Annotated in this window: 52 protein-coding genes and 1 tRNA gene (1 of these 53 only partly in view); 24 read left to right on the top strand and 29 right to left on the bottom strand. The window is 72.3% G+C overall.

Annotated elements, in window-relative coordinates:
• Positions 1–162, top strand: partial view of a Uma2 family endonuclease gene (locus tag OO52_RS10205; RefSeq protein ID WP_030650498.1) — the 3' end only. 432 nt of this gene lie to the left of the window's left edge; only the last 162 of its 594 coding nucleotides appear in the window; its start codon lies beyond the left edge, outside the window; its stop codon occupies positions 160–162.
• 2 nt (positions 163–164) lie between these two features.
• Here OO52_RS10205 and OO52_RS10200 read toward each other — a convergent pair whose 3' ends face one another.
• From OO52_RS10200 to rsmI, 6 genes are all read right to left on the bottom strand, one after another.
• Positions 165–1058 carry a 4-(cytidine 5'-diphospho)-2-C-methyl-D-erythritol kinase gene (locus OO52_RS10200; RefSeq protein ID WP_030650495.1) on the bottom strand — a complete coding sequence of 298 codons (894 nt, stop codon included), beginning with the start codon at positions 1056–1058 and terminating at the stop codon, positions 165–167.
• Positions 1055–1960, bottom strand: coding sequence for a 16S rRNA (adenine(1518)-N(6)/adenine(1519)-N(6))-dimethyltransferase RsmA (gene rsmA / locus OO52_RS10195; RefSeq protein ID WP_048910288.1), 906 nt, complete (start codon positions 1958–1960; stop codon positions 1055–1057). The genes OO52_RS10200 and rsmA overlap by 4 nt, the downstream gene beginning before the upstream one ends.
• 165 nt (positions 1961–2125) lie before the next feature.
• Positions 2126–3502, bottom strand: a complete 1377-nt coding sequence (locus OO52_RS10190) for a resuscitation-promoting factor (protein WP_030650487.1) — start codon at positions 3500–3502, stop codon at positions 2126–2128.
• Positions 3503–3635: 133 nt separating this feature from the next.
• Positions 3636–4535, bottom strand: coding sequence for a TatD family hydrolase (locus OO52_RS10185; RefSeq protein WP_030650484.1), 900 nt, complete (start codon positions 4533–4535; stop codon positions 3636–3638).
• A 47-nt stretch (positions 4536–4582) separates the two neighbouring features.
• Complete coding sequence (locus tag OO52_RS10180; protein WP_030650481.1) at positions 4583–5005, bottom strand: hypothetical protein; 423 nt, start codon at positions 5003–5005, stop codon at positions 4583–4585.
• A gap of 237 nt (positions 5006–5242) precedes the next feature.
• Complete coding sequence (gene rsmI, locus OO52_RS10175) at positions 5243–6091, bottom strand: 16S rRNA (cytidine(1402)-2'-O)-methyltransferase (protein ID WP_030650478.1); 849 nt, start codon at positions 6089–6091, stop codon at positions 5243–5245.
• 149 nt (positions 6092–6240) lie between these two features.
• Between rsmI and OO52_RS10170 the strand changes: the two genes are divergently transcribed.
• From OO52_RS10170 to OO52_RS10160, 3 genes are all read left to right on the top strand, one after another.
• Positions 6241–7998, top strand: coding sequence for a dolichyl-phosphate-mannose--protein mannosyltransferase (locus OO52_RS10170; protein WP_030650475.1), 1758 nt, complete (start codon positions 6241–6243; stop codon positions 7996–7998).
• 107 nt (positions 7999–8105) lie between these two features.
• Positions 8106–9740 carry a penicillin-binding transpeptidase domain-containing protein gene (locus OO52_RS10165; RefSeq protein ID WP_030650472.1) on the top strand — a complete coding sequence of 545 codons (1635 nt, stop codon included), beginning with the start codon at positions 8106–8108 and terminating at the stop codon, positions 9738–9740.
• Positions 9741–9836: 96 nt separating this feature from the next.
• On the top strand, positions 9837–11498 hold the full coding sequence (locus OO52_RS10160; protein WP_030650468.1) for a penicillin-binding transpeptidase domain-containing protein: 1662 nt from the start codon (positions 9837–9839) through the stop codon (positions 11496–11498).
• Positions 11499–11528: 30 nt separating this feature from the next.
• Here the strand turns inward: OO52_RS10160 and OO52_RS10155 are convergent, their stop codons facing one another.
• Positions 11529–11867 (bottom strand): SsgA family sporulation/cell division regulator, encoded by a 339-nt coding sequence (locus OO52_RS10155; RefSeq protein WP_030650466.1) that lies wholly within the window; start codon positions 11865–11867, stop codon positions 11529–11531.
• A 148-nt stretch (positions 11868–12015) separates the two neighbouring features.
• Here OO52_RS10155 and OO52_RS10150 point away from each other — a divergent pair, with 148 nt between their 5' ends.
• The 4 genes from OO52_RS10150 to OO52_RS10135 all read left to right on the top strand — a co-directional run bounded on the left by OO52_RS10150 (position 12016) and on the right by OO52_RS10135 (position 15882).
• A complete protein-coding gene (locus OO52_RS10150) occupies positions 12016–13059 on the top strand; it encodes an energy-coupling factor ABC transporter permease (protein WP_030650463.1) in 1044 nt (347 codons plus the stop codon).
• Position 13060: 1 nt separating this feature from the next.
• Positions 13061–13858: a cobalt ECF transporter T component CbiQ gene (gene cbiQ / locus OO52_RS10145; RefSeq protein ID WP_199819906.1), complete on the top strand. Its 798-nt coding sequence runs from the start codon at positions 13061–13063 to the stop codon at positions 13856–13858.
• Positions 13858–14616, top strand: coding sequence for an energy-coupling factor ABC transporter ATP-binding protein (locus OO52_RS10140; RefSeq protein ID WP_037629975.1), 759 nt, complete (start codon positions 13858–13860; stop codon positions 14614–14616). The genes cbiQ and OO52_RS10140 overlap by 1 nt, the downstream gene beginning before the upstream one ends.
• Positions 14617–14721: 105 nt before the next feature.
• Positions 14722–15882, top strand: a complete 1161-nt coding sequence (locus OO52_RS10135; protein ID WP_030650453.1) for a serine hydrolase domain-containing protein — start codon at positions 14722–14724, stop codon at positions 15880–15882.
• A gap of 34 nt (positions 15883–15916) precedes the next feature.
• Here the strand turns inward: OO52_RS10135 and OO52_RS10130 are convergent, their stop codons facing one another.
• The 5 genes from OO52_RS10130 to OO52_RS10110 form a co-directional block, all read right to left on the bottom strand.
• Positions 15917–16192, bottom strand: coding sequence for a DUF1876 domain-containing protein (locus OO52_RS10130; protein WP_014673231.1), 276 nt, complete (start codon positions 16190–16192; stop codon positions 15917–15919).
• A 78-nt stretch (positions 16193–16270) separates the two neighbouring features.
• Positions 16271–17116 (bottom strand): EamA family transporter, encoded by an 846-nt coding sequence (locus OO52_RS10125; RefSeq protein ID WP_030650450.1) that lies wholly within the window; start codon positions 17114–17116, stop codon positions 16271–16273.
• Positions 17113–17601 carry a YbaK/EbsC family protein gene (locus OO52_RS10120; protein ID WP_030650447.1) on the bottom strand — a complete coding sequence of 163 codons (489 nt, stop codon included), beginning with the start codon at positions 17599–17601 and terminating at the stop codon, positions 17113–17115. The genes OO52_RS10125 and OO52_RS10120 overlap by 4 nt, the downstream gene beginning before the upstream one ends.
• Positions 17602–17751: 150 nt before the next feature.
• On the bottom strand, positions 17752–19956 hold the full coding sequence (locus OO52_RS10115) for an MMPL family transporter (RefSeq protein WP_030650444.1): 2205 nt from the start codon (positions 19954–19956) through the stop codon (positions 17752–17754).
• 104 nt (positions 19957–20060) lie between these two features.
• Positions 20061–20663: a TetR/AcrR family transcriptional regulator gene (locus OO52_RS10110; RefSeq protein ID WP_030650441.1), complete on the bottom strand. Its 603-nt coding sequence runs from the start codon at positions 20661–20663 to the stop codon at positions 20061–20063.
• Between the two features lie 181 nt (positions 20664–20844).
• Here OO52_RS10110 and OO52_RS10105 point away from each other — a divergent pair, with 181 nt between their 5' ends.
• A complete protein-coding gene (locus OO52_RS10105; protein WP_030650438.1) occupies positions 20845–24150 on the top strand; it encodes a S41 family peptidase in 3306 nt (1101 codons plus the stop codon).
• Between the two features lie 78 nt (positions 24151–24228).
• On the opposite strand, the gene OO52_RS10100 is transcribed toward OO52_RS10105, so the two are convergent.
• The 4 genes from OO52_RS10100 to OO52_RS10085 all read right to left on the bottom strand — a co-directional run bounded on the left by OO52_RS10100 (position 24229) and on the right by OO52_RS10085 (position 27902).
• Complete coding sequence (locus OO52_RS10100) at positions 24229–24453, bottom strand: hypothetical protein (protein WP_030650435.1); 225 nt, start codon at positions 24451–24453, stop codon at positions 24229–24231.
• A gap of 88 nt (positions 24454–24541) precedes the next feature.
• Positions 24542–25426 (bottom strand): SDR family oxidoreductase, encoded by an 885-nt coding sequence (locus OO52_RS10095; protein WP_030650431.1) that lies wholly within the window; start codon positions 25424–25426, stop codon positions 24542–24544.
• Entirely contained in the window at positions 25423–26376 is a 954-nt protein-coding gene (locus OO52_RS10090; protein WP_030650428.1) for an alpha/beta fold hydrolase, read from the bottom strand. The genes OO52_RS10095 and OO52_RS10090 overlap by 4 nt, the downstream gene beginning before the upstream one ends.
• Entirely contained in the window at positions 26373–27902 is a 1530-nt protein-coding gene (locus OO52_RS10085; RefSeq protein WP_030650425.1) for a flavin-containing monooxygenase, read from the bottom strand. The genes OO52_RS10090 and OO52_RS10085 overlap by 4 nt, the downstream gene beginning before the upstream one ends.
• Before the next feature lie 178 nt (positions 27903–28080).
• Here OO52_RS10085 and OO52_RS10080 point away from each other — a divergent pair, with 178 nt between their 5' ends.
• Positions 28081–28698 carry a MerR family transcriptional regulator gene (locus tag OO52_RS10080; protein WP_030650422.1) on the top strand — a complete coding sequence of 206 codons (618 nt, stop codon included), beginning with the start codon at positions 28081–28083 and terminating at the stop codon, positions 28696–28698.
• Between the two features lie 143 nt (positions 28699–28841).
• Entirely contained in the window at positions 28842–30182 is a 1341-nt protein-coding gene (locus OO52_RS10075) for a recombinase family protein (RefSeq protein ID WP_030650419.1), read from the top strand.
• A 60-nt stretch (positions 30183–30242) separates the two neighbouring features.
• Here the strand turns inward: OO52_RS10075 and OO52_RS10070 are convergent, their stop codons facing one another.
• A complete protein-coding gene (locus OO52_RS10070) occupies positions 30243–31037 on the bottom strand; it encodes an exodeoxyribonuclease III (protein WP_037629972.1) in 795 nt (264 codons plus the stop codon).
• Positions 31038–31127: 90 nt separating this feature from the next.
• Between OO52_RS10070 and OO52_RS10065 the strand changes: the two genes are divergently transcribed.
• On the top strand, positions 31128–31604 hold the full coding sequence (locus tag OO52_RS10065) for a GNAT family N-acetyltransferase (RefSeq protein WP_030650413.1): 477 nt from the start codon (positions 31128–31130) through the stop codon (positions 31602–31604).
• 167 nt (positions 31605–31771) lie between these two features.
• Positions 31772–32752, top strand: a complete 981-nt coding sequence (locus tag OO52_RS10060) for a DMT family transporter (RefSeq protein WP_234339429.1) — start codon at positions 31772–31774, stop codon at positions 32750–32752.
• Positions 32753–32765: 13 nt separating this feature from the next.
• Here the strand turns inward: OO52_RS10060 and OO52_RS10055 are convergent, their stop codons facing one another.
• From OO52_RS10055 to galU, 8 genes are all read right to left on the bottom strand, one after another.
• Entirely contained in the window at positions 32766–33671 is a 906-nt protein-coding gene (locus OO52_RS10055; protein ID WP_030650405.1) for a LysR family transcriptional regulator, read from the bottom strand.
• A gap of 118 nt (positions 33672–33789) precedes the next feature.
• A tRNA-Ala gene (locus tag OO52_RS10050) sits at positions 33790–33863 on the bottom strand.
• A 90-nt stretch (positions 33864–33953) separates the two neighbouring features.
• A complete protein-coding gene (gene sepX, locus OO52_RS10045; protein WP_030650402.1) occupies positions 33954–35183 on the bottom strand; it encodes a divisome protein SepX/GlpR in 1230 nt (409 codons plus the stop codon).
• A 176-nt stretch (positions 35184–35359) separates the two neighbouring features.
• Positions 35360–35998: a GNAT family N-acetyltransferase gene (locus tag OO52_RS10040; protein WP_078629640.1), complete on the bottom strand. Its 639-nt coding sequence runs from the start codon at positions 35996–35998 to the stop codon at positions 35360–35362.
• The gene (locus OO52_RS10035) at positions 35995–36534 is read right to left on the bottom strand and encodes a MogA/MoaB family molybdenum cofactor biosynthesis protein (protein WP_048910289.1); all 540 of its coding nucleotides are present in this window, start codon (positions 36532–36534) and stop codon (positions 35995–35997) included. Before OO52_RS10035 ends, OO52_RS10040 begins: the two co-directional genes overlap by 4 nt.
• The gene (gene moaC, locus OO52_RS10030) at positions 36531–37043 is read right to left on the bottom strand and encodes a cyclic pyranopterin monophosphate synthase MoaC (RefSeq protein WP_030650393.1); all 513 of its coding nucleotides are present in this window, start codon (positions 37041–37043) and stop codon (positions 36531–36533) included. Before moaC ends, OO52_RS10035 begins: the two co-directional genes overlap by 4 nt.
• Positions 37044–37127: 84 nt before the next feature.
• Entirely contained in the window at positions 37128–38450 is a 1323-nt protein-coding gene (gene glp, locus OO52_RS10025) for a molybdotransferase-like divisome protein Glp (protein WP_030650391.1), read from the bottom strand.
• Positions 38447–39358 carry a UTP--glucose-1-phosphate uridylyltransferase GalU gene (gene galU, locus OO52_RS10020; protein ID WP_030650388.1) on the bottom strand — a complete coding sequence of 304 codons (912 nt, stop codon included), beginning with the start codon at positions 39356–39358 and terminating at the stop codon, positions 38447–38449. The genes glp and galU overlap by 4 nt, the downstream gene beginning before the upstream one ends.
• Positions 39359–39455: 97 nt before the next feature.
• Here galU and OO52_RS10015 point away from each other — a divergent pair, with 97 nt between their 5' ends.
• Positions 39456–40076 carry a 5-formyltetrahydrofolate cyclo-ligase gene (locus OO52_RS10015; protein WP_078876746.1) on the top strand — a complete coding sequence of 207 codons (621 nt, stop codon included), beginning with the start codon at positions 39456–39458 and terminating at the stop codon, positions 40074–40076.
• A 67-nt stretch (positions 40077–40143) separates the two neighbouring features.
• Here OO52_RS10015 and OO52_RS10010 read toward each other — a convergent pair whose 3' ends face one another.
• On the bottom strand, positions 40144–43029 hold the full coding sequence (locus OO52_RS10010) for a penicillin acylase family protein (RefSeq protein WP_030650382.1): 2886 nt from the start codon (positions 43027–43029) through the stop codon (positions 40144–40146).
• A gap of 196 nt (positions 43030–43225) precedes the next feature.
• Here OO52_RS10010 and OO52_RS10005 point away from each other — a divergent pair, with 196 nt between their 5' ends.
• The 6 genes from OO52_RS10005 to mscL all read left to right on the top strand — a co-directional run bounded on the left by OO52_RS10005 (position 43226) and on the right by mscL (position 49070).
• Complete coding sequence (locus OO52_RS10005) at positions 43226–44755, top strand: potassium/proton antiporter (RefSeq protein WP_030650379.1); 1530 nt, start codon at positions 43226–43228, stop codon at positions 44753–44755.
• Between the two features lie 244 nt (positions 44756–44999).
• Positions 45000–46295: an MFS transporter gene (locus tag OO52_RS10000; RefSeq protein ID WP_030650376.1), complete on the top strand. Its 1296-nt coding sequence runs from the start codon at positions 45000–45002 to the stop codon at positions 46293–46295.
• Between the two features lie 67 nt (positions 46296–46362).
• Positions 46363–46659: an FmdB family zinc ribbon protein gene (locus OO52_RS09995; RefSeq protein WP_030650373.1), complete on the top strand. Its 297-nt coding sequence runs from the start codon at positions 46363–46365 to the stop codon at positions 46657–46659.
• Between the two features lie 99 nt (positions 46660–46758).
• Positions 46759–47592 (top strand): S-methyl-5'-thioadenosine phosphorylase, encoded by an 834-nt coding sequence (locus tag OO52_RS09990; protein WP_030650370.1) that lies wholly within the window; start codon positions 46759–46761, stop codon positions 47590–47592.
• Between the two features lie 176 nt (positions 47593–47768).
• Positions 47769–48446 (top strand): hypothetical protein, encoded by a 678-nt coding sequence (locus tag OO52_RS09985; protein WP_234337769.1) that lies wholly within the window; start codon positions 47769–47771, stop codon positions 48444–48446.
• Between the two features lie 147 nt (positions 48447–48593).
• Complete coding sequence (mscL, locus tag OO52_RS09980) at positions 48594–49070, top strand: large conductance mechanosensitive channel protein MscL (protein WP_030650365.1); 477 nt, start codon at positions 48594–48596, stop codon at positions 49068–49070.
• Positions 49071–49129: 59 nt separating this feature from the next.
• On the opposite strand, the gene OO52_RS49535 is transcribed toward mscL, so the two are convergent.
• A complete protein-coding gene (locus tag OO52_RS49535; RefSeq protein WP_014673258.1) occupies positions 49130–49306 on the bottom strand; it encodes a hypothetical protein in 177 nt (58 codons plus the stop codon).
• 123 nt (positions 49307–49429) lie between these two features.
• On the opposite strand from OO52_RS49535, the gene OO52_RS09975 reads away from it, so the two are divergent.
• From OO52_RS09975 to OO52_RS09960, 4 genes are all read left to right on the top strand, one after another.
• Positions 49430–50665, top strand: coding sequence for a low temperature requirement protein A (locus OO52_RS09975; RefSeq protein WP_030650362.1), 1236 nt, complete (start codon positions 49430–49432; stop codon positions 50663–50665).
• Positions 50666–50705: 40 nt separating this feature from the next.
• A complete protein-coding gene (locus OO52_RS09970; protein ID WP_030650361.1) occupies positions 50706–51731 on the top strand; it encodes a P1 family peptidase in 1026 nt (341 codons plus the stop codon).
• A gap of 203 nt (positions 51732–51934) precedes the next feature.
• Entirely contained in the window at positions 51935–53098 is a 1164-nt protein-coding gene (locus OO52_RS09965; RefSeq protein ID WP_030650357.1) for a L,D-transpeptidase, read from the top strand.
• Between the two features lie 157 nt (positions 53099–53255).
• On the top strand, positions 53256–54002 hold the full coding sequence (locus OO52_RS09960; protein ID WP_030650354.1) for a DUF6227 family protein: 747 nt from the start codon (positions 53256–53258) through the stop codon (positions 54000–54002).
• Between the two features lie 3 nt (positions 54003–54005).
• Here the strand turns inward: OO52_RS09960 and OO52_RS09955 are convergent, their stop codons facing one another.
• On the bottom strand, positions 54006–54257 hold the full coding sequence (locus OO52_RS09955; protein ID WP_030650352.1) for a hypothetical protein: 252 nt from the start codon (positions 54255–54257) through the stop codon (positions 54006–54008).
• Between the two features lie 143 nt (positions 54258–54400).
• The gene (locus tag OO52_RS09950; protein WP_030650351.1) at positions 54401–56590 is read right to left on the bottom strand and encodes a fructose-specific PTS transporter subunit EIIC; all 2190 of its coding nucleotides are present in this window, start codon (positions 56588–56590) and stop codon (positions 54401–54403) included.
• Between the last annotated feature and the right edge of the window lie 56 nt (positions 56591–56646).

Below are 56646 nucleotides of genomic sequence, written 5' to 3'. Positions count from 1 at the left end.
CTGGTCGACATGGCGGGCCAGGACGACCACCCTGTCGTCCAGGTGTACGAACGCGGCGAGGCCACCGGCACCTACGCGTTGACAGGCATCTACCACGACCACGTCAAGGTGAGCGTCCCCTACGACATCCTCATCGACCTGACCACCTTCAACCAGTACTGAACTCAGAGCACCGTCGCCCCCGCCACCGGCCCCGCCGCCACCCGTACCGCCCCGCACGTCCCCGACGCCCGCAGGGCCACGGCCACCTTCTCCGCCGACTCGGCGTCCCCCGTGAGGAAGGCCGTCGTCGGACCGGAACCGGAGACCAGCGCGGCGAGCGCACCCGCCCCGCGCCCCGCCTCCAGCGTGTCGGCCAGCTCCGGGAACAGGGACAGCGCCGCGGGCTGAAGGTCATTGGAGACGGCCGCCGCCAGCCCTTCCACGTCCCCCTTCGCCAGCGCCTCCAGCAGCTCCGCCGAGGCCACCGGCTCCGGGATCTCGCGTCCCTCCGCCAGCCGGTCGAACTCCCGGAAGACGGCAGGCGTCGACAGCCCCCGCCCGGCCATCGCGAACACCCAGTGGAAGGTGCCACCGACCTCCAGGGCCGTCAGCCGCTCGCCGCGCCCCACCCCGAGCGCCGCCCCGCCGACCAGGCTGAACGGCACGTCGCTGCCCAGCTCGGCGCAGATGGCGAGGAGTTCCGCCCGCGACGCACCCGTACCCCACAGCCGGTCGCAGGCGAGCAGCGCGCCCGCGCCGTCCGCGCTGCCGCCCGCCATGCCGCCGGCGACCGGGATGTCCTTGGCGATGTGGAGGTGGACGTTCGGTTCGATGCCCCGGCGCCCGGCGAGGGCGATGGCGGCCCGCGCGGCGAGGTTGGTGTCGTCGAGGGGCACCTGCCCGGCGTCCGGGCCCTCGCAGGTGATCCGGAGTTCGTCGGCGGGGGTCACCGTCACCTCGTCGTACAGGCCGACCGCGAGGAAGACGTTGGCCAGGTCGTGGAACCCGTCGGGGCGGGCGGCGCCCACCGCGAGCTGGACGTTGACCTTGGCGGGGACCCGGACCGTGACGCTCACTCGCCGCTCTCCTCGTTCGGGGGTGCGGGGGTCGCCCTCCGCGATGACGCGGCCTCCGCGATCCGCGCGAACTCCTCCACGGTCAGCGACTCGCCGCGCGCCTGCGGCGAGACCCCGGCCGCGACCAGGGCCGCCTCGGCCGCCGCCGCGGACCCGGCCCAGCCGGCGAGCGCGGCCCGCAGGGTCTTGCGGCGCTGGGCGAAGGCCGCGTCGATCACCGCGAAGACCTCGCCCTTCGTGGCGGTGGTCTTGACCGGCTCGGTCCGGCGGACGAGCGAGACGAGGCCGCTGTCGACGTTCGGCGCGGGCCAGAAGACGTTGCGTCCGATGGCCCCGGCCCGCTTCACGTCGGCGTACCAGTTGGCCTTCACGGACGGCACGCCGTACACCTTGTTGCCGGGCGCGGCGGCGAGCCGGTCGGCGACCTCGGACTGCACCATCACCAGCGTCCGCTCGATGCTCGGGAAGGTGTCGAGCATGTGCAGCAGCACGGGGACGGCGACGTTGTACGGCAGGTTCGCCACCAGGGCCGTCGGCGCGGGTCCGGGCAGCTCGGTGACGTGCATGGCGTCGGAGTGGACCAGCGCGAAGCGGTCGGCACGGTCCGGCATGCGCGCGGCGACGGTGGCGGGGAGGGCGCCGGCGAGTACGTCGTCGATCTCCACGGCGGTGACGCGGTCGGCGACCTCCAGCAGCGCGAGGGTGAGCGAGCCGAGCCCCGGGCCGACCTCGACGACCACGTCGTCGGGGCGGACCTCGGCGGTACGGACGATACGGCGGACCGTGTTGGCGTCGATCACGAAGTTCTGGCCGCGCTGCTTCGTGGGGCGGACACCGAGCGCCGCCGCGAGCTCGCGGATGTCGGCGGGGCCGAGGAGGGAGTCGGGGGTGGGGCTGCTCACGGGACAAGGGTACGGGGCCGTACCGGCCCGGGTTGCCAGGTGCCCCGCGCCGCGGCCGGCCGGGCGGGGTTCCCGCCGGCGCCCCCCAGGGCGCCGGGAGCCGCGCGATCAGCCACGACGGCCGCGCAGCCGAGGACTCGGCCCCGCTGCCCGCACCCCCACCGCCTACCCCCGCAACCTCGTCCCGCAGTGCGGCCAAGGGCTCGCCCCCCGCCGTACGTACAGCTTCTTCGCCCGGTATGTCTGTTCTTCCGCCGAGGCGTCCTGGGGGCGGCCCTTGCCGCCGAGGCTCTGCCAGGTGCGGGCGTCGAACTGGTACAGCCCGCCGTACGTCCCGGAGGGGTCGACCGCGTTCGGCCGGCCGCCGGACTCGCAGGCGGCGAGCGCCCCCCAGTTCAGGTGGTCGGCCTCCCGCACGGATGGCGGCCGCGGCTTGGTGCCCACCTTGATCACCTGTGCGCGCGGCCGACGCACGACCTCCGACCGCTCGGGGCGCGGTTTCTGCCGTACCCCGTTGACGGTGCGCACGTAGTAGGTGGTCCGGCGCAGTCCTGGCTGTCCGGGCAGGGCGATGACCTCGGTGCCCTGGAAGAGCGTGGGGTCCGCGGTCCGCTCGACCGCGAACGGGATCTGCTCCTCGTGGATCTCCCGGGTGCTGCTCACCCGCAGCACGGTCACCGTCTGCCCGTCGCGCGGGAAGCTGTCCGGCGGGACGGAGGTGGTGTCCTGGCCGCGCAGCGTGATCCCGGCCTCCTCGACCGCTTCCCGGACGGTGGCCGCGTTGGTGCGGACGGTGCGGGTGCGGCCGTCCGCCAGGACCGTGACCGCGCGTTCGGTGCGCACGTCGAGCGCGAGCCCGGCGCGTCCGATGCGCTGGGAGCGCGAGGTCGACAGATACGCGCCCTCCGCGCGCACCCCCAGTTCGTCCAGCGCGCCCTCCACCGTGTGCGCCGTCGTCCACACCTCGCGCCGCCGGCCGTCCAGGGTGAGCCGGACCGGGCGCCCGTACCGCACCGCGACCGCGTCGCCGCTGGCGAGCGCCGTGCCGGGGGCCGGCGCGATCATGTCGTGCGTCCCCACGCGTACGCCCTCCTCGGCGAGCAGCTCGCTCACGTCGTCGGCGAACGTGTGCAGGCTGCGCTGCCTGCCGTCGACGCTCAGCTCGACCGCCTTGTCGTTGGCGACGAAGGCGGTGGTGCCGCCGGCCAGGAAGGCCACGACCAGGGCCTGCGGCAGCAGGCGGCGCACGGTGGAGTCCGGGTGTCCGCCGTAGCGCGTCCTGCGCCGGCGCGTGGTCCGCCCGTCGGCCTCCTCGGGCACCTCGGCCCCGGACGCCGGCGTCGCGGGCGCCTCCGTCCCGGGAGCGGGCGCGCTCGTCGTCTGCCGGGGCAGCGGCGGCGCCGGCTCGGTGACGAAGTACGCCTCGGCCTCGTAGGCGGGCCGGTAGGTGTCCTCACGGATGCCGTACGGCAGCGTCTCCGCGGTGTGGACGGAGGCGTCACGGCCGTAGGGGTCGTACGTCTCGTACTGCGACGTGCTCACGCCGACACGCTCCAGGGGCCAGAGGGGTCCGGATCGGGCCCCCGCAACCTAGCGGAGCGTCGGTCACTCTCCAAAGCGACTCGACTACGCAGCGTCGCGTCTCGAGCGGGTGGTCAGTACCTCGGACGGGCGGTCAGTAACCGAAGGCACGGGCCGTGTTGGCGGCGAGAGCCGTTGCCAGCGCGTCCTCGTCGGTCCCGCGCACGGCGGCCATCGCGCGGACCGTGACCGGAATGAGATACGGGGCGTTGGGCCGTCCGCGGTACGGCGCCGGGGTGAGGAAGGGCGCGTCGGTCTCCACGAGGACCAGCTCCAGCGGGGCGACGGCGAGGGCGTCCCGCAGGTTCTGGGCGTTCTTGAAGGTGACGTTGCCGGCGAAGGACATGAAGTAGCCCTCGCGGGCGCAGATCCGGGCCATCTCGGCGTCACCGGAGTAGCAGTGGAAGACGGTGCGCTCGGGGGCGCCCTCCTCCTGAAGGATCCTCAGGACGTCGGCGTGGGCGTCGCGGTCGTGGATGACGAGCGCCTTGCCGTGCCGCTTGGCGATCTCGATGTGGGCGCGGAAGGACCGCTCCTGGGCGGCCTTGCCCTCGGGGCCGGTGCGGAAGTGGTCCAGGCCCGTCTCGCCGACGCCCCTCACCTGCGGCAGCCCGGCCAGCCGGTCGATCTCGGCGAGGGCCTCGTCCAGCGCGGCGTCGCCGCCGGGCTCCCGGGCGCCCTGCCTCGACCACCCGTCCGGGTCGCCGTGGACGATGCGCGGGGCCTCGTTGGGGTGGAGGGCGACGGTGGCGTGGACGTTCTCGTACGCCGCCGCGGTCTCGGCGGCCCACTGCGAGCCCTTCAGGTCGCAGCCGACCTGGACGACCGTCGTGACGCCCACCGAGGCGGCCTTCGCCAGGCCCTCCTCGACCGTGCCGGACTGCATGTCGAGGTGGGTGTGGGAGTCGGCGACGGGCACCGCCAACGGCTGGGGCAGCGGCGGTGCCGCGTTCTTGTCGGCGTCCTTGCTGCTCTGACCGGCGTTCGAAGGCATGCTCCGATCCTACGGAAGGCGCATGCCTCCGACGGCCGGTGGTCCGCTCAGCTCGCCTTGCGCTGGAACGGGTGCAGGAGGTCGGACAGGTGCCAGTGGTGCGGCGCCCTGGCCGGCACGGCCTGGGCGACCTGCGCGGGCACCTGCGGCGTCTCGACCGGGCCCGCCGGCGGCACGCGGTGGTGCTGCCGCTCGGCCGTGCCGCGCACCGCGGAGACCTGGCCCGCGCGCATGATCCGCACGACCTGGCCGTCGCAGTTGTGGCAGGACGGCCGGCTCAGCGGCGACGGCACGACCTGGCCGTCGGCCACGTACAGCACGAACTCCTCCCCCTGCGCGTTCGTGTGGTGCTCTATCTCGTACGACTGCTCCCAGCCGTGCCCGCAGCGCATGCAGGCGAACGAGTACGACTCGTGAACGATGGCTGTGGCTGTGGCACGGAGGCCGGTCCGCCCTGCTATGTCACTCATGCCAGCTCCCTGTCGGACGGGTGCGTCCCTCTGGACGGGTGCGTCCCTTCGACCAGTGGACGCCTCCACCGGCGCGAACGCAGCAGGCCTGTCGAGTGTTGGAGGCGATTTGGACATCGCTTGCCAAACGGTCGCGAATGAGACGGCTGTGCTTTGCCATCGACGCCAGCCTTTTGCACCCTCATGGGGCGCGCGGAGGCGCCCCGAGGGCGCGCGGGACCTACGCGACGACCCGCCTCACCCGGCGGAGCGCTTGGCCGCCACCACCGCGTCGAACACGACCCGCTTCGGCAGTCCCGCCTCCGCCGCCACCGCCGCGATGGCCTCCTTGCGGCGCTCGCCGGCCTCCTCCCGGACCCGCACCCGGCGCACCAGCTCCTCGGCGTCGAGTTCCTCGGGCCCGGTCTCGGGCGCGCCCTCGACCACCACGGTGATCTCGCCGCGCACGCCCTCCGCGGCCCACCGCGCCAGCTCGGCCAGCGGACCGCGCCGCACCTCCTCGTACGTCTTGGTCAGTTCCCGGCAGACGGCGGCCCGCCGGTCGGCGCCGAAGACCTCGGCCATGGCGGCGAGGGTGTCGTCGAGCCGGTGCGGCGCCTCGAAGTAGACGAGGGTCCGCCGCTCGCCGGCGACCTCGCGCAGCCGGGACAGCCGTTCACCGGCCTTGCGGGGCAGGAAGCCCTCGAAGCAGAAGCGGTCGACGGGCAGCCCGGACAGGGCGAGCGCGGTGAGCACGGCGGACGGTCCCGGCACGGCGGTGACCCGGACGTCCTGCTCCACGGCGGCGGCGACCAGTCGGTAGCCGGGGTCGGAGACGGAGGGCATGCCGGCGTCGGTCACCAGCAGCACGCGGGCGCCGCCGAGCAGCTCCTGGACCAGTTCCGGGGTCCGGGCGGACTCGTTGCCCTCGAAGTACGACACCACGCGGCCCTTGGGCGTGACGCCCAGCGCCTGGGTGAGCCGGCGCAGCCGCCGGGTGTCCTCGGCGGCGACCACGTCGGCGCCGGCCAGCTCCTCGGCGAGCCGGGGCGGCGCGTCCGCGATGTCGCCGATGGGGGTACCTGCCAGGACAAGGGTTCCAGTCACCCCCCCATCCTCCCAGGAGATCCGGGGGTGCCTCCCCGGGATCCGGCGCCGGTTCCGGGCAAAGCCGCGGGCGGGGCGAACCCGACCGTGTCCTGACCGGTACCGCACATGCGCGGGACTCGCACAGGACGTTTCCCTACGATGGCGCGGTGACCAGTACCGCGTCCTCCATGGACCTCCGGCAGGACCAGGCACCGCACGACCGCCGGCCGTCGTGGCAGCGCCGGCTGCGCCGATTCGGGTACGCGCCGGCCACGGACGCGCCCTCGGGCGACGTGCGCGACCGGCTGGTGCCGCCGTACGCCGAGCCCAGCCCCCGGCTGTGGCGGGGGCTCGGCGTGCCGCCGCTGCTCGCCGAGCGGCTCACGCGCTGGTCGGGCTGGGGCGGGCCGCTGCTGGTGACGCTGATGGCGGGCGTCATGCGGTTCTGGAACCTGGGCAGCCCGCGCGCGGTGATATTCGACGAGACGTACTACGCGAAGGACGCGTGGGCGCTCGTCCACCGCGGCTTCGAGGTGAGCTGGGACCGGTACGGCAAGACCGCCAACGACATGGTCCTCCAGCAGAACGGGCATCTGGCGATCCCGACGGACCCGGCGTACGTGGTGCACCCGCCGGTCGGCAAGTACGTCATCGGCCTGGGCGAACTGGTCTTCGGGTTCGACCCGTTCGGCTGGCGGTTCATGACGGCGCTGCTCGGCACGCTCTCCGTCCTGCTGCTGTGCCGGATCGGCCGCCGGATGTTCCGCTCGACCTTCCTGGGCTGTCTGGCGGGCGCGCTGATGGCCGTGGACGGCCTGCACTTCGTGATGAGCCGGACCTCGCTGCTCGACGGCGTGCTCATGTTCTTCGTGGTGGCCGCGTTCGGCTGCCTGGTCGTCGACCGGGACCGGGCCAGGGAGAGACTGGCCGCCGCCCTGCCGGCCGGACCGGACGGACGGGTACGGCCCGACGCGCGGGTCGCCGACGCCTTCCGCTTCGGGTGGCGCCCGTGGCGCTGGACGGCCGGGGTGATGCTGGGCCTGGCCGTGGGCACGAAGTGGAACGGCCTGTACGTCCTGGCCGCCTTCTGCGTGATGACGGTGCTGTGGGACGTCGGCACCCGCAAGGTGGCGGGCGCGCGTCACCCGTACCTCGCCGTCCTCAAGTACGACACCGGTGCCGCCTTCGTGGCGACGATCCCGGTGGCGCTGGTGGTCTACCTGGCCTCCTGGACCGGCTGGATCCTCTCCCCGGCCGACGGCACGGGCGGCTACTACCGCAACTGGGCGGCCACCGACGGCAAGGGCGGCACCTGGTCGTTCCTGCCGGACTGGCTGCGCAGCCTGTGGCACTACGAGCACGAGGTGTACAACTTCCACGTCCACCTGGACCAGCCGCACACCTACCAGTCCAACCCGTGGAGCTGGATCGTGCTGGGCCGCCCGGTGTCGTACTTCTACGAGTCCCCCTCCCCCGGCTCCGACGGCTGCCCGGTGGACGCGGGCCAGAAGTGCGCCCGGGAGGTGCTGGCGATCGGCACGCCGCTGCTGTGGTGGGCGGCCTGCTTCGCGATCCTCTACGTGCTGTGGCGGTGGGCGTTCCGCCGCGACTGGCGGGCCGGGGCCATCGCCTGCGGCATCGCGGCCGGGTACCTGCCGTGGTTCCACTACCAGGAGCGGACGATCTTCCTCTTCTACGCGGTCGTCTTCCTGCCGTTCCTGTGTCTGGCGGTGGCGATGATGATCGGCGCGATCGTCGGCCCACGGGGCTCCACCGACACCCGCCGCGTGATCGGCGCCTCGGCGGCGGGCGTCCTGGTCCTCCTGATCGCCTGGAACTTCATCTACTTCTGGCCCCTCTACACGGGCCAGGCCATCCCGATCGACTCGTGGCGGTCGCGGATGTGGCTGGACACCTGGGTCTGAGTCACGGTTTCGACAACTGCTGTCGCAGGGGCGGCGCAACCGCTTACAGTGCCCCCACGACCTGTTTTGAACATGTTCAACAGGCTGAACGGGAAGGGATGCGCGCCATGCGCAACGGGGTCAAGGCGGCCGTCGTCGGCTGCGTGTGCGTCACGCTGCTCGGCGGTGCCGGGTACGGGCTCTACAACGTCGCGTCCGCGCTGAACGGCGACGGCGGCCCAGGGGGCTCGGCGGCCGTGCGGACCGGTCCGCCCAGCGACTCCGAGGTGAAGGAGACGACCGGCGCGTTCTTCACCGCCTGGGAGAAGGGCGACGCGGCGGCTGCGGCGTCGTACACGAACTTCCCGGAGGCGGCCCAGGAGCTGCTGTCGGCCTACGGCGGCACCGCGCACATCGGCAAGACGCGGATCACGCCCGGCCGGGCCACCGGCGACACGGTGCCGTTCACGGTGAAGGCGACGGTGTCGTACGCAGGCGTCTCCCGGCCGCTCTCCTACCGCAGCGAGCTGACCGTCGTACGCGGCGAGACCTCGCACCGCGCGCTGGTCGACTGGCAGCCCTCGGTCGTTCACCCGCGCCTGCGCAAGGGGGACACGCTCACCACCGGCGACTCGGCCGCCCCGGAGATCGAGGCCGTGGACCGCGACGGCAAGGTGCTCACCCGGGTGACGTACCCGTCCCTCGGCCCGATCCTGGACGAGCTGCGCCGACGGTACGGCGACAAGACCGGCGGCCGGCCCGGGGTGGAACTCGTGATCCGCCACCAGGCGGGGGCGGACGGCAGCCAGCCCGCGGACACCCCGCTGCTCACCCTCGCCAAGGGCAAGCCCGGCAGGCTACCCACGACGCTCAGCGCGAGCGCCCAGGCGGCGGCCGAGAAGGCCGTGCTGAAGTACCCCGACTCCTCCGTCGTGGCCGTCAAGCCGAGCACCGGCGAGATACTCGCGGTCGCCAACAACCGCGACGACGGCTTCGACGCGGCCCTCCTCGGCGAACGCGCCCCCGGCTCCACCATGAAGGTCATCAGCGCGGCCGCCCTCATCGACAACGGCCTCACCACGGCGAACGGACCGGCACCCTGTCCGCCGTCGGCCGTCTGGCAGAGCCAGACCTTCCAGAACCTCGAGGGCCTGGTGCCGGACGAGCACGCCACCCTCGCCGACAGCTTCGCCCGCTCCTGCAACACGGCGTTCGTGAAGTACGCGGACGAGGTGAAGGTCGACTCCCTCACCCGGGAGGCCGAGGAGCGGTTCGGGCTCGGGCGGAACAACTGGCAGGTCGGCGTGCCCACGTTCGACGGCCGGGTGCCCGCCTCCGGCGGCCCGGACACCGCGGCCAACCTGATCGGCCAAGGCCAGGTCCAGATGAGCCCGCTGAACATGGCGTCCGTGACGGCCACCGCGAAGACCGGCACCTTCCGCCAGCCCCTGATCGTGCCGCTGAAGCTGGACGACCGCGAACCGGCACGCGCGCGCGGGCTGTCGTCGGCCACGTCCCAGCAACTGCGCGCCATGATGAACCGCACCGCGCGCAGCGGCACCGCGGCCGGCGTGATGGCCCGGATGAGCGGGGACATCGGCGCGAAGACCGGCTCCGCGGAGGTCGACGGGGAGGCCAGGTCGGACAGCTGGTTCACCGGCTACCGCGACGACGTCGCCGCGGCGGCCATGGTCCAGGACGGCGGGCACGGCATCGACGCCGCCGGACCGATTGTCGCAAGCGTGCTACGGAACGCGGGCTGACGTCACCCGGTGGGGCGGGGACTTTAAGGTGTTTGCCGTCGTTGGGGAATGTGAGGGCTGCGGGGACCCTGGGAAAGGTGCGGAGGAACTGAGGCTGTGGGCAAGAGAAGGCGCGTCGCCGAGCGACGCAAGACCCGACCCGCCGTGCTCGGCGGGATGATCGCCGTGGTGGTCGGCGGTGCCGGGTTCGGCGTCTACGCGCTGTACGGCGGGGCCGCAGCCGACGAGCGGTCCGCCACCGCCGGCCACAGGACCGTCAAGACGGGCCCGCTCACCGCGACCGAGATCCGCACGGCCTCCACCCGTTTCCTGACCGCCTGGCAGCAGGGCAGGAACGACCGGGCGGCGGACGCCACCGACGACCCCGCCGCCGCCGGGAAGGTCCTCACCGGTTACACCAAGGACGCCCACCTGAAGGACGTCACGCTCACGCCGGGGACGGCGAAGGGCGCCGAGGTGCCGTTCTCCGTGAAGGCCACGGTGGCCTACCGGGGCCTCAGCAAGCCGCTGGCGTACAGCAGTTCGCTCACCGTGGTACGCCGGGCGAGTGACGGCAAGCCGCTGGTCGACTGGCACTCCGCCGTGGTCCACCCGGAGCTGCGGGACGGCGACACGCTCGTGACCGGCGAGTCCGGTACGCCGCCGGTCAAGGCGCTGGACCGCGACGGCGGCGAGATCACGACCGCCGAGTACCCCTCCCTGGGCACGGTGCTGGACGGGCTGCGGGAGAAGTACGGCAAGAAGGCGGGCGGCACGGCGGGCGTCGAGCTGCGCGTGGTGCGCGGCAAGGCGGCCAAGGAGGCCAAGCTCTCCGACAAGACGCTGGTCGAGCTGAGCAAGGGCACTCCGGGCACCGTGCGGACGACGCTCAGCCCCACCCTCCAGGCCGCCGCCGAGCAGCAGGTCGAGGGGCGCGAGCGTGCCTCGGTGGTCGCGCTGCGGCCCTCGACGGGTGAGATCCTCGCGGTCGCCAACAGCGGCCACGGTTTCAACACCGCCTTCCAGGGCTCCCTGGCACCCGGCTCCACGATGAAGGTCATCACCTCGTCGCTGCTGCTCGACAAGGGCCTGGCGTCGGTGGACAAGCCGCACCCCTGCCCCAAGACGTTCACCTACGGCGGCTGGAAGTTCCACAACGACGACGACTTCGAGATCAAGGGCGGCACCTTCAAGGCGAGCTTCGCCCGGTCCTGCAACACCGCCTTCATCAGCCAGGCGAAGAAGCTGAAGAACGACGACCTGACCAAGCAGGCCCAGCAGGTCTTCGGGCTGTCCATGAACAACTGGGCGATCGGCGTGCCCACCTTCGACGGCTCCGTGCCGGTGCAGTCGGCGGCGCAGATGGCGGCCTCGCTGATCGGACAGGGCGGGGTGCGCATGAACCCGCTGAACATGGCCTCCGTGGCGGCGACCGTGAAGTCGGGCACCTTCCACCAGCCGTACCTGGTCTCGCCGTCCGTGGACCACCGCACGCTGGCCACCGCCTCCCGCACCCTGTCGGCGAAGACGCTGTCCCAGCTCCGGGAGCTGATGCGGTACACGGCCGCGTACGGCACCGCCGCCGAGGCGATGTCGGGGCTCGGCCCGGACTACGGCGCGAAGACCGGCTCCGCGGAGGTCGACGGGCAGAAGAAGCCGAACGGCTGGTTCACCGCGTACCGGGGCGACCTCGCCGCGGCCGGCGTGGTCCAGGCGGGCGGGCACGGCGGAGACACGGCCGGCCCGATCGTGGCGAAGCTGCTGAAGCTCGGGAGCTGACCGGCCCCGCGGGGCCCGGCGTCGTACGGCTCAGCCGCGTACGGGCTCGACGGTGTAGGTGCGGCGCAGGAACCGCACCAGCGTCTTCGACTCGAACTGCACCACTTCGACCCCGTCGTCGGTGTGGAACTCGACCACCGCCTGGACGCGCCCGCAGGGCCAGACCCGGACGTCGCCGCTCTCGGCGGGCGCCCGCAGTCCGCGTTCGAGGAGGGCGCGGGAGAAGGTCCACTCGTGCGGTCCGGGAAGGCCGACCCGGACCGAGCGTGGATCGGCCTCGGGGTCGTACCGCAACACGACGGGTACGGCCCCGGGGTCTTCCTCGTCCGTGACGATATGAGCGCGCGCGTACTGTTCGACTACAGACATCGGACCGCCCTCTCACGCACCGTGACCTATCCGAAAGCTCTGCATCCGCTTTCCCTCAAGAGTCGCATATTTTCCGGTTCGCGCCTCGTGAGAGACGAGACTCGGTCTCTCTTGCAAAGGGTTCGCAACAAGGGCCTAAAATCGTACGGTGCATGTACCTGACGGATTCATCGACGCCCCGACCTCCGCGGTCACCGGAGTGGTCGCCGCCGGCGCCCTCGCGGTGAGCCTGCGCGGCGCCCGCCGCGAACTCGACGAGCGGACGGCCCCGCTGGCCGGCCTGGTGGCGGCGTTCATCTTCGCCGTGCAGATGCTCAACTTCCCGGTCGCCGCCGGGACCAGCGGTCACCTCCTGGGCGGAGCCCTGGCCGCGATACTCGTCGGCCCGTACACAGCCGTCCTGTGCGTATCGGTCGTGCTGCTCATGCAGGGCGTGCTGTTCGCCGACGGCGGGCTGACCGCGCTCGGCGTGAACATCACCGACATGGCGATCGTCACGACGGTCGTCTCCTACGCCGTCTTCCGCGGCCTGCTCGCCGTGCTGCCCCGCAAGCGGCGCTCGGTGACCGTGGCCTCCTTCGTCGCCGCGCTGGTGTCCGTGCCGGCCGCCGCGGTCGCCTTCACCCTGCTCTACGCGATCGGCGGCACCACCGATGTCTCCATCGGCAAGGTCGCCACCGCCATGATCGGTGTCCATGTGCTGATCGGCGTCGGCGAGGCGTTCATCACCGCGCTGACGGTCGGCGCGGTCGTCGCCGTACGCCCGGACCTGGTGTACGGCGCGCGCGGCCTGCGGCAGCGGCTCCAGTTGCGCGTGAACGGCGCGCTGGTGGACGCGCCCGCTCCCACGGCGCCCGTGGCGGCGCGCACCTCGCGCCGCACGCTGTGGGTGACCGGCCTCGTCACCTCCCTCGTCCTCGCCGGCTTCGTCAGCTTCTACGCCTCCGCGAACCCCGACGGCCTGGAGAAGGTCGCGCACGACCAGGGGATCGACAAGAAGACCAAGGAGCACGCCACGTCCGACTCGCCGCTCGCCGACTACGGCGTCAAGGACGTCTCCGACGCCCGGCTGTCCGGCGGCCTCGCGGGCGTGATCGGCGTCGGCGTCACGGTCGTCGCGGGCAGCGCGGTGTTCTGGGCGCTGCGCAGGCGACGCGCGGACGACGTCTCTCCCGTGAACACCGGCGTCTGACGTGGGGGCGGATGGGGGTACCTCCCGCGCGAGCGCAGCCGAGCGTGGGGGAGCGCACCGGCTGTACCGGCACGGGCACTCGCCCGTGCACGGACTGCCGCCGCACACCAAGCTGGCCGCCGCTTTCCTGTTCGTGGTGGTCGTCGTGTCCACCCCGCGCGAGGCGATGTGGGCGTTCGCGGTGTACGCCGTGCTGCTCGCGGTCGTCGCGTACCAGGCGCGCGTGCCCGCACGGTTCCTGCTCGGGCGGTTGCTGATCGAGGTGCCGTTCGTCGCGTTCGCCGTGCTCATGCCGTTCGTGGCGGAGGGCGAGCGGGTGCACGTGCTGGGGCTCTCGCTGAGCGTGAACGGGCTGTGGGGCGCCTGGAACGTGCTCGCCAAGGGCACCCTGGGCGTCGCCGCCTCCGTGCTGCTGGCCGCCACCACCGAGCTGCGCGAACTCCTGCTGGGGCTGCAACGGCTGAAGCTGCCGCCGCTGCTCGTGCAGATCGCCTCCTTCATGATCCGCTACGGCGACGTCATCACCGACGAGATGCGCCGGATGCGGATCGCCCGTGAGTCGCGCGGCTTCGAGGCGAAGGGCGTGCGGCACTGGGGTGTGCTCGCCAAGTCCGCCGGCGCGCTGTTCATCCGTTCCTACGAGCGCGGCGAGCGCGTGCACCTCGCCATGGTGAGCCGGGGGTACGCCGGTTCCATGCCGGTCATCGACGAGGTGACCGCCTCCGGCGCGCAATGGCGGCACGCGCTCAGCCTGCCCTGCGCCGCCCTCGTCGTCTGCCTGCTGGGATGGATGCTGTGATGATTCCTGTGACTGCTTCTCTGGAGGTCTCCGGCCTCGCCTTCGCCTACCCGGACGGGCACCAGGCCCTGTTCGGCGTGGACTTCTCCCTCGCGCGCGGCGAGCGGGTCGCCCTCCTCGGCCCGAACGGCGCCGGCAAGACGACCCTGGTGCTGCACCTCAACGGCATCCTGAGCGGCGGCACCGGAACGGTGACCGTGGCCGGGCTTCCGGTGTCCCGGCAGCACATGGCCGCGATCCGGCAGAAGGTCGGCATCGTCTTCCAGGACCCGGACGACCAGCTCTTCATGCCGACCGTGCGCGAGGACGTGGCGTTCGGGCCGGCCGCCGCCGGGATCAAGGGGGCCGCTCTGGAGGAGCGGGTGCACACCGCGCTGGAGCGGGTCGGGATGCGGGAGTTCGCCGACCGGCCGCCGCACCACCTCTCCTTCGGGCAGCGCCGCCGGGTCGCGGTGGCCACCGTGCTCGCCATGGAGCCGGAGATCCTGGTCCTGGACGAGCCGTCCTCCAACCTGGACCCGGCCTCGCGCCGCGAACTCGCCGACATCCTGCGCTCCCTGGACGTCACGGTCCTCATGGTCACGCACGACCTGCCGTACGCCCTGGAGCTGTGCCCGCGCTCCCTCGTCCTCAGCGACGGCGTGATCGTGGCGGACGGCCCGACCGGCGCGCTGCTCTCCGACGAGGAACTGATGCGGGCGCACCGGCTGGAGCTGCCGTTCGGCTTCGACCCGAAGTCCGTGACCATGGGCGCGTGACGATGTAACGATTCCGTCGGGCTGGTCCCGCCGAGGAATCGCAGGCGTCCACGCCGTGTTGCACCCACTGTCGCAGGAGACTGAAGAGCGGAAGGGGCGGCGGGCGTGGACGTGAACGGCACTGTGGCCGAGGGCTTCGAGCCGGTCAGGGAGGCGTTCGCCGCGAACTTCGCGCTGCTCGGCGAGCGCGGAGCGGCCGTCGCCGTCTACCGGGACGGACACCGGGTCGTGGACCTGTGGGCCGGCACCCAGGACGTGGACGGAACGGCTCCCTGGCAGCCCGGGACCGCGCAGATCGTGCGCTCCGCCACCAAGGGCGTCGCCGCCGCCGCGCTGCTGCTCCTGCACCAGCGCGGCGAACTGGACCTGGACGCCCCGGTCGGCACGTACTGGCCGGAGTACAAGGCGGCCGGCAAGGAGCACACGCGCGTGCGGGACCTGCTCGCGCACCGCGCGGGCGTGCCCGTGCTGGACCGCCCGCTGACACCGGCCGAGGCCGCCGACCCCGACCTGGGCGCCGCCGCCGTCGCCGCGCAGGCGCCCGTGTGGGAGCCCGGCACGGACCACGGCTACCACGCCCAGACCTACAGCTGGCTCACCGGCGAACTGCTCCGCCGGATCACCGGCCGCCCGGTCGGCGACTGGATCGCGGACGAGATCGCCCGGCCGGTCGGCGCGGACCTGTGGCTCGGCCTGCCGGAGTCGGAGCACGCGCGCGTGGGCCGCGTCGGCCCGGTGGACGCGCCCGAGACCGCGGGCGGCCTGAAGACCCGCCCCAAGCGGGCGGTGGCCGAGGCCTACGCCGACCCGGACTCGCTGACCCGCCGCGCGTTCGCCGCGATCACCCCGCTCCCCGACGAGAACGACCCCGGCTACCGCGCGGCCGCCCTGCCCGCCTCCAACGGCATCGCCACGGCCGACGGACTGGCCCGCTTCTACGCCTCGCTCATCGGCGAGGTGGACGGAGGGGTCCGGCTGTTCACCCCGGAGACCACGGAACTGGCCCGCACGGAGGAGTCCGCCGGACCGGACCGGGTCCTGGTGGTGGGCACCCGCTTCGGCCTCGGCCACATGCTGCACGGCGCCGCGTCCCCGCTGCTCTCCCCCGGCTCCTTCGGCCACCCCGGACGCGGCGGGGCCCTGGGCTTCGCCGACCCGGACACCGGCGTCGCCTTCGGCTATGTCACCAACGGCTTCCGGCAGAGCGTGACGGCGGACCCGAGGGCGCAGGCGCTGGTGCGAGCGGTCCGCACGGCGCTCGCCTGAGCCGCGCGCGCCCTCGGCACGCGCCGAGCGCGTGTCACACGTGGATCGGGTGCGAGGTCCGCCCGGACGCCTGGTCGATCTCCTCGTGGGCCTTGGTCAGCAGCTGCATGGCCAGTTCGTTGAGGGCGCGGGCACCGGCGATCTCCTCGCCGACCCGGGGCTGGTTCGCGTCGACGTTGTGCCGGCTGGCACGGCCGTGGGCCCGCACCTCGGAACCGTCGGGCAAGCGCACCAGGGCCGCCGCCCGCGTGTGCTGATCGTCCTCCATGAACTCCATCTCGATGTGCCATCCCACAGCGGTGTGCATCATGACGACCACCTCCGAAAACCGCTGCTTCCAGGGTGCGCCACGGCACCCCGGCCCGTCATGTCGGCGCCGCGCCCCGCGCTAGCCGGCCCGCAGCATCAGCCCGATCCCCACGACCACAAGGCCCGCCGCCGCGATCCTGGGCGCCCCGAAGCGCTCCTTGAAGAACACCGCGCCGATGGCCGCGCCGACGATGATGGACGACTCGCGCAGGGCGGCGACGGGGGCGAGCGCGGCCCGGGTCTGGGCCCACAGCACCAGGGCGTAGGCGGCGACGGACAGGGCGGCGCCGAGGAGGCCGAGGGCGGCGTACGGCCGGAGCAGCCGGACCGTGTCGGCCCGCGCGCGTGCGTACAGGAACGCGGGCAGCACCGCCCCCTGGGCGGCCATGAGCCAGGCGATGTACCCGAGGGACGTCCCCGAGGCCCGTACGCCCATGCCGTCGATCACGGTGTACACGGCGATCGTCAGACCGGTCGCGAGGGCCGCGCCGATCGCGGCCCACTCGGGCCGCTTCCCGCGCAGCCCCCACAGCCCGACCCCGCTCAGCCCCAGGCAGGACACGGCGATGCCGGCGCTCGCCCAGGCGCCGGGCACCTCGTGCGCGAAGACGGCGGCGAGCACAGTGACCACGAGCGGGGCGCTGCCACGCGCGATGGGGTACGCCTGCCCGAAGTCGCCCAGCCGGAACGAGGTCATCAGCAGCGCGTAGTAGGCGATGTGCACGGCCGCCGAGGCGAACAGGTACGGCCAGGCGGGCCCGGCCGGGAACGCCGTGAACGGTGCCGCCGCGAGCCCGATCAGCAGCCCGCCGCCGGAGATCAGGGCGAAGCCGACGAGCTTGTCGGTGATGCGGTGCGCGATGGCGTTCCAGCCGGCGTGGGTGACGGCGGCGACCAGCACGGCCGTGGCGACCAGCGGTGTCACGCGCGCTGCTCGCGTACGTCCACCAGTGTCGCGCCCGCGTGGGCGACGAGTTCCTTCGGCTCGATCGGGAAGACGGTGTACGGCGTACCGGCCGCCGCCCAGACCACGTCGTGCGCGAGCAGCGAACGGTCGGCGAGGACGCGCGTGCGTGTGCGGTGCCCGAAGGGCGGCACCCCGCCGATGGCGTACCCGGTGGTCTCGCGCACGAGCCCGGCGTCGGCCCGGGTGACCTTCCGGGCCCCCAGCTCCTGCCGCACCCGCTCGACGTCCACCCGCGAGGCCCCGTCCATGAGCACCAGCACGGGCACCCCGTCGGCGGCGAAGACCAGCGACTTGCAGATCTGGCTCAGTTCGCACCCGATGGCGGCGGCGGCCTCGGCGGCGGTCCGGGTCGCCTCGGAAAAGCCCCGGACCCGGGGCAGCAGCTCCCCCAGTCCCGACTCCTCCACCGCGGCGGCGAAACGAGGATGAGCGGTCGTCGTCATACGCGCACGCTAGCGGCTCTCCGCGTGCCGGAGGAAACGCATTCCGGCCGGAAGGGCGCGGGGCGGGGCGGTGGCAGCGGGAAGCCGGTGAGGGTGCAGCCCCGTCCCCACGGGCACCCTCACCGGCGGCTCTGTGTCAGGAGCGGTACGTCAGGCGCGTACCAGCTCCTTCTCCTCCTCGCGGTCGGCGTGGGCGCGCAGGCCCTCGCCCTCCACGTCCACGTTGGGCAGCGCGCGGTCCAGCCACTTCGGCAGCCACCAGGCCCGCTTGCCGAGCAGGGCGAGGACCGCCGGGACGATGGCCATGCGGACGATGAACGCGTCGAAGAAGACGGCGATGGCGAGGCCGAATCCGATCATCTTGACCATCGACTCGCTGGAGCCGATGAAGCCGGAGAAGACGGCGATCATGATGACGGCGGCGGCGGTCACGACCCGGGCGCCGTGCCTGAAGCCCGTCACCACCGCCTGGCTGGGCTTCTCGCCGTGGACGTACGCCTCCCGCATACGGGTCACGAGGAACACCTCGTAGTCCATCGCGAGGCCGAAGACGACGCCCACCATGAAGATCGGCATCATCGACATGACCGGGCCGGTCTCCTCGACGTTCATCAGGCCCGACAGCCAGCCCCACTGGAAGACCGCGACCACGGCGCCGAGGGCCGCCATCACGCTGAGCAGGAAGCCGAGGGCCGCCTTCAGCGGGACCAGGATCGAGCGGAAGACCACGATCAGCAGGAGGAAGGCGAGGCCGACCACCAGGGCCAGGTACGGCAGGAGCGCGTCGTTCAGCTTCTGCGAGACGTCGATGTTCATCGCCGTCGAGCCGGTGACCAGGACCTGGGAGTCGGTCTCCCGGGCGATGTCCGCGCCCTTGTCACGGATGGCGTGCACCAGGTCCTCGGTGGTGGTCGAGGACGGCTTGGAGTCGGGGACGACCGTGATCGTCGCGGTGTCGCCGGCCTTGTTGGGCGTGGCCGGGGTGACCGTGACGACGTCCTTCAGGCCCTTGATCTCGTCGCCGACCTTGGTGAACGCGGCCTTGGGGTCGGCGCTGTCCTTGGCGTCGACGACGATCAGCAGCGGGCCGTTGAAGCCGGGTCCGAAGCCCTCGGAGAGCAGGTCGTAGGCGCGGCGCTGGGTGGTGGAGGTGGGCTGGGAGCCGTCGTCGGGCAGGCCCAGTTCCAGGGAGGCGGCCGGGATCGCCGCCGCGCCGAGGCCGAGCACGCCGAGCAGCAGGACGGCGACCGGGCGGCGGACGACGAAGCTGGCCCAGCGGGTGCCCATGTTGGGGCGGCCCGGCTTCTTCGGCGTACGGCCGCCGCCGAGCAGCTTGCTCTTCTGGCCGGCCGGCTTGATCCTGCGGCCCGCGTAGCCGAGCAGCGCCGGGATCATGGTCAGCGCGATGAGGACGGCGATGGCGACGGTGCCGGCCGCCGCGACGCCCATCTTCGTCAGCATCGGGATGTTGACGACGGACAGGCCGACCAGGGCGATGACGACGGTGAGGCCGGCGAAGACGACCGCCGAGCCCGCCGTGCCGACGGCGCGTCCGGCCGCGTCCTCGCGCTCGCGGCCCTCGGCGAGTTCGGCGCGGTAGCGGGAGACGATGAAGAGGGCGTAGTCGATGCCGACGGCGAGGCCGATCATCGAGGCCAGGGTGGAGGTGGTGGAGCCCAGGTCCAGGGCGCTGGCGAGCGCGGTGATCGAGGAGACGCCGATGCCGACCCCGATGATGGCGGTGAGCAGCGGGAACCCTGCCGCGAGCAGCGAGCCGAAGGTGATGACCAGGACGACCGCGGCGACCGCGATGCCGATGACCTCGCTGGAGCCGGTCTCGGGGGTCGCGGTCAGCGCGTCACCGCCGATCTCGACGGTGAGGCCCGCGTCCCGGGCGTCCTGGGCCGCGTCCTTCAGCGCGTCCTTGGAGGAGTCCTCCAGCTCCATGCCGGAGACCTCGTACTTCACCGAGGCGTAGGCGACGGTGCCGTTCTTGCTGACGGCGTGCCCGGTGTAGGGGTCGGCGACGGAGGCGACCTCGGAGCCGCTCCGCAGCTCCTTGACGGTCTTCTCGACGGTCGCCTTGTTGACGGCGTCCGTCATCTTCTCGCCCTTCGGGGCCTTGAAGACGACCCGGGCGGTGGCGCCGTCGGCGCTCATCCCGGGGAAGCGCTGTTCCAGCAGGTCGAAGGCCTTCTGGGCCTCGGTACCGGGGATGGAGAAGGACGTGTTGCCGGCGGCCGGCGCGGAGGCGGCGCCCACCCCGGCGAGGGTGAGCAGCGCGACCCATATGAGGGCGACGAAGTGCCGTCGCCGGAAGGCGAGGCGGCCGAGTTTGTAGAGGAACGTGGCCACGGAGGCGTACTCCCGGTCAGGTCGTTGGGTTCAGCTGGGCAGGGGTGATCAGCCCGACGACGTGAGCGGTGACGTCAGGTGGTGGGCTTGCTGGGGAAGAGCGTTCAGCTCGTGGGAACGCCGAGGGCGGGGAGGACCACGGCGTCGATGTACGAAAGGAGGAAGTCCTGCGTCGGCGGCTGTTCGTCGATCATGGTGCGGGCGGCGAACCCACCGATCATCATGTGCATCACGAACCCGATCGCGGGGTTGTCCGCTCGGACCTCGCCCCGGTCGATCGCCCGTCGCAGCACGCGGTGGAACTCCGCCATCTCCGGCTCGATGAGGTGCTCCCGGAACGCCTTGAGCAGGTCCGGGTTGCCGTGCACCGCCATGGCCAGGGCCCGCATCAGCGCGGAGCTCTGTTCCATCTCGCAGTCGTCCGCACGCAGGGTGAGCGCGTGCAGGTCGCCCTTGAGCGATCCGGTGTCGACGTCCCCGGCCCGGCCCGGCTTGTTGTGCCGCACGGCCTTGGCGACCAGTTCGGCCTTGCCGCCCCACTGGCGGTAGAGCGTGGCCTTGCTGGACCGGGTGCGGGCGGCCACGGCGTCCATGGTGAGGGCGTCGTAGCCGACCTCCCGGAGCAGGTCGAGCACGGCCTCGTACAGCTCGGCCTCGCGCTCGGGCGTGATCCGGCTACGACGTGTCGCCGCGACAGCCTCGGTCATGCCCTTCACCTTCCCGCTCCGGAGCCTTCGTCTTCGTACATCCATGAAGATACCCCCTGCGTCAACGAAACGAAACCGTTTCGTACGTGCGTTGGGTCACGAAGGTGAAGGGGCTGTAAGGAACGGGGTGGGCGGGAGCCCACAAGTTGCTCGCGCCGTGTGACCGGAAAAGCATGGGGACGTGAGCTATCTGCGCCTTCCCCACCTCAGCGGCGACCTGCTGTGCTTCGTCGCGGAGGACGATCTCTGGCTGGCCCCCCTGGACGCGCCGGGCCGCGCCTGGCGGCTCACCGCTGACCGCACCAAGACCGGCCACCCGCGCTTCTCGCCCGACGGCCGCCGGATCGCCTACACGACCTGGCGCAGCCTCGTCCCCGAGATCCACCTCGTCGACGTCGACGGCGGCCCCGGACGCCAGTTGACGTACTGGGGCAGCGCCGACACCCAGGTGTGCGGCTGGACCCCGGAGAGCGACATCCTCGCCGTGGCCTCCCACGGCCAGCCCTTCTCGCACTACACCTGGGCCTACAAGGTCCCCGCCGACGGCGACCCCGGCGGGCGGCTGCCCTGGGGCCCGGTCGCCGACATCCAGGTCGCCGACATCGCCGGCGAACGCAAGACCCTGCTGCTCACCGGCACCCCGCCGCACGAACCGGCCTCCTGGAAGCGGTACCGCGGCGGCGCCACGGGCCGCCTGTGGCTGCACGGGCAGCGCCTGCTGCCCGACCTCGACGGCCATCTGGCCTGCCCCGTGTTCGTCGCCGGCCGGATCGCCTTCCTCTCCGACCACGAGGGCGTCGGCAACCTCTACTCCTGCGCCTACGACGGCACCGACCTGCGCCGGCACACCGACCACGACGCCTTCTACGCCCGGCACGCCGCCGGCGACGGCGACCGGGTGGTCTACCAGTGCGCGGGCGACCTGTGGCTGGTGGACGACTTCTCCCCGGGCGGCATGCCGCGCAAGCTCGACATCCGGCTCGCCGGACCGCGCACCGGCCGCCGCCGCTACCAGGTGCCGGCCGCGCAGAACATCGACGGCATCTCCGTGGACGAGACCGGCCGGGCCAGCGCGGTCGTCGTCCGCGGCAGCCTGTACTGGCTCACCCACCGCGACGGCCCGGCCCGCACGATCACCGACACGCCCGGTGTCCGGGTACGGCTGCCGGAGATGCTGGGCTCCACCGGGCAGGTCGCCTACGTCACCGACGCCGAGGGCGCGGACGCCGTCGAGATCGCCCAGCTGCCCCGCGCCACGGGCGACCGCGCGCCCCGGCGGCTGGCCTCCGGCGCGCTGGGCCGGGTCCTGGAGATGGCCTGCGACCCCGAAGGCGAACGCCTCGCCGTGGCCTCGCACGACGGGCGGCTGCTGCTGATCGACGTGCCGGAGGAGGAGACGGGGCCGGAAGAGGGGGCGGCGGAGTCCGAGAAAGGGGCGGCGGAGCCGGGCACCGCCGAGGCGGGGACCGGGATCACCGAGCTGATCCGGTCCGTCAACGGCCCGGTCCGCGACCTCGCCTTCTCCCCCGACGGCTCCTGGATCACCTGGTCGCACCCCGGCATCGGCCGCTCCCTGCGCAAGATCAAGCTGGCCCGCATCAAGGACCGGCTGATCGTGGACGTGACGAACGGCCGCTTCGAGGACGAGAACCCGGTCTTCACCCGGGACGGCCGCTACCTCGCCTTCCTCTCCTGGCGCGGCTTCGACCCGGTCTACGACGTGCACACCGGCGACCTGTCCTTCCCGCTCGGCTGCCGCCCGTACCTCGTCCCGCTCTCCTCGGCGACCCCCTCCCCGTTCGCCCTGAACCCCGAGGGCCGCCCGGCCGCCGGCGGGCTCGACCCGCTGGAGGACGAGGAGACCGGCGAGGCCGGCACGGTGACGGTCGAGATCGAGGGGCTGGCCAACCGGGTCACGCCGTTCCCGGTGATCGCCTCCAAGTACTCCGGGCTGTACCCGGTCGCGGGCGGCGGCCTGGTCTGGCTGCGCTGGCCGATCTCCGGCGCGCTCGGCGAGACCTTCGTCAACCCGGCGGACATCAGCGGCCGCCCGACCCTGGAGTACTTCAACATCGCCAAGGCGAAGAAGTCCGAACTGGTCGACCACCTGGACTGGTTCACGGTGAGCGGCGACGGCACCCGGCTGGTCGTCGTGGACGAGGGCGACCTGCGGGCGGTGCCCTCCACCGAGATCGGTGACGCCGACTCGACCGTCTGGATCGACGTACGCCGCATCCTGCACCAGGCCGACCCGCCCGCCGAGTGGCGCCAGGCCTACGCCGAGGCGGGCCGCCTGATCCGCGCCTACTTCTGGGAACCGGGCATGTGCGGCATCGACTGGGACGCGGTGCTCGACCAGTACCGTCCGCTGGTCGAACGGGTCGCGTCCCCCGACGAGTTCGCCGACCTGCTCCGCGAGGTCCTCGGCGAGCTGGGCACCTCGCACGCCTACGTCACCGCCGCCCGCCGCAACGAGGGCCCGCCGCACTACCAGCGCTGGCAGGGCCTCCTCGGCGCCAACTTCGTCCGCCGGGACGGCCGCTGGGTGGTCAAGCGCATCCTCGCCGGTGACTCCTCCGACTCCAAGGCCCGCTCACCGCTGGCCGGCACGGGCATCCGCGAGGGAGCCGTCCTGACTCATGTCGAGGGCCGCCCGGTCGACCCGGTGACGGGCCCGTACCCGCTGCTGGCCGGCGCGGGCGGTACGACGGTGGAGCTGACCTTCACACCGTCCGAGGACGAGACCGGGCACGCCCGCCGGGTCGCCGTCGTCCCGCTCGTCGACGAGCGGCCGCTGCGCTACCAGGACTGGGTGGCCAAACGCCGCGACGTCGTCCGCGAGTTGAGCGGCGGCAAGTGCGGCTACCTGCACATCCCCGACATGGGCGGCTCCGGCTGGGCCCAGTTCAACCGCGATCTGCGCATGGAGGTCTCCCGGCCGGCGCTGATCGTGGACGTGCGCGGCAACGCGGGCGGCCACATCAGCGAACTCGTCATCGAGAAGCTGACCCGGACGATCCTGGGCTGGGACCTGACCCGGGACGCGCAACCGGTGTCGTACACCTCGAACGCCCCGCGCGGACCCGTGGTCGCCCTGGCCGACGAGGCGACGTCCTCCGACGGCGACATGATCACCGCCGCCTTCAAGCTGCTGAAGCTCGGCCCGGTCGTCGGCCAGCGCACCTGGGGCGGAGTGGTCGGCATGACCGGCCGGCACCGCCTGGGCGACGGCACCGTCATCACCGTCCCGATGAACGCGGCCTGGTTCGACGCCTACGGCTGGTCCGTCGAGAACCACGGCGTCGCCCCCGACCTGGAGATCCTGCGCACCCCCCTGGACTGGGCGGAGGGCCGTCACGCCCAGCTCGCCGACGCGGTGGAACTCGCCCTGGAACTCCTGGAGTCCAACCCGGCGGCGATCCCCCCGACCTACAGCGACGTCCCGAACCGATCCCGCCCCAAGCTGCCCCCCAGGGCGACTTCCTGAGTCACCCTCAAGCGGCGCAGGGTGCCCCTCCCGCAAGAAGGGCACCCCACGTCAACCGGCCGAGGCCGGGCGCAGCGGTCAGGCGTCGTAGTCCCGGTCGAGCCGGTCCTCCATCTGCCGCTCCGTGTCCTCGATGTCACGGTGGTTCTGGCCGCCCCGCTCCGACGGCGGCTGGCCCTGCCGGCCCTGCTGCTGGCCCTGCCGGCCCTGCTGCGGACCGCGCTGGCCGACCTTCTCGCGGCCCTGGTCCATCTTCTCCTTGGCCTGGCGCGACTTGTCCTGGAACTGGTCCTTCATACCCATGTGGGTTCACTCCCGTGATGAGTGGGGGTCCGGCCCCTCGGTGGGGCCTCGACCAGATTCACACGGGCGAACACAGCCTGCATGTCGATCAGTTACGCTGCGTAGCGCGAGCCGCCTCGTCGGCCGCCCCACCTGCGCCGACGAGCCCGGAACGCATCCCCTGAAGGCGGGGCGCGAACCGCCTCATCTCGCGCTGCCCGACCGTCCCGATGAGCGCCGGCAGACCGCCGCGCACGCCCTGCATGCCCCGCAGCCACCACTGCCCGTACACGTGCGCCGAGCGCCGCTCGATCCCGGCGACGAGCCGGTCCACGGCGGGACCCAGCGGGTAGGTCTTGTTCGAGGGCCACGGCAGCCGCTGCCGCAGCTCCCGCATGACGTCGTCCTGGTCGGCGCCGCGCACCATGTCGGTGTCGGTCCAGGACAGATACCCGACCCCGACGCGGACGCCCTGGTAGCCGACCTCGGCGCGCAGACTGTGCGCGTACGCCTCCACGCCCGACTTGGACGCGCAGTACGCCGTCATCATCGGCGCGGGAGTGATCGCGGCGAGCGAGGCGATCTGGAGCAGATAGCCGCGGCTCTCCACGAGCACCGGCAGGAACGCCCGCGCGGTCACCGCCGAACCGATGAGGTTCACCTCGATCACCCGCCGCCAGGCCTGCGGGTCGGAGTCGGCGAACGGACCGCCCGTCGCCACACCGGCGTTGGCGACCACGATGTCGACCTTCCCGAACCGCGCCTTCACCTCCTCGGCGACCCGGCTCATCGTCTCGTGGTCGGTGACGTCGGCGTACCAGTGGGCGCTGTCGCTGTGCAGCCGCCCGGAGACCTCCTTCAGCGCCTCCTCCTCCAGCCCGACCAGCGCCACCTTCGCGCCGCGCGCGGACAGTTTGCGCGCCAGCAGCTCGCCGACGCCGCGCGCCGCTCCCGTGACGACGGCGACCTGCCCTTCGAGGCTGACCCTGCTCATGCGCCCTCCTTGATCTGCGCGGGGGTGGAACCATGCTCGGGGACGGCCCCCGTGACATAGGTGCCGACGAGGTCCCGGATGCGGGCGGTCACCAGCTCCGGCGCCTCGATCGGGGTCATGTGCCCGACGCCGGGCAGCTCGGTGAGGCCGACGCAGTGCGGCAGCGCGGCGACCAGCGCCCGGGCGTGCACCGCAGGCGTGAGCCGGTCCGACGCGCCGTGCAGCACGGCGGTGGGCGGGCTCAACCGCCGTACGCCGTGGTCGAGATCGAGCGCGGCGAGGACGGCCGACCACGCGTGCCGCGCGGCGCGCGGGCAGGCGTGCACGATCCGCGCGCACGCCTCCACCATGTGCGGGGCCGAACCGGCGCCCATCGTGGCGTACTTGAGGATGCTCCGCGCGACCGGTGTGACCGGCCCGAGGGGCGCTCGGGAGCCGAGCACTCGCCCGGTGATCCAGGTGCGCACGCGCCCGGCGCGCAACGGCACCACGCGCGACTGAGCGACCAGCCGTGAACTCCCCGTGCTGCACAGCAGGACGGCGGCGGCGTGTTCCCGGAAGCGGGGGCGTTCGGCCGCGGCCATGACCGTCATGCCGCCCATGGAGTGGCCGACGACGAGCGCCTTCTCCCCGCGGGCCAGCGTCCGTGCGAGCACCGCTTCGAGATCGTCCGCCAGCGCCCCGGTGGTGCAGGCGGGGTTCGCGGGACTGCGCCCGTGCCCCCTCTGGTCGTAGGCGATCACCCGGTGGTCGGCGGCCAGGTCCCGAATCTGGGCCGCCCAGAACGCCGTCGAGCAGGTCCAGCCGTGGGAGAGGACGACCGGTGGCGCGTCCTCGGGGCCGTGCACCTCGACGTGCAGCCGCGCGCCGTCGGCGGAGACGGCGGTGAGGGTGCGGGCGGGGGCGGGCGGGGCGTAGGGGCCGGAGGTGACGTGGGCGCCGCGGCTCATGCGGCGGCCCCGCTCTTCCGGCCGGCCGGCCCGGCACCAGGGCCGGCCGCCGGTACGGGCTTGCGCAGGACCTCGTACTCCGCGAGGTCCACCCGCCGGGTGGCGCGCCGGAACTCGGTCGTCGTACCGGGCCAGATGGTGGTGTTGCGGCCGCTGGCGTCCAGGTACCAGCTCGTGCAGCCGCCGGTGTTCCACACGGTCCGCTTCATGCGCTCCTGCACCCTGTCGTTCCAGGCGTCGACGGCGGCGGGCCGGGCGTCGAGGGCGGTGCGGCCGCCCAGGACGTCGAGCTGGCGCAGGTAGTCGGCCATGTAGTTCAACTGGGACTCGATCATGAGGATCATGGAGGAGTTCCCGAGGCCGGTGTTGGGTCCGATGATCGTCATCCAGTTCGGGAACCCGGCCGCCGAGGCTCCGCGCAGCGCCCGCATGCCGTTCTTCCAGGACTCCGCGAGCGTGATGCCCTCCGCGCCGACCACGCGCTCGGCGATGGGCATGTCCGTGACGTGGAAGCCGGTACCGAAGATGATCGCGTCGGCCTCGGCCTCGGTGCCGTCCGCCGCGACGAGCGTGGACCCGCGGATCTCGCTCAGCCCGCTGGCGACGACGTCCACGTTCGGCCTGGCCAGCGCCGGGTAGTAGGCGCTGGACAACAGGATCCGCTTGCAGCCGATGCGGTAGTCCGGGGTGAGCTTGGCGCGCAGGGCCGGGTCCTTGATCGCGCGGGCCATGTTCCGCTTGGCGAGCTGTTCGACCAGGCCGAGTTCGTCCGGGCGCTTGGTGAACGCCTGCACCTGGAGCTCCCGGATGCCCCACAGCAGTCCGCGCCGGGCCTGGGCGGTGACGGGCAGCCGGCGGTGGAGCCAGCGCTCGGCGCCGCTGATGGCGCGGTCGACGCGGGGCATCACCCAGGGCGGGGTGCGCTGGAAGAGGGTGAGCCGGCCGACCCGCGGCTGGACGGCGGGGACGATCTGGATGGCGGAGGCGCCGGTGCCGACCACGGCGACCCGCTTGCCGCGCAGGTCGTAGTCGTGGTCCCAGCGGGCGGAGTGGAACACCTTGCCCGGGAAGGACTCCAGGCCGGGGATCCCGGGGATCTTCGGGTCGGACAGCGGCCCGGTGGCGGAGACGACGACGTCGGCGGTCAGCGCGCCGCGGGTGGTCTCGATGGTCCACCGCAGGTTCTCGTTGTCCCAGTTCATCAGCTTGACCTCGGAGTCGAAGCGGATGTGCGGGCGCAGTCCGAAGAGGTCGGTGACGTGCTCCAGGTAGGCGCGGATGTGCCGCTGCCCGGAGAAGGTGCGCGGCCAGTCCGGATTGGGCGCGAAGGAGAAGGAGTAGAGGTGTGAGGGCACGTCACATGCGCACCCGGGATAACTGTTGTCCCGCCAGGTGCCGCCGACGCTGTCGGCCCGCTCCAGGACGACGAAGTCGGTGATTCCCTCGCGGCGCAGCCGCACGGCGGCCCCCAGCCCGCCGAACCCGGACCCGATCACCGCCACCCGTACATGCTCGTGCTCGGCCATCCCGAAGCCTCCACGCATCGCCTAGGAACTCTGCCAGTGAACACTGGCGCAATGGGACTGTAGAGCAGCCTCCTACTGAGCGGTAGGGGGCGGGGGAAGGAAAGTTACCCGCGGTACGCCATAGGCTGCGGTCGTGGCACAGGACGCGGAACACCCCACGGTCAGGCGCGAGTACCGCATGGAGGAGCTGGCCCGACTCGCGGGCATCACCGTGCGCACCCTGCGCTTCTACCGCGAACGCAAGCTGATAGGGCCGCCCCGCCGCGAGGGCCGCATCGCCTGGTACGACGACCACCACCTGGCCCGGCTGCGCACCATCGCGGCCCTCCTGGAGCGCGGCCATACCCTGAACGGCATCGCGGAACTCGCGGACGCCCTCGACCAGGGCCGCGACGTCGCCGACCTCCTGGGCGTCGGCACCCCCACCGAGGAGGAGCCCGTCCGCCTCACCCCCGAGGAACTCGCCGCCCGCTTCGAGGGCGAGGTCACACCGGAGAACCTGGCCGCCGCCCTGGAACTGGGCTATCTCGGCACCGACGGCGACGAGATCGTGCACATCAGCCGGCGCCTGCTGGACGTCTCCTCCGCGCTGGTCCGCGAGGGCATCCCGCTCGCCGAGGTGCTGGCGGCCGGCGCCCGCGTCCGCGAACACGCCGACGCCCTGGCCGAACTCTTCACCGACCTGATCCTGCGTCACGCCCCCGAGGAGGACCTGCGGCGACTGCGCCCACTGGCCCGCAGCGTCGTGGAGGCGGAACTCTCACTGGCACTGGACCGCCGGATGAACAAAGGCTGAGGCCTGATCATTCACTCCATCGGAGTAGCTTCCCGGCAAGTCCGTACGCGCGTCGACTCGACCTCCGACAGTGAGATCGAAAAAGCCCCGGCGGCTGTGCCACCAGCCCCGGGGTACGGCCGACTCTGTCCAGGAGTGTCGACATGCCCCACCATAGCCAGCCCTCGGCCCCGCCCACCGGCGCCGAGCCACTCCTCACCGGGCGTCCCCGGGCGCTGGCCGCCCTGCGCCTGAGTTGCGTGACCAGCGTGACGACGTCGCCGGGCCGCCAGCGTTCCGTCGTCCAGCGCTGCGCGGACCACCTCGGCTTCCACCTGGTCGCCGAAGCCTCGGACCTCGGCGTCTCGGCTCGCACGACTTCTCCGTTCGAGAGGCCGGGACTCTCCCCCTGGTTGCAGCGGCCCCATGCATACGAGGCCGTCGTCTGGTCGCACGGGGACCGTGCCGTGCGCTCCGTGGAGCACATGACCGAGTTGATCGCCTGGGCTCGGCGGCACGGCCGGACCCTCGCCTTCGGAATGCCCGAGGACGGCGTCCCGCTCGTGGTAACGCCCCTGGCGGGCGGCTCCGTCATCCGGCGCTGCATGGAGCTGGCCCGCGATGCCCAGCGGGAGGCCGAGGCCATCTCCGCGCGCCTCACCAGCGCCCACGCCACCCTGCGTGAGGAGGGTCGCTACGGCGGCGGGCTGGTGCCGTTCGGCTACCGGAAGGCACCTCACCCCCCGGGCAGCGGGTGGTGCCTGGCCCCCGATCCCGAGACCGCCTCCCTCGTACGGTCGCTGGTGAGCGAGGTGCGATCCGGGCGCTCGCTGATCGCCCTCGCGCGCGAACTCAACGACCAGGGCGTGCCGGTGCCACGGGACCGCCATGCACAACTCCAGGGTCGCCGAACGGGCGGCCGCCGCCACGGACGTGACTTCGACCACTTCCGGTGGACGTCCGGCACGCTGTCCAAGGTGCTGCGCAGCCCGTCGCTCAAGGGTCACCGCACCCATCGCGGCCAAACGGTCCGCGACGGAGCCGGTGCCCCCGTCCTCATCGGGCAGCCCCTGCTGTCCGATGCCGAGTTCGACGCGCTCCAGGCGGCCCTCCAGGTCCGGTCGAACGGCACCCGCCGCCCCAGGCGCCCGACGTCTGCGCTGCTCATCGGTGTCGTGCACTGCCAAGGATGCGGCGGGCGCATGTACTTCGCTGCGCGCAAGGGTTACCCCCACGGCGACTACGTGTGCCGAGCGACCGCTCGCGGTGAGGTGTGCCCGGCACCGGCCGGTGTGCGCTCCGACTGGCTGGAGCAGTACACGCTGGACTGCTACCGCCGAGTGACAGGGAAGGAGGCCTCCGCGACCCGAGAGGACCTCCTCCGCGACGGAGTCCGCGTCACCGTCGCCAAGGGCCGCCGGGGCGGCGGACCCGAACGGAACAGGGGACCGGAGGCGTCACGCCTGACCTTCACGATCGAGGGACGGACCCCGCAGAGCGGCTGAGCCGACCGCTGCGGACCGCACGGGCGCCCCGCCTGCCGAAGGCGCCTCGTGCGGTCTTCCTCACATCTCGAAGACCACCGTCACCGGCGCGTGGTCCGACCAGCGCTCCTCGTGGCTGGCCGCTCGCTCCACCACCGCCTTGACCGCACGCCGGGCGAGCCCAGGTGTCGCCACGGCGAGATCGATGCGCCAACCCGAATCGTTGTCGAAAGCGCGCCCCCGGTACGACCACCAGGTGTACGGACCCTCCGCGTCCGGGTGCAGGGCGCGGACGACGTCGACGTAGCCGCCCTCCTCGGCGGCGAACACCCGGCCGAGCCAGTCCCGTTCCTCGGGCAGGAAGCCGGAGTTCTTGGTGTTGCCGCGCCAGTTCTTGAGGTCGGCCTGCCGGTGGGCGATGTTCCAGTCGCCGCAGACGAGGACCTCGCGTCCGTCGGCGGCGGCCCGCTCGCGCAGTTCTTTCAGATGGGCCAGGAACTCGCCCATGAAGCGCACCTTCTCGTCCTGGCGCTCGGTGCCGACCTCCCCGGAGGGCAGGTAGAGGGAGGCGACGGTGACGCCGGGCAGTTCGGCCTCCACGTAGCGCCCGCTGCCGTCGAACTCCGCGGAGCCGAAGCCGACCCGGACCCGGTCGGGCTCGCGCCGGGTGTAGAGGGAGACGCCCGCGCGGCCCTTGGCGGCGGCCGGAGCGTGCACGACGTGCCAGCCGTCGGGGCGGCGGACCTCCTCGGGCAGCTGGTGGGGCTCGGCCCGCACCTCCTGGAGGCAGACGACGTCCGCGTCCGTCCCGGCGAGCCATTCCACGAAGCCCTTCTTCGCGGCGGCCCGCAGCCCGTTCACGTTCACCGAGGTCACAGTCAGCACCAGGGCACGATACCGGCACACTGGTCCGGGTCCGCAAAATCCGGGGACCCCCGCCGACTGCATAGAAGTACGATGCCCAGCATGATTATTCGCCGCGTTCGTTTCGACCACCCCGACGCCGTCAAGCTCAACGACGAGGTCCAGGACGAGTACCACCAGCGCTACGGCGACGGGGGCGACGCCACGGTCCTGGACGCCGCCGACTTCGACCCGCCCCGGGGCGTGTACCTGATCGCGTACGACGAGCGCGACCGGCCCGTGGCCACCGGCGGCTGGCGCAGCCAGGACCGCAACGAGGAGGGCAACGAGGACGGCGACGCGGAGCTGAAGCGGATGTACGTCGTCGCGGAGATGCGCGGCCGGGGCCTGGCCCGTCGCATGCTCGCGGCCCTGGAGGACGACGCCCGCGCGGCCGGCCGGGTCCGCATGGTCCTGGAGACCGGCACCAAGCAGCCGGAGGCCATCGCCCTGTACACCTCCAGCGGTTACGAGCCGTGCGCGAAGTTCGGCTACTACCGGCACCACGAGGAGAGCCTCTGCTACGCCAAGCGGCTCTGACCGCGGGGCCGTGAAGCCGCTGTCCAGGCGGCTCATCGACGGCGTCGATGGGGCCATCGGTTTCGTTGCCCAGCGCACCGTGGACCGGATCCCGCACCGGCCCGTAGCTTCATGCGGCGCCGGCCGCACACGGTGGCCGGCGCGGACGGGGCTCCCGGGAGGGTGACATGGGCACATCGGAGATGTCCGCGCGGCAGGAGACGCGCGGCGCGGTCGAACTGACGGCGGCGATGCTGCTGTCCGGCACCATCGGCGTCTTCGTCGTCGAGTCCGGCGCCTCGCCGTTCACCGTGGTCTTCTACCGGTGCGTGTTCGGCGCCCTGTTCCTCGGCCTGTACTGCCTCGCGCGCGGCTTCCTCAGGAACCACGGGTTCACTCCCCGCAAGCTCGCCCTGGCCGCGCTGGGCGGCGTGTTCATCGTGTTCAACTGGGCGTTCCTCTTCGAGGCGTACGGCAGGACGTCCATCTCGGTGGCCACCGTCGTCTACCACACCCAGCCGTTCTTCGTGGTCCTGCTCGGCGCCCTGTTCTTCAAGGAGCGCCTCACGCGGCGGAAGGCGGGCTGGCTGCTCGTCGCCTTCCTCGGGCTCGTCCTCGTCGCCGGCGTCTCCGTCTCCGACCTCTCCGGGGACGGCGCCTACCTCGTGGGCCTCGGATACGCGCTGCTGGCCGCCCTCTTCTACGGCCTGTCCACGATCATCACCAAGCGGGTGACCGGAGTGCGCCCCCATCTGATCGCCCTGGTGCAGGTCCTGCTCGGCATTCCGCTGCTGCTGCCCTTCACCCGGCTCGGTCAGAGCGCGCACCTCGGCACCGACTGGGCCTGGCTCGCCGGTCTCGGCTTCCTCCACACCGGTGTCATGTACGCCCTGATGTACTCCTCGTACCGGAAGCTGCCCACCTCGAAGATCGCCGTCCTGGCCTTCGTCTACCCGGCCGCCGCGCTGATCTGCGACTGGGCCGTCTACGGCCACCACGTCAGCCTGCTCCAGGCCCTGGGCATCCCGCTGATCGTCGCCGCGTCCCTCGGCACGAACCTGGGCGGGCGCCGCGGGAAGCCGGCCGCGTCCATCGCCGCCGCCCCGGTCCGGCGCGACGAGCCGTCCGCGTGCGGGCGGCCGGTCCGCGGAGCCGGTGAGGCCGTCTGACCGGGTGTCCGGTTCAGCCCGGGGTGCCCGGCGGGACGTCCTCCCGCATCAGCCGCGTCGCCTGCTCGACGAACAGCTTCAGCTCCCGGGACAGGCGCCGGCCGGCCCGCCACGCCAGCTGCGTGTACACGGAGAACGGGGCGTCCCACGGCAACGCCGTCATCTCGCCCTTCTCCAGCTCCGCGGCGACGGTGACCGTGGGGAGCAGCGAGACGCCCAGGCCGGAGGCGACGCCCTTCTTGATCGCTTCGATGGTGCCGAACTCCAGGAAGGGTGCGGTGTACCGGGCGTCCCGCAGCTCCGCCTCGAACAGGTCGCGGTAGGCGCATCCGGCCTCGGTCGCCAGGACGGACAGCGATCGCAGATCGGTCGCGGACAGCTTCTGGCGCCGCGCCAGCGGGTGGCCGGGGGCCGCGACGAGGGTGAGGGGCTCCTCGGCCAGCACCACCGTCTCCAGACCGGGGTGCCGTGTCTCCTCCTCCAGGAGGAAGCCGATGTCGAAGGTGCCCTGGCGGAGCGCCTGCCGGGTGTCGGCGCACAGGCTCGGCCGCAGGGAGAGCCGCACCTTCGGGTAGCGGTGGTGGAAGTACTCCAGCAGCGGCGGCATCCGGTAGGAGGTGACGCTCTCCATCGTGCCGATCACCAGCGTCCCCGACGGGCCGTCGTCACCGGCCACATCGGCGCGTGCCGCGTCGACGAGCGCCAGGATCTGCTCGGCGTACCCCAGCAGCTTCTCCCCGGCGGGCGTGAGCCGGATGCGTCCGCCGAGCCGGTCGAAGAGTTCCGCTCCCAGCGAGGTCTCCAGCGCGCGGATCTGTGTCGTCACACTCGACTGGGCGTAGCTGAGTTCCTCCGCGGCGCGCGTGAAGCTCAGCAGCGTCGCGACCTTCTGGAACGTCACCAGGTGGCGTATCTCCACGGTTGTCCCCCTCCAGTGCCCCGGCTGCCCCGGAGATGTCCGGGAGGCGTCCCCGGCCGTCCCGGAAACGACGAAGATCCCGACCGGTCATGATGACCGACGGGATCTCGTCGTGCAGTGGACCTGAGGGGATTTGAACCCCTGGCCCCCTCGATGCGAACGAGGTGCGCTACCGGACTGCGCCACAGGCCCTTGCAACGAGTGAAACTTTAGCATCCCGATCGGGGTGCTTGGAAATCCGCTCCCTGACTGGTCAGGGCGGGGGTTCCAGGGTGACCCGGGTCACTCGTTGGCCGCGCGCGGGCGGTCGCCGTCCTCGTACTGGTCGAAGAGCGGCGTGCGTCCGCGTTCCCGTGCCCGGCGGACGGCGGCCGCGGCGGACGCGCCGCCGCGCGAGCGGGTCCGGGTCTGCGGGCGGCCGTCCGCCGCCTTCTCCGCCTTCTCCCCGGACACCGGCTCCGGGTCGCGCGCCTCGCCCTCCGGTGCGTGGCCCGTCTCCTGCTCCGGCACGACCGCGCTGGACCGCGCCGAGCTCCAGGTGTCGGGCGCCCCGAGATCCACGTCGGAGGTGGCGCGCGGGGCGACGGGCGCGGTCACGTACGTCGGCAGCGGCACCGGTACCGGGTCCCAGCTGTCCCCGTGACCGGGCCTGCGCTGCCGCTCGCGCTGCTGGTCGACCCACTCGGCGTGGTCGGTCTGCTCGACGAGGGCGCGCCGGTCGGCGGCGAGCGCGGACAGGCCGGTGTCGGTCTCGGCGTTCTGGCCCTCCTCCGGTTCCTCGGCGCCCGGCCCCGCGTCGAGAGGCGCGCGCCGGCGCGGCTGACGCTCGCGCAGGCGCTGGGCGGCGGCCTCGGCGCGGCGCCGGTCCATCTGGTAGGCGAACCGGCGGCGCTCCTGCGCCCGCAGATAGGCGATGTACGCGCTGAGCATCACGGCGGGCACGGCGGGCGCCCAGAGGAAGGCGAGTCCCCCGACGGCGGCGACGATCGCGCCGAGGGTGAAGGCGAGGAAGAGCATCACGGTGGTGCGCCGACGGCGCGCGAGCACCTTCGAGCGCTGGGCACGTGCCGCCGCCGACTGCGCCGAGGGCGCGCTCCGTGCTGCCGGTTCACGCTGCTGGGCCGGTGGGGTCCCGGGCGCGGGGGCGGGCCGGGACGGCGGGACGCCGGCGTGGTCGCCTGCCTCTTCGGTGCCGCCGGGCGCCTCGGGCTCGGCCTCCGCGGCCACCTGACGGCGGGTCGGAGGCACGGCGAAGGCCCGGACGTCCACCGAGTCGGTGACGGCGTCCGGATCGACGGCGTCCGGCTCCCCCTCCTGGGCGGAGCGCGCCCGCAGGTCCCTGGCGTACCGGCGCTCCATACCCGCCCGTCCGGACAGCAGCCGGATGGCGGTGCTGAAGCGTTCCGTCGGACGGGCCTCGTTCAGCTCGTCCTGCCTACGGAGCCACATCGGCACCAAGTAGGCGGCCCAGGCCCCGACAATGACTGCGTAGATGAGGCCGCTGCTGCTCACGCTCACACCGTAGAGGGGTTTGCGTGAGGCCATCCGCCAATTGGGCCGGTGTGTCGCACGATCTGGCTCATATTTCCAGCATTTTTTGCGACCCTTGCGATCAGAGGACCACCGCAGCCGGGAATTCAGTGCCCCGAGACGGTCAACAGCCGATCATTTTCGAACATATATTCAATTCACTGGCTCTCGGTGCGCTGGCCCCCGCGAGAGCGGGCCCGCTTCCACCGCGTGAGCAACCCGTCGGGCACCTCTTCCGCGGTGAGCGCGAAGACGAGATGGTCGCGCCAGGCGCCGTCGATGTGCAGATAACGCGGCCGGAGCCCCTCCTCGCGGAATCCGAGTTTCTCCACCACCCGCCGGCTCGGCCGGTTCTCGGGGCGAATGCAGACCTCGATGCGGTGCAGGCCGACGGTGCGGAAACAGTGGTCCACCACGAGCGCCACGGCCGTCGGCATCACCCCGCGCCCGGCCACCGCCTCGTCCACCCAGTAGCCGACGTGCCCCGAGCACATCGACCCCCAGGTGATCCCGGCGACCGTCAACTGCCCGACCAGCTGCCCCTGGTACTCGATGACGAACGGCAGCATCCGGCCCGCGTTCGCCTCGGAGCGCAGGTGCCGGACCATCTGGCGGTAGGTCGGCCGGTGCGTTATCGGTCCGCTCGGCGTGGGCGGCGGGATGGTCGCCTCCCACGGGCGCAGCCAGTCGCGGTTGCGCCGGTTCACCTCGCGCCAGACCCGCTGGTCGCGCAGCCTTATCGGCCGGAGGACGACATCGCCGTCCGCCAGTACGACGGGCCAGGAAGGGCTGTTCAGCTCGCACCCCCCGTACCGCCGGGTCTCGGGTGGTCACCGCCGCGGATCTGGTCGACGGCGTGGGTCAGCAGGGGCTCCAGCACGGCGAGGCCGTCGCGCACCCCTCCGGTCGACCCGGGCAGGTTGACGATCAGCGTGCGCCCGGCCACTCCGGCCAGGCCCCGGGACAGCGCGGCGGTCGGCACCTTCTCCCGGCCGTACGCGCGGACGGCCTCCGCGATGCCCGGCACCTCGTGGTCGATCACCGCGCGGGTCGCCTCGGGGGTGCGGTCGGTGGGCGACAGGCCCGTGCCGCCGGTGGTGACGACGACGTCGTACCCGGCCGCCACGGCCGCCCGCAGCGCCGCCTCCACCGGATCCCCGTCCGGCACCACCTGCGGGCCGTCCACGGCGAACCCGAGGTCCTGCAGGCCCTTCACGATCAGCGGGCCGCCCTTGTCCTCGTAGACGCCGGCGGCGGCCCGGTTGGAGGCGGTGACGACCAGTGCGGCGTACGGCGCCCGCAGAGCGCCCCCGGTGCCGTCGTCGAAAGTCATGCCCTGCTCCAGTCGCCCGACTTGCCGCCCGTCTTCTCCTCCACCCGTACGTCCGTGATGACCGCCCCCTTGTCGACCGCCTTGACCATGTCGATCACGGTGAGCGCGGCGACCGTCACGGCCGTGAGGGCCTCCATCTCGACGCCCGTGCGGTCCGTGGTCTTCACGGTGGCCCGGATCTCCACGGCGTCGTCCGCGACCGACAGATCCAGTGTCACACCGGACACCGACAACGGGTGGCACAGGGGAATGAGATCCGGGGTGCGCTTGGCGCCCATGATCCCGGCGATCCGCGCGGTGGCCAGGGCGTCCCCCTTGGGCACGCCCTCGCCGCGGAGCAGCTCGACCACGCGTGGGGCGACGAGGACCCGGCCGCTGGCGCGGGCGGTGCGCGCGGTCACGTCCTTCCCCGACACGTCGACCATGCGGGCCGCGCCCGCCTCGTCGATGTGCGTCAGTCGGTCCTGCGCAGGGGCTCCGGGGGTCTCCCCCCGGGAAGGCTGGGTCATGGCTGCGGCGCTCCCGGTCCGGGCCCGGCGCGGTGCGGCGCGCGGGCCTGCTGTGCGCGACACGGTACCGCCAACCAGCGGGGCTCAGCCGAGCAGGACCACCTCGACCTCGCTGCCCGGCTCGACCGACTCCACGTCCTCTGGCACGACGATCAGCGCGTCCGCCTGCGCCAGCGCGGCGATCAGGTGGGAACCGGCACCGCCGACGGGGGTCGCCTCGCCGTCGGCGTACGTGCCGCGCAGGAACTGGCGGCGCCCCTTCGGCGAGCGCAGCGCGGCGTCGGCCTTGAGGGCGGCCCGCGCGCGGGGCCGGTGGAGGTCCGTGAGGCCCATCAGCGCGCGGATGGCGGGCCGGACGAACAGCTCGAAGGACACGTACGACGACACCGGATTGCCGGGCAGCGCCAGCAGCGGGGTGTGGTCCGGGCCGATGGATCCGAAGCCCTGGGGCTTGCCGGGCTGCATGGCGAGCTTGCGGAACTCGACGCCGCTGCCCGCCTCGTCCGCGTCCCCGGCGTACGACAGCGCCTCCTTGACGACGTCGTACGCCCCGACGCTGACCCCGCCCGTGGTCACCAGCAGGTCGGCGCGGATGAGCTGGTCCTCGATGGTGGAGCGGAGGGTCTCGGCGTCGTCGGCGACGGCGCCCACCCGGTAGGCGATGGCGCCCGCGTCCCGCGCGGCGGCGGTGAGGGCGAAGCTGTTGGAGTCGTAGATCTGCCCGCCGGCCAGCTGCTCGCCGGGCTGGACGAGTTCGCTGCCGGTGGACAGCACGACCACGCGCGGGCGCGGGCGCACCCGCACCGTGCCGCGGCCGATCGCGGCGAGCAGCGCGATCTGCGGCGGGCCGAGGATCGTCCCGGCCTCCAGGGCGAGGTCCCCGGCCTTCACGTCGCTGCCCTTGGCCCGCACGTGCGCGCGTGCCTCGGCCGGGCGGTACACGTGCACGTGCCCCTCGGCGCCCTCGGGGGCCAGGCTGCGCGCCCGCATGCCGCTGACCGGGCCCTCGCCCAGCCCGCCGTCGGTCCACTCGACGGGGACGACGGCCTCGGCACCGGGCGGCAGCGGCGCGCCGGTCATGATGCGCGCGGCCTGGCCGGGGCCGACCCGCACCAGGTCGGCCGCGCCGGCCGCGACGTCCCCGACGACCTCCAGGACGGCCGGGAACTCCTCCTCGGCGCCCGCCACGTCCGCGACCCGCACCGCGTACCCGTCCATGGAGCTGTTGTCGAACGGCGGCAGGGACACCGGCACCGTCACGTCCTCGACCAGGACGCAGCCCTGGGCGTCGAGCAGTTGCAGCTCGATGGGTTCGAGGGGGCGGACGGTCGAGAGGATGTCCTCCAGATGCTCGTCCACCGACCACAGGTCGTCCGGGCCGGCGGGGCGGGTCGCGGCGCTGCTCAAGACTGCTGCATCTCCTCGGCTACGTAACTGCGGAGCCAGGTCCGGAAGTCCGGGCCCAGGTCCTCACGTTCGCATGCGAGTCTGACAATGGCACGCAGGTAGTCGCCACGGTCGCCGGTGTCATAGCGGCGGCCCTCGAAGACGACGCCGTGCACCGGGCCGCCGACCTTCTCGTCCTGCGCGAGCTGCTGGAGGGCGTCGGTGAGCTGGATCTCGCCGCCGCGGCCCGGCTCGGTCTTGCGCAGTATGTCGAAGACGTGCGGGTCGAGGACGTAGCGGCCGATGATCGCATAGTTCGACGGGGCGTCCGCCGGGTCCGGCTTCTCGACCAGTCCCGTCACCTTGACCACGTCACCGTCGGCGGTGGCCTCCACGGCCGCGCAGCCGTAGAGGTGGATCTGCTCGGGCGCGACCTCCATCAGGGCGACCACGCTGCCGCCGTGCCGCTCCTGGATCTCGATCATGCGCGCGAGCAGCGGGTCCCGCGGGTCGATCAGGTCGTCACCGAGGAGGACGGCGAAGGGCTCGTGGCCGACGTGCGGGGCGGCGCACAGCACGGCGTGCCCGAGGCCCCTGGGGTCGCCCTGGCGCACGTAGTGCATGGTGGCCAGGTCGCTGGACTCCTGCACCTTGGCGAGCCGTTCGGCGTCGCCCTTCTTCTCCAGCGCCGATTCCAGCTCGTAGTTGCGGTCGAAGTGGTCCTCGAGAGGACGCTTGTTGCGCCCGGTGATCATCAGGACGTCGTCGAGCCCCGCCGACACGGCCTCCTCGACCACGTACTGGATCGCCGGCTTGTCGACGACCGGCAGCATCTCCTTGGGAGTGGCTTTGGTAGCCGGCAGGAACCGGGTGCCGAGGCCGGCCGCGGGAATGACAGCCTTGCTGATCCTGGGGTGGGACTGAGTCATGCCCGCAACCTTATCCGGTGCCTTTGTGGGGATTCTGTGGCTCCGGTTGCTTGACCCTTATATGGCCTGCATTGAAGAAAGGGCGCGAGGACGACCAGTGGAACACGACGGACGTACGGGCGAGCCTGACAAGCGCGCGTTGCGCCGAGAGCTCCTCGCGGTGAGGAACAGGTTGACGGCGGATGACGTCCGCGTGGCGGGCCGCGCGCTGGCGGAGCGCGCCCTGGACCTGCCCGAACTGGCGGGTGCCCGCACGGTGGCGGCGTACGTCTCCGTGGGCGGCGAACCCGGCACGCTCGCACTGCTGGACGCGCTGCGCGCGCGGGGCGTGCGCGTCCTGCTCCCCGCGCTGCTGCCCGACAACGACCTGGACTGGGGCGAGTACGCCGGCCCGGACTCCCTCGCCCGGGTGCGGCACGGCGGCAAGATGGCGCTTTTCGAACCCTCCGGTCCGCGTCTCGGCCCGGACGCCGTGACGGACGCGGACGTGGTCCTGCTGCCCGGGCTCGCGGTGGACGCGCGCGGGATGCGCCTGGGGCGCGGTGGGGGGTCGTACGACCGGGTGCTGGCCCGGCTGGAGCGCGCGGGCGCGCGCCCCCGGCTCGTGGTGCTGCTGTACGACACGGAGGTCGTCGCGCGTGTCCCGGCGGAGGCGCACGACAAGCCGGTGCACGCGGTGGTCACACCGTCGGGAGTGCGCCGCTTCCCGCACGGCTGACCCCCCTCGACGCGGAACGGCCCTCCACGCGCGCGTGGAGGGCCGTTCCGGTGCTCTGTACCGGCGGTCAGGGCTTGAGGACGAGGGTGTCGCTCGTGCTCTTGTCCACCGCCTTGCCCGAGAACGACCAGGGCAGCAGCTCGCCCTTGGCCCACTTGCCCGTCTGGTCCGTGTAGTGCGCGTTGAAGGCGTGCCCGGAGGCGCCGCTCAGGTTGATCCACTTGGACTTGTCGAGGTCGGCGAGGTTGACGACCATCCGCATGGACGGCACCCAGACCACGTTGTAGCCGCCGGCGGCGTTCCAGCCGGTCGCGTTCACCGTCGACTCGCCGCCGCTGAGCTTCCAGGGGCCGCGGTTGAGCAGGTACTGCAGGGCCTTGGGGCCCTCGGTGCCGAGGGTCTGGTTCTTCAGGAACAGCCGGTGCAGACGGCCCCAGCTCCAGGTGTCGATGTCCTTGCCGAGCTTGGCGGTCAGCTCCCAGCGGGCGTCGATCATGGCGCGGGCGAAGAGCTGGTCACGGTTCTCGGCGCCGGGGCGGGTGCCCGACTTGGGCGTCTTCCACCAGTCGCTGTCCGGCTTGTCCATCAGGGTGCGCACCACCTCGAACCAGCGGTCGCCGCCGTCGGGCTGCGCCTGGTCAGCGTCGCGCTGGCCGCACTCGCGCACCTTGGTGTCGTCGTCCACCGGGCCGGTGCTGTCGATCTTGTCGACCCACAGGCACTGTCCCTTGACGCGCAGCTCCTTGGGGAGCTTGTTGCCGAAGGCGAGCTTGAGGATGTTGCGCCAGACGGCGTTGAAGTACGCGGCCGCCGCGGAGTCGGCGTCCTGGGTGTAGTCCCAGCCCTCCAGCAGCTTCTGCGCCTGGCGGACGTCCGGGTCGTCCAGGTTGATCTTCAGCAGCTTGGGCACCAGGAGCTTGGCGATCTCGCTGCTGTTGTCGAGCTGCATCTGCCGCATGTCGTCGGTGGAGACCTTGCCGCCGTCCTTGATCTTGGACTCGATCAGGTCGGTGATGCGCTGGCTGCGGGTGCCGTAGCCCCAGTCGGTGGTGAGGGTGTACGGGTACTTGTCCGGGTCGACCACGGCCTGGTTGGCGGTGACGATGTAGCCGCGCTCCGGGTCGTACTCGTAGGGCAGTTCGTCCTGCTTGATGAAGCCCTTCCAGCGGTACTTCGAGTCCCAGCCCGGCACCGGGACGGCGCCGGAGTCCTTGGCGGAGCGGGTGGGGATCTTGCCCGGCAGCGTGTAGCCGATGTGGTTGTCCGTGCTGGCGTAGATCAGGTTCTGCGAGGGCACGTCGAACAGGGCCGCCGCCGCGCGGAAGTCGCTCCAGTCGCCGGCCTTGTCGAGGGCGAACACGGCGTCCATGGTCGTGCCCGGGTCGAGCGCGGTCCACCGCAGGGCGATGCCGTAGCCGTCGCCGCGGTCGGGGGCGGCGGAGTTCACGGTGGCCTTCTTGCCGACCTGGACGAGTTCGTCGTCACGGTCGGACAGCAGCGGCATCCCGTCCTGGGTCTGCCGGACGACGATCGTCTTGGCGGCGCCCCCGGCGACCTTGATGGTCTCCTCGCGGGTCTTGAACGGCCGGACCTTGCCGTCGTACAGATAGCCGTTCGCGCTCACCTTCTCCAGGTAGAGGTCGGTGACGTCGACCCCGGAGTTGGTCAGGCCCCAGGCGATCTTCCCGTTGTGGCCGATGATCACACCGGGCATGCCGGCGAACGTGTAGCCGGTGACGTCGTACTGGCACTTGCTGGAGACGGTCCGGCAGTGCAGGCCCATCTGGTACCAGACGGACGGCAGGGACGCCGACAGGTGCGGGTCGTTGGCGAGCAGCGGCTTGCCGGTGATGGTGTACTTCCCGGCCACCACCCAGGAGTTGGAGCCGATGCCCTGGCCGTTCACGCCGACGGCCGTGGGCAGATCGTCCAGGACGCTGTAGAGGCCGTCCAGCTGGCTCGTGAGCCCCGAACCGGTCCCGGCCGAGGTGGAGGAGCCGGTCGTGCCCGTGGTGCCCTGAGAAGAGCCCGTGGCGCCGCCGGTCGTGCCCTGGGTGCCCGTCGTGCCCGTGGCGCCGCCGGTCGTACCGGTGGTGCCGGTCGTGCCCGTGGTGCCGGTCGTGCCCGTGGTGGAGCCTGTCGCGCCGCTCTGCCGGAAGGCCTCGGTCAGCTCGTCGTACTGGCCCTCCTGGACGATCGGCTTGTTGCGGCCGTAGGGGTACGCCGGGTACAGGTCCTGGATCTGCTGCGGGCCGAGGCGGCTGGTCATGAGGGCGCGGTCGATCTCGTCCTGCATGTTGCCGCGCAGGTCCCATGCCATCGCCTTCAGCCACGAGACGGAGTCGACCGGGGTCCACTTCTCGGGCTTGTAGTCGTTGGTGAAGCCCAGGGCCGCGTACTCCAGGGAGATGTCCTTGCCGTCCTTGCCCTGGAGGTAGGCGTTGACCCCCTTGGCGTAGGCCTGGAGGTACTTCTTGCCGGCGGCCGACAGCTTGGTGTCGTACTCCTGCTGCGCGATCCGGTCCCAGCCGAGGGTGCGCAGGAACTCGTCGTTCTTGACCTGGCTCTTGCCGAACATCTCCGACAGGCGCCCGGAGGTCATGTGCCGGCGCACGTCCATCTCGTAGAACCGGTCCTGCGCCTGGACGTAACCCTGCGCCATGAACAGGTCCTCGTCCGAGGAGGCGTAGATCTGCGGAATGCCGTAGCCGTCCCGCTTGACGTCGACCGGCCCGGACAGGCCGTCGAGCTTGATCGAACCGGTGGTCTGCGGGAAGGAGGCGCGGACGGTGCTGATCGACCAGTACGCCCCGTAGGCGATGCCTCCGATGATGGCCAGGACCAGCACCAGCACGAGGAGTCGGGCTTTGCGCCCCTTCTTCCTGCCGGACTTGACGGACGTGGCACCGGTTGCGGCGGTGTCACCCGTGGTGGCGGTGGTGTTGGGGGGCATCGCTGTCCTTGCTGTCCTAACGCGAGCGGCAGGTCGGGCTGTGACTTTGAATGAGCGCTGGAGCAACCATAGGCGCAGGGCCCTGTCCCGCTTGACGCGGAGTCGGGAACCAGCGCGCACGAGCGTTCGATCTTGCCTCGCCGAACGTCAAGAAATCGTCAAGAGTTAGGTAAGGTAACGAAGTAACCGGAGATCCGTGGGCCAGATCTCGGAGGAGGAACGCCCCCTGACTGTTCACCACCTCAACCAGCTCCTGCTCGTCTGCTCCGTCGTCCTGCTCGTCGCCGTCGCGGCCGTCCGGGTCTCCTCCCGCAGCGGGCTCCCCAGCCTGCTCGTGTACCTGGGGATCGGCGTCCTCATGGGCCAGGACGGCATCGGCGACATCCAGTTCAACAGCGCCGCGCTGACCCAGGTCATGGGGTACGCGGCCCTGGTCGTGATCCTCGCCGAGGGCGGTCTGGGCACGAAGTGGAAGGAGGTCCGGCCGGTCCTGCCGGCCGCCTCCGTCCTGGCGACGGCGGGAGTCGCGATCAGCGTGGGCGTCACCGCCGCGGGCGCGCACTACCTGGTCGGGCTGGAGTGGCGGCAGGCGCTCATCATCGGGGCGGTGGTGTCGTCGACGGACGCGGCGGCGGTCTTCTCGGTCCTGCGGAAAATTCCCCTTCCCGCGCGCGTGACGGGCACGCTGGAGGCCGAGTCCGGCTTCAACGACGCCCCGGTGGTCATCCTGGTCGTCGCCTTCTCCACCGCCGGCCCGGTCGAGCACTGGTACCTGCTGCTCGGCGAGATAGCCCTGGAGCTGGCCATCGGCGCGGCCATGGGTCTCGCGGTGGGCTGGTTCGGCTCCTGGGGGCTCCGGCACGTCGCGCTGCCCGCCTCCGGCCTCTACCCGATCGCCGTGATGGCCATCGCCGTCACGGCGTACGCCGCGGGCGCCCTGGCGCACGGCAGCGGCTTCCTCGCCGTCTACCTGGCCTCGATGATCCTCGGCAACGCCAGGCTCCCCCACTGGCCCGCCACCCGGGGCTTCGCCGAGGGGCTCGGCTGGATCGCCCAGATCGGCATGTTCGTCGTGCTCGGCCTGCTGGTCACCCCGCACGAACTGGGCGACGACATCGTGCCCGCGCTGGTCATCGGGCTGGTGCTGACCATGGTGGCCCGCCCGCTGAGCGTGGTGGCGAGCCTGGCGCCGTTCCGGGTGCCGCGGCCGGAGCGCATCCTGATGTCGTGGGCCGGGCTGCGCGGCGCCGTGCCCATCATCCTGGCGACCATCCCCATGGTGAACGGCGTCGCCGGCAGCCGCCGCATCTTCAACATCGTCTTCGTCCTGGTCGTCGTCTACACCCTGGTCCAGGGGCCGACGCTGCCCTGGCTGGCCCGCACGCTCCGGCTGGGCGAGAAGGGCGAGGCCGCCGACCTCGGCATCGAGTCGGCGCCCCTGGAGCGGCTCCAGGGCCACCTGCTGTCCGTCACCGTCCCCGAGGGCTCACGGATGCACGGCGTGGAGGTCAGCGAGCTGCGGCTGCCGCCCGGCGCGGCCGTCACCCTCGTCGTGCGCGAGGAGAAATCGTTCGTACCGCTGCCCTCGACCGTGCTGCGGCGCGGCGACGAGCTGCTGGTCGTCGCCACCGACCCGGTCCGCGACGCGGCGGAACGGCGGCTGCGCGCGGTCGCCCACGGCGGCAAGCTGGCGGGCTGGCTCGGCATGGACGGCGACCGCACGTGAGCCCTGCCGCAATCACAGGCGCGGTCTGCGACGATGCTCACTTTCACAGGGGCACAAGCCATGATCCCTGTAGTATGAAGGCACCCTGATCGAACCAACTCTGCCTGATGCAGAGCTGGCGCGACCGTATGGCGGCCGGAACACCCTCCGCGGAGGCACCGGTATCTACCGCAGTTCCGCGCAAGAGGACAGCTCTCGGCGCCCCCGCACGGGCGCGCTACCAGGCGGAAGAAAGGCACGGGCCGTGGAGTCCACGGTCACCACCGAGCCGGCGGAGAACCCGTCGACGTCGTCCCGCCCCGGATACGGACAGCTGCTGCGCACCCGCGGCGCCTGGACGTTCCTGCTCCCCGGCTTCGCCGCGCGCCAGCCGTTCGCGATGCTCACCCTCTCGATCGTGCTGCTCGTCCAGCACACCACCGGCTCGTACGGCGCCGCGGGCGCCACCGCGGCGGCCACCGGCGTCTCCATGGCGCTGTTCGCGCCGTACAGCGGCCGCCTCGCCGACCGCTACGGCCAGCGGGCCGTACTGATCCCCGGCGTCCTGGTGCACACGCTCTCCGGCCTCACCCTGACGGCGCTCGCGCTGGCGCACGCGCCCCTGTGGGTGCTGTTCCTGGCCGCCGTCCCGACCGGCGCCTCCGTACCGCAGGTCGGCCCGATGGTGCGGGCGCGCTGGGGTGTGAAGCTCCAGGGCTCGCCCCTGATGACCACGGCGGCGGCGTTCGAGTCGGTCACGGACGAGCTGACCTTCGTCGTCGGCCCCCTGCTGGCGACCGCGCTGTGCACGGCCGTGACACCGGCCGCGGGCCTGGTCACGGAGGCCGGGCTGACCCTCGTCGGCGGTCTGCTCTTCGCCGCGCGCAAGAGCACGCAGCCGGCGGTGTCCCGGGAGAGCGGGCACGCGCGCGTGAAGCACGCCTCCGCCCTGCGCATCCCGGGCGTGCGCGTGCTGGTCGTCACCTTCCTCGGCATCGGTTCGGTCTTCGGCGGCATGCAGGTGTCGCTCGCGGCCTTCTCCGAGTCGATCGGCGAGCCCGGCCTGAACGGCGTCCTGTACGGCGTCTTCGCCGCCGGCAACATGCTGTCCGGCATCGTCTGCGGCGCGGTCGCCTGGAAGGCGGCTCCGCAGAAGCGCCTCGTGATCGGTTACACGGCGCTCGCGGTGGCGGCGTCCGCCCTGTGGACGGCGCACTCGGTGCTGCTGCTCGCCGCGCTCGGCCTGCTGGTCGGCATGTGCATCGCCCCGGCGCTGATCACCGGCTACACGCTGGTCGAAGGCCTGGTCCCGGCCGGTGCCCGGACCGAGGCCTTCACCTGGCTGACCGGCGCCGTCGCGCTCGGCCAGGCCGCCGCCGTCACGGTCGCGGGGCAGCTCGAGGACCGGCTGTGGGACGGCGCCGGGTTCCTGGTGCCGATGGTCGGCACCGTGCTCGCGCTGGCGACCCTGGTGACCCTCCGGTCACGGCTGGCCGCGCGGCTCGGGAACCGCACGGTCGCGCGTGGCGTCGGTCACCGCGTGCCCGTCGCGGTGGACTGATCCCCGGGAATACGTCACTATGGACCGTCGTTAGCACTCATTGAGTGAGAGTGCCAGGAGGAAGACAGTGCCGACCTACCAGTACCAGTGCACCGAGTGCGGCGAGGGCCTTGAGGCGGTGCAGAAGTTCACCGACGACGCCCTGACCGAGTGCCCCAACTGCAACGGCCGCCTGAAGAAGGTGTTCTCCGCGGTCGGCATCGTCTTCAAGGGCTCGGGCTTCTACCGCAACGACTCCCGCGGCTCCACGTCGAGCAGCACCCCGGCGTCGAAGCCGGCGGGCTCGTCGTCCGACACGAAGGCGTCCTCCTCGACGTCCTCGTCCTCTTCGAGCTCCGGCTCCGCCAGCAGCTCCGCCGCCTGACACCTCTCATCCGGACCCTGCCGTCGAGCGACGGCAGGGTCTTCGGCGTTCCCCGGCACCGGCTCCCCCGCGTCATCGCGGCCCGCTAGTGTGCTGGTCATGGCCAAAGCAGAGATCGGCGTAATCGGCGGTTCGGGTTTCTACTCCTTCCTTGACGACGTCACCGAGGTCCAGGTGGACACCCCCTACGGGGCACCCAGCGACTCGCTCTTCCTCGGGGAGATCGCCGGCCGGAAGGTCGCCTTCCTGCCCCGGCACGGCCGTGGCCACCATCTGCCCCCGCACCGCATCAACTACCGCGCCAACCTGTGGGCCCTGCGCTCGGTCGGCGTACGGCAGGTGCTCGGGCCGTGCGCGGTGGGCGGCCTGCGTCCCGAGTACGGGCCGGGCACCCTGCTCGTACCCGACCAGTTCGTCGACCGTACGAAGTCCCGGGCACAGACGTACTTCGACGGGCTGCCGCTGCCCGACGGCACCGTGCCGAACGTCGTGCACGTGTCCATGGCCGACCCCTACTGCCCCACCGGGCGTGCCGCCGCGCTGAAGGCCGCCCGCGGCCGGGACTGGGAGCCGGTGGACGGCGGCACGCTGGTCGTGGTCGAGGGGCCGCGCTTCTCGACGCGCGCCGAGTCGCTGTGGCACCAGGCCCAGGGCTGGTCGGTGGTGGGCATGACCGGCCATCCCGAGGCCGCGCTCGCCCGGGAGCTGGAGCTGTGTTACTCCTCGCTCACCCTGGTCACCGACCTCGACGCGGGCGCCGAGACCGGTGAGGGTGTCTCGCACGAGGAGGTGCTGCGCGTCTTCGCGGCCAACGTGGACCGGCTGCGCGCCGTGCTCTTCGACGCGGTGGCGGCCCTGCCGGAGACCGGCGAGCGGGACTGCCTGTGCGTGAACGCGCTGGGCGGGATGGACCCGGGGTTCGAGTTGCCGTAGCCGGGGAGACCGGGCGGGGGCGCTTGGCGGCGGCCCGGTTCCGCGGCGCGGAACTCCTCGTTCGGGTGGGCGGGTTATCCACAATCCGCCCGTGGTCCACCGGCCCCGGCGGGATCCGGCGCGAGGCGTCATCGTGGCAGCGCAAGCCGAACTCCTCGTCGCAGGCGGTGACTCCCATGCCCTCGCGCTCATCCTCACCCTCGTACGCATCCTCGCCCTCACCCTGGCCCTCGCTCCCGCTCCCGACATCCCCGTCCTCACCCTCGTTCTCCTCCACCCCGGCTCCGCCCTCGCTCTCTCCCGCTCGGTCCTCCTTCCCGCCCCCGCTGCGGCCCCCGCGTCCGCTGGGTACGGAGGCCCCGCCGACCCGGGAGGTGCCCTCGTTCGATCCGGTGCGGGTGGGCGGCGGGCGATACCGGCTGCAGCGGCTCCTACAGCATCGTGGGCGGGCCGTCGCGGCCGGGCTGGCGGTGACGGCGGCGGCGCTCGTGGCCGCGGGACCCCGGACCGGGGCGGAACCGCACGGCGCGGAGCGGGCCCACGGCCATCGGGTGGCAGAACCCGCACGGCCGCACCCGGCGGTCGAGGTGGTGACGGCCCCGGTGCGGATCGCCGACGCCGCCACGGTGCGCCTGCTCCACTCCGGTGACCGCGTCGACGTGATCGCCGCGGAGGACCCCTCGGCCGGGGCCGGCGTCCGGGTGCTGGCGCGCGGTGCGCGGGTGACGGAGGTACCGGAACCGGTCGGCGCGGCCGAGAGCGGTGCGCTGGTCGTGCTGTCGGTGCCGCGGCCCACGGCGGCCCGGCTGGTCGGCGCCAGCGCCACCGCGCGCCTGGCGGTGACGCTGTGCTGAGCCGGTGCGTACGCGTTCTCCGTGCCGTGGCCGAGGTGTGGGCAAGGGCCTCGATCCGGTTACGGAAGTGGACACGACCGCCGCAGCGTGCCGTAGGTTGCGGAGCATTTCGTTCCACACCCCGTGCACGCGAGGAGAGTCCCCCAAGTGAGCGTGAAGAAGGATCCGAGCGTCTGGCAGGGCTTCAAGGCCTTCCTGATGCGCGGCAACGTCGTCGACCTGGCGGTCGCGGTGGTCATCGGCGCGGCCTTCACGAACATCGTCAACGCGATCGTGAAGGGGATCATCAATCCGCTGGTCGGGGCGATCGGCACACAGAGCCTCGACAACTACAGCTCCTGTCTCAAGGACCCGTGCCGGGTGGCCGCGGACGGCACGGTCAAGAGCGGGGTGCCGATCATGTGGGGCTCCGTCCTCGGGTCCACGCTCAGCTTTCTGATCACCGCGGCGGTGGTGTACTTCCTGATGGTCCTGCCGATGTCGAAGTACCTGGCCCGGCAGGCGGCCCGGAAGGCGGCCCGGGAGGGCACGAAGGAAGTGGTCGAGGTGACCGAGCTGGAGGTGCTCAAGGAGATCCGCGACGCGCTGGTCGCGCAGCGCGGGGCCGGGCGCGACGAGCGCTAGCGGCGCCACCCGCGGACCGCTCGGGCCGCTCGGAGGTGGTGGCTCCGCCCGCGGACCGCTCAGAGGTGGTGGGGCGGCTTCTCGTCCAGGAAGCGCTTCAGGTCGGCGGCGCTGTCGCCGTCCGGGCGCTCGCCCCACCCGCGGTCGGTGTCGTCCGAGGACTGCTGGTCCAGCGGGTCGTCGAAGACCAGCGCGGGCTTCGGGTCGCGCGGCTCGGGTTCGCGGGCGGTGCTCATGCCTCCAGGGTACGGCTCCCGCCGAGCCCCCCTGCCTGGGGTTTTCGCAGGGCGTGCGGAGCCTCGCGCCCTTGTGAAAGGCTTCACAAGATTTCACGGCGGTTTTCTGCTGTGCTGGGAACCATGACGTCGAGTTCCACTCCCGCGCCCCCGGCGGGCGCACCGCACCCCTCCGGCCCCCTGCGACGGCTCACCGCCCGCGGACGTGACGAGGCACACCGCGTCGCCTCCTCGCTGGAGCTCTTCTTCGACCTGTGCTTCGTCGTGGCGGTCGCGCAGGCGGGCGTGCAGTTGGTGCACGCCGTGGCGGCGGGCCACGCGGGCGAGGGCATCCTCAACTACGCGATGCTCTTCTTCGCCATCTGGTGGGCGTGGATGAACTTCAGCTGGTTCGCCTCGGCGTACGACAACGACGACGCGCTCTACCGGGTCGTCACCCTGGTGCAGATCGCCGGCGTCCTGGTGCTGGCCGCCGGGATCTCCCGGGCCGCCACGCAGCACGACTTCTTCCTGGTCTGGCTCGGCTATGTGATCATGCGGCTGGCCATGGTCTGGCAGTGGCTGAGAGCCGCGAGATCGGCGCCGGGCGCGGAGCGGACCACGGCACTGCGGTACGCGTGCGGCGTGCTGCTGTGCCAGGTCGGCTGGCTCGGGCTGGTCGTGCTGCCGGAGCCGGCCCGGGCCTGGGTGTTCCTGGTGATGGTGGTCGCGGAACTGTGCGTGCCGCTGTACGCCGAGAAGGCCCAGGAGACCTCCTGGCACCCGCATCACATCGCCGAGCGGTACGGCCTGTTCACGATCATCGTGCTCGGCGAGACGATCGCCGCGGCCACGGTGGCGGTGAAGTCGGCCGTGGCCGAGCACAACGCGCTGGGCGAGCTGCTGCCCATCGCGGCGGGCGGGCTACTGGTCGTCTTCTCCGCGTGGTGGATCTACTTCGTGGTGCCCATCCACGGCCACCTGCGCTCCAGCCGGCGGGCGTTCGTCTGGGGCTACGGCCACTACCTGGTCTTCGCCTCGGCGGCGGCGATCGGCGCCGGCCTGGAGGTCGCCGTGGAACAGGCGGTCGGCAAGGCGCACATCTCCGTCCTGTCCGCCTCGGCCGCCGTCACCCTGCCGACGGCGCTGTACCTGCTGACCGTGTGGGCGCTGCACGCCCGGCACTTCAAGGCGGGCCTCGCCCAGCAACTGGTGCTGCCGGTCACGGCTCTGCTGGTGATCTGCTGCACCTTCCTGGGCGACTGGGCGGTGCTCGCGGCGGGGCTGGTGTCCGCGGCCTCGGTGGCCACCGGGGTGATCCTGACGGCGCGCACGGCCGGCCGGCGGCACGCGGCCGGCACCGCCGCCCCGGCCGGCTGACCTTCCGGGCGGCGCGCCGGACTGGGCCAGACTGGCGTCCATGACAGCTGACGCATTGACGGACGTCGCCGGGCTGCGCGTGGGGCACGCCACCCGTACCGGCGACGGGTGGCTCACCGGAACCACGGTCGTCCTCGCCCCCGTGGGCGGCGCGGTCGCGGCCGTGGACGTGCGCGGCGGCGGCCCCGGCACCAAGGAGACCGACGCGCTCGACCCGCGCAACGTGGTGCGGAAGGTCGACGCCGTCGTGCTGACCGGAGGCAGCGCGTACGGGCTCGACGCGGCCTCCGGGGTGATGGCCTGGCTGGAGGAGCGGGAGCGGGGCGTGCGGGTGGGGACGGATCCGGCGCACGTCGTGCCGGTGGTGCCCGCCGCGTGCGTCTTCGACCTGGGGCGCGGCGGGGACTTCCGGGCCCGTCCGGACGCGGGGACGGGACGCGCGGCGGTGGAGGCCGCGGCGGCCGGTGAGCCGGGGGCCCCGGTGGCGCAGGGGTGCGTCGGCGCGGGCACGGGCGCGGTCGCCGGGCGGCTCAAGGGCGGGGTGGGCACCGCGAGCACGGTGCTCGACTCGGGGATCACGGTGGCGGCGCTGGTGGTGGCGAACGCCGCCGGGTCGGTGCTGGATCCGGAAACGGGGGTGCTGTACGGGGAGTTGTTCCAGGGACGGGTGGAGTATCCGCAGGAGCGGGTGCACGAGGCCGCGTGCCGGCGCCTGGACGAGGCGGCCGCCGGAAACGGGCCGGCGCCGCTCAACACGACGCTGGCGGTGGTCGCGACGGACGCGGACCTCTCCAAGGCGCAGGCGCAGAAGCTGGCGGGTACGGCGCACGACGGGATCGCGCGGGCCGTACGGCCGGTGCACCTGCTGCACGACGGGGACACGGTGTTCACGCTGGCGACCGGCACGCACGCGCTGGACGCGCACCCCTTGGCGCTCAACGACATCCTCGCCGCCGGCGCGGACGTGGTGACACGCGCGATCGTCCGGGCGGTGCGCGCCGCCGAGTCGGTCGCCGGGCCGGGCGGAGTGTGGCCGTCGTACGGGGAGTTGTACGGGAAGGCGTAACGGTACGGCCCCGGGGGCGGGGTGGATTGTCGCGGTTCTGTCACGTGATGGCGTTGAAGGGAGACGGAGGGAACCTTCCCCGGCGTCGGTGCCCTCTTTCTCCACGCACTGGAACGGATCACGCACATCACACGAACTGGGAGCAGCCCGTGACAACGCCGGACATTGCAGCGCGGCGCGCACTGGGGGCCTGTGCCGCCCTGATGGTCGGCGCCCTCACCCTGACCGCCTGCGGCGGCAACGCCAAGGCGAGCGACGACGGCAAGGGGGGCAAGGACTCCCCGAAGACATCGACGGCGAAGATCGCGATCTCGGCCAAGGACGGTTCGACCGGGGCGTCCATCAACGCGACCGGGGTGAAGGTCAGCGACGGGAAGCTGACCGATGTGAAGATGACCGTGGCGGGGTCGGGGCAGACCGTGCCGGGGGCGATATCGGCGGACGGCCACACCTGGAAGCCGAAGGAGCAGCTGGAGCGCGGGACGAAGTACCAGATATCCGCGACCGCGAAGGACGCCGAGGGGCGCACGGCGGCGGCCAACTCCATCTTCACCACCGTCAACTCGGCGAACAGCTTCATCGGCACCTACACGCCGGACAACGGCACGACGGTCGGGGTGGGCATGCCGGTGTCGTTCACCTTCGACAAGTCGATCACCGACAAGAAGGCCGTGCAGTCGCACATCACGGTCAACACCACCAGCGGCCAGCAGGTGGTCGGGCACTGGTTCGGCGACCGGCGGCTCGACTTCCGCCCGCAGGAGTACTGGAAGGCCGGGTCCAAGGTCACGATGAACATCGACCTGGACGGGGTCCAGGGCGCCCAGGGCGTCTACGGCGTGCAGAAGAAGACGGTCTCCTTCACGATCGGCCGGTCGCAGGTCTCCACGGTCGACGCCCACACGCAGACCATGACGGTCGTCCGCGACGGCCAGACCGTCAAGACGGTGCCGATCTCGGCGGGCAGCCCGCAGCACACCACGTACAACGGGCAGATGGTGATCTCCGAGAAGTTCGTGCAGACCCGCATGAACGGCTCGACGGTCGGCTTCGGCGGGGAGTACGACATACCGGACGTGCCGCACGCGATGCGGCTGACGTCGTCGGGGACGTTCATCCACGGCAGCTACTGGTACAACAAGGGCAACCCGCCGTTCGGGCGGGAGGGCACCAGCCACGGCTGTGTCGGCCTCGCGGACGTGCAGGGGGCGCAGGGTGACACGCCTGCCAAGTGGTTCTACGACAACTCGCTCGTCGGCGACGTGGTGATCGTGAAGAACTCCCCCGACACGACGGTCGCCCCCGACAACGGCCTCAACGGCTGGAACATGTCGTGGAGCGCCTGGACCGCGGGAAGTGCCGTCTGAGCGGCGTGTTTTGACGGGACGGCGGGCCGCGCGGGAATTTTTCGCACGGCCCGCGCGTTTCCCCGGCGTACGTTTTCTCGGTTCCCGGACATGATGTCCGACCGAGGGGCTACGGTATGCACCCACAAGGTGACATGCAGCAACGCCGGGAGATGCCTTGAGCGTTCCGTACGAGACCGCAGCGTACGAACCAGCCGAGTCGCCCGAGTCTCCTGAGGAGCATCTCGCGCGGCTCCTCGGCCGTGCCCTGAACTCCTTCGAGCTGCCCGACGACGTCATAAGGCAGCTCGACTGCGCGCTGGCGCACGACAGTTCGCTGCATTCCGCGTACCACAGCGCGGGGCTGCACCGGGAGACGTACCGGCACACCTGGCTGCTCGCCGACGGCTCGGCGGTCACGCTGTGGGAGCTGGTGCACAACCCCACCCCGGGCAGCGCGCCGCAGCACGAGGTGTACGTCGACGAGGAGGAGGTGCAGACCGCCACGGCACGGCTCGGACTGCCCCCCGAGACGCAGGACTTCGAGCTGCCCGCGCTGATGCGGCTGTGGGCGATGCCCGAGCCCCGGCACGTGTTCGCCTCCGACGACTCGGCGGACCACGCGCGCCGGCTGCTGCGCCGTGCGGAGAACCCCGACCGGCCCGACGCGCACACGGCGGCACTGCTGGCGACGGCGACCGCGCACGAGATCACGCAGGCGTTCGGCCGCCCCGGGCGGGCCGGCCGGACCGGACTGAGCTACGCGCTGTACGAGCACGCCTTCCTGTTGCCGGACGGCACCGAGATCTCCCTGTGGGAGGTCGAGCACACGGCGACGCCCGACGGACGGCACATGTGCGAGGTCTACATGTCGGAGGACGCGGCCCGGGACGCGATGGAGCGGCGCGCGGCGCGGCAGGGCTGAGGGTCAGCCGTTGGCGAGGTGCCGTACCAGGCCCGCGAACGCGTCCTGTTCGGCCGGAGTCAGCTCGACGGACTCCCGGGAGGGGCCGACCCGCGTCTGGCTCGGCAGGGCCGGGAGCGGCGCGGTGGAGCGCCGGACGACGGTCCGGCGGCCAGCACGGCGCATCAGCCGCAGCAGAACGACGGCCCAGACGACGGCCGCCACGGCGAGGACGGCCACGCCGATGAGCTGGAGGGTCGGGGCGTGCTCAGGCATGCGTCCCAGTACACACCACGGTCCGGGACTTTGGTCCCGGACCGTGACGTATCTCGCAGGTGCCGTGAACAACTCACAGCGAACCAAAGGGACAAGGGGGGCCTGAGGGGTGAGGCGCGGCGCCCTCGGCGGGGACGCGGGGGTCAGGCCGCTATCGGCTGCTTGGCCTCCTTCGGCGCGGTGGCCGCCGGCGCGGCGGGATCGGTGGCCGTGGACCCGGGGACCGGCTTGCGCAGCCCCTTCAGGAGGACCACCAGGGCCGTGGTGACGCAGACGCCGGCCGCGATGGCCACCAGGTACAGGAACGGGTTGCCGATCAGCGGGACCACGAAGATGCCGCCGTGCGGGGCGCGGAGGGTGGCGCCGAAGGCCATCGACAGGGCGCCGGTGAGCGCACCGCCCACCATGGAGGACGGGATGACGCGCAGCGGGTCGGCCGCCGCGAACGGGATCGCGCCCTCGGAGATGAAGGAGGCGCCCAGCACCCAGGCGGCCTTGCCGTTCTCCCGCTCGGTCTGCGTGAACAGCCTGCCGCGCACGGTGGTGGCCAGGGCCATCGCCAGCGGCGGGACCATGCCGGCCGCCATCACCGCGGCCATGATCTTCATCGCGGAGTCGCTGGGATTGGCGACGGCGATGCCGGCGGTGGCGAAGGTGTAGGCGACCTTGTTGACCGGGCCGCCGAGGTCGAAGCACATCATCAGGCCGAGCAGGGCGCCCAGCAGGACGGCGTTGGTGCCGGTGAGGCCGTTCAGCCAGTCGGTCAGCCCCTTCTGGGCACTGGCGATGGGCTTGCCGATCACGACGAACATCAGGAAGCCGACGATCGCCGAGGAGATCAGCGGGATCACCACCACCGGCATGATGCCGCGCAGGGTCGGTGGGATCCGCACCTTCTGGATGCCCATCACCACGCCACCGGCGATCAGACCGGCCGCCAGGCCGCCGAGGAAGCCGGCGTTGATGGTGAGGGAGATCGCGCCTCCGACGAAGCCGGGGACCAGTCCGGGCCGGTCCGCCATGCCGTAGGCGATGTAGCCGGCCAGCACCGGGACGAGGAAGTCGAAGGCCACTTTGCCGATCTGGAACAGCAGCGCGCCCCAGCTGCCGGTCTGCGTCCACACGAAGTGGTCCATGACCGAGGGAGCCTTGTCGACCTGCCAGCCGCCGATCGCGAAGCCGAGGGCGATGAGGAGACCGCCCGCGGCGACGAACGGGACCATGTAGCTGACGCCGGACATCAGCCACTTGCGGAGCTTGGTGCCGTAGCCCTCGCTGGAGTCGCCCGCGCGCTCGACCGGCGTACCGGCCGACGCGTGCGCCGGCGTGCTCACCTCGCCGCGCGCGGCCTTCTCGCGGACCTGCGCGAGGAGTTCGGCGGGCCGGTTGATGCCCGCCTTCACGCCGACGTCCACGGTCGGCTTGCCGGCGAAGCGGTCCTTGTCGCGCACCGGGACGTCGTGCGCGAAGATCACGCCGTCCGCCGCCGCGATCACCGCCGGATCCAGCCGGTCGAACCCGGCCGAGCCCTGCGTCTCGACGACCACCTCGACGCCCGCCTCGCGGCCGGCGTTCTCCAGGGACTCGGCCGCCATGTAGGTGTGGGCGATACCGGTGGGGCAGGAGGTGACGGCGACGACACGGAAGGGACGCTCGCCGCTGTCGGTGCCGGCGGCCGCGGGGGTGGGCTCCGCGGCGGGCGGTGTGGTGTCCGCCGTGGCGGCGTGCGCCGGGGATTTTGCCCCCTCGGCGCCTTCCGGGCTCGCGCCCCCGGCGCTCGCGTCCGTGTCCGGCGTGTGCGCCGTCTTGCCCGCTGCGGCGCCGGTGGAGGCCGCCACCGGAGCCGCAGCGGTGTCTTCGGAGGTGTCCTCGGCGCTCTTGGCCGACGGCGCCTCGTCGCCCCGGATCAGCGCCGCCGCCGTCTCCGGGGCGCCCACCGCCCGCAGCGCGGAGGTGAACTCCGCGTTCATGAGCTGGCGGGCGAGGGAGGAGAGGATCGTGAGGTGGGCGTCGTCCGCGCCGGCGGGGGCCGCGATCAGGAAGATCAGGTCGGCCGGGCCGTCCGCGGCGCCGAAGTCGATGCCGGCGGCGCTACGGCCGAACGCGAGGGTCGGTTCGGTGACATGGGCGCTACGGCAGTGCGGGATGCCGATACCGCCGTCCAGGCCGGTCGGCATCTGGGCTTCCCGGGCGGCCACGTCGGCGAGGAAGCCCTCCAGGTCGGTCACCCGGCCCTGGGCCACCATGCGCTCGGCGAGGGCACGGGCCGCCGCTTCCTTGGTGTCGGCGGACAGGTCGAGATCGACCAGGTCCGCGGTGATCATGTCGCTCATCGCGGGCTCCTATGCACGCGTATCGCCCGGGGGGAGGGGTGGGCGGGGGTGGGGAC

Source organism: Streptomyces flaveolus, assembly GCF_000716535.1.
GTDB classification, from domain to species: domain Bacteria; phylum Actinomycetota; class Actinomycetes; order Streptomycetales; family Streptomycetaceae; genus Streptomyces; species Streptomyces flaveolus_A.
The sequence above is the reverse complement of the archived record's forward strand: the minus strand, read 5'-3'. Positions and strand labels throughout refer to the sequence as shown.

What these genes read in the sequence shown, in the direction of transcription:
- OO52_RS10185 (WP_030650484.1), bottom strand. Translation starts at nt 4,535, where the DNA reads ATGCCTTCGAACGCCGGTCAGAGCAGCAAGGACGCCGACAAGAACGCG.
- OO52_RS10180 (WP_030650481.1), bottom strand. Translation starts at nt 5,005, where the DNA reads ATGAGTGACATAGCAGGGCGGACCGGCCTCCGTGCCACAGCCACAGCC.
- OO52_RS10165 (WP_030650472.1), top strand. Translation starts at nt 8,106, where the DNA reads ATGCGCAACGGGGTCAAGGCGGCCGTCGTCGGCTGCGTGTGCGTCACG.
- OO52_RS10155 (WP_030650466.1), bottom strand. Translation starts at nt 11,867, where the DNA reads ATGTCTGTAGTCGAACAGTACGCGCGCGCTCATATCGTCACGGACGAG.
- OO52_RS10140 (WP_037629975.1), top strand. Translation starts at nt 13,858, where the DNA reads ATGATTCCTGTGACTGCTTCTCTGGAGGTCTCCGGCCTCGCCTTCGCC.
- OO52_RS10130 (WP_014673231.1), bottom strand. Translation starts at nt 16,192, where the DNA reads ATGATGCACACCGCTGTGGGATGGCACATCGAGATGGAGTTCATGGAG.
- OO52_RS10120 (WP_030650447.1), bottom strand. Translation starts at nt 17,601, where the DNA reads ATGACGACGACCGCTCATCCTCGTTTCGCCGCCGCGGTGGAGGAGTCG.
- OO52_RS10110 (WP_030650441.1), bottom strand. Translation starts at nt 20,663, where the DNA reads ATGACCGAGGCTGTCGCGGCGACACGTCGTAGCCGGATCACGCCCGAG.
- OO52_RS10100 (WP_030650435.1), bottom strand. Translation starts at nt 24,453, where the DNA reads ATGGGTATGAAGGACCAGTTCCAGGACAAGTCGCGCCAGGCCAAGGAG.
- OO52_RS10095 (WP_030650431.1), bottom strand. Translation starts at nt 25,426, where the DNA reads ATGAGCAGGGTCAGCCTCGAAGGGCAGGTCGCCGTCGTCACGGGAGCG.
- OO52_RS10090 (WP_030650428.1), bottom strand. Translation starts at nt 26,376, where the DNA reads ATGAGCCGCGGCGCCCACGTCACCTCCGGCCCCTACGCCCCGCCCGCC.
- OO52_RS10085 (WP_030650425.1), bottom strand. Translation starts at nt 27,902, where the DNA reads ATGGCCGAGCACGAGCATGTACGGGTGGCGGTGATCGGGTCCGGGTTC.
- OO52_RS10080 (WP_030650422.1), top strand. Translation starts at nt 28,081, where the DNA reads ATGGAGGAGCTGGCCCGACTCGCGGGCATCACCGTGCGCACCCTGCGC.
- OO52_RS10075 (WP_030650419.1), top strand. Translation starts at nt 28,842, where the DNA reads ATGCCCCACCATAGCCAGCCCTCGGCCCCGCCCACCGGCGCCGAGCCA.
- OO52_RS10065 (WP_030650413.1), top strand. Translation starts at nt 31,128, where the DNA reads ATGATTATTCGCCGCGTTCGTTTCGACCACCCCGACGCCGTCAAGCTC.
- OO52_RS10060 (WP_234339429.1), top strand. Translation starts at nt 31,772, where the DNA reads ATGGGCACATCGGAGATGTCCGCGCGGCAGGAGACGCGCGGCGCGGTC.
- OO52_RS10035 (WP_048910289.1), bottom strand. Translation starts at nt 36,534, where the DNA reads ATGACTTTCGACGACGGCACCGGGGGCGCTCTGCGGGCGCCGTACGCC.
- moaC (WP_030650393.1), bottom strand. Translation starts at nt 37,043, where the DNA reads ATGACCCAGCCTTCCCGGGGGGAGACCCCCGGAGCCCCTGCGCAGGAC.
- galU (WP_030650388.1), bottom strand. Translation starts at nt 39,358, where the DNA reads ATGACTCAGTCCCACCCCAGGATCAGCAAGGCTGTCATTCCCGCGGCC.
- OO52_RS10010 (WP_030650382.1), bottom strand. Translation starts at nt 43,029, where the DNA reads ATGCCCCCCAACACCACCGCCACCACGGGTGACACCGCCGCAACCGGT.
- OO52_RS09990 (WP_030650370.1), top strand. Translation starts at nt 46,759, where the DNA reads ATGGCCAAAGCAGAGATCGGCGTAATCGGCGGTTCGGGTTTCTACTCC.
- OO52_RS09985 (WP_234337769.1), top strand. Translation starts at nt 47,769, where the DNA reads ATGCCCTCGCGCTCATCCTCACCCTCGTACGCATCCTCGCCCTCACCC.
- OO52_RS49535 (WP_014673258.1), bottom strand. Translation starts at nt 49,306, where the DNA reads ATGAGCACCGCCCGCGAACCCGAGCCGCGCGACCCGAAGCCCGCGCTG.
- OO52_RS09975 (WP_030650362.1), top strand. Translation starts at nt 49,430, where the DNA reads ATGACGTCGAGTTCCACTCCCGCGCCCCCGGCGGGCGCACCGCACCCC.
- OO52_RS09970 (WP_030650361.1), top strand. Translation starts at nt 50,706, where the DNA reads ATGACAGCTGACGCATTGACGGACGTCGCCGGGCTGCGCGTGGGGCAC.
- OO52_RS09965 (WP_030650357.1), top strand. Translation starts at nt 51,935, where the DNA reads ATGGTCGGCGCCCTCACCCTGACCGCCTGCGGCGGCAACGCCAAGGCG.
- OO52_RS09955 (WP_030650352.1), bottom strand. Translation starts at nt 54,257, where the DNA reads ATGCCTGAGCACGCCCCGACCCTCCAGCTCATCGGCGTGGCCGTCCTC.
- OO52_RS09950 (WP_030650351.1), bottom strand. Translation starts at nt 56,590, where the DNA reads ATGAGCGACATGATCACCGCGGACCTGGTCGATCTCGACCTGTCCGCC.